49 protein-coding genes, 1 pseudogene and 1 riboswitch are annotated in these 57,375 nt (G+C 71.4%); of the genes and pseudogenes, 35 read left to right on the forward strand and 15 right to left on the reverse strand.

Annotated features, from left to right (window positions below; translation table 11 throughout):
* Window positions 1-478 (forward strand): HNH endonuclease signature motif containing protein (locus BMY61_RS11340; RefSeq protein ID WP_218161994.1); only part of this gene is annotated, 478 nt, incomplete at its 5' end.
* 66 nt (window positions 479-544) lie between these two features.
* Here BMY61_RS11340 and BMY61_RS11345 read toward each other — a convergent pair.
* Complete coding sequence (locus BMY61_RS11345; RefSeq protein ID WP_218161995.1) at window positions 545-1,174, reverse strand: GNAT family N-acetyltransferase; 630 nt, start codon at window positions 1,172-1,174, stop codon at window positions 545-547.
* Window positions 1,175-1,222: 48 nt separating this feature from the next.
* Between BMY61_RS11345 and thpR the strand changes: the two genes are divergently transcribed.
* Entirely contained in the window at window positions 1,223-1,783 is a 561-nt protein-coding gene (gene thpR / locus BMY61_RS11350; protein ID WP_042455752.1) for an RNA 2',3'-cyclic phosphodiesterase, read from the forward strand.
* Here the strand turns inward: thpR and BMY61_RS11355 are convergent.
* Entirely contained in the window at window positions 1,780-3,057 is a 1,278-nt protein-coding gene (locus tag BMY61_RS11355; RefSeq protein WP_042455749.1) for an MFS transporter, read from the reverse strand. The genes thpR and BMY61_RS11355 overlap by 4 nt on opposite strands.
* Window positions 3,058-3,303: 246 nt before the next feature.
* Entirely contained in the window at window positions 3,304-3,510 is a 207-nt protein-coding gene (locus BMY61_RS11360; RefSeq protein ID WP_042374690.1) for a cold-shock protein, read from the reverse strand.
* A 265-nt stretch (window positions 3,511-3,775) separates the two neighbouring features.
* Here BMY61_RS11360 and BMY61_RS11365 point away from each other — a divergent pair, with 265 nt between their 5' ends.
* Genes BMY61_RS11365 through BMY61_RS11380 form a run of 4 tightly spaced genes read left to right on the forward strand, consistent with a single transcriptional unit; the run spans window position 3,776 to window position 7,071 of the window.
* Window positions 3,776-4,711: a menaquinone biosynthetic enzyme MqnA/MqnD family protein gene (locus BMY61_RS11365; RefSeq protein WP_236656565.1), complete on the forward strand. Its 936-nt coding sequence runs from the start codon at window positions 3,776-3,778 to the stop codon at window positions 4,709-4,711.
* 13 nt (window positions 4,712-4,724) lie between these two features.
* A complete protein-coding gene (mqnC, locus tag BMY61_RS11370; RefSeq protein WP_042455826.1) occupies window positions 4,725-5,939 on the forward strand; it encodes a cyclic dehypoxanthinyl futalosine synthase in 1,215 nt (404 codons plus the stop codon).
* Window positions 5,940-5,949: 10 nt separating this feature from the next.
* On the forward strand, window positions 5,950-6,357 hold the full coding sequence (locus BMY61_RS11375; RefSeq protein ID WP_042455746.1) for a hypothetical protein: 408 nt from the start codon (window positions 5,950-5,952) through the stop codon (window positions 6,355-6,357).
* Window positions 6,358-6,378: 21 nt separating this feature from the next.
* The gene (locus BMY61_RS11380; RefSeq protein WP_042455743.1) at window positions 6,379-7,071 is read left to right on the forward strand and encodes a demethylmenaquinone methyltransferase; all 693 of its coding nucleotides are present in this window, start codon (window positions 6,379-6,381) and stop codon (window positions 7,069-7,071) included.
* 18 nt (window positions 7,072-7,089) lie between these two features.
* Here BMY61_RS11380 and BMY61_RS11385 read toward each other — a convergent pair whose 3' ends face one another.
* Window positions 7,090-7,500: a hypothetical protein gene (locus tag BMY61_RS11385; RefSeq protein WP_042455740.1), complete on the reverse strand. Its 411-nt coding sequence runs from the start codon at window positions 7,498-7,500 to the stop codon at window positions 7,090-7,092.
* Window positions 7,501-7,602: 102 nt separating this feature from the next.
* Between BMY61_RS11385 and BMY61_RS11390 the strand changes: the two genes are divergently transcribed.
* From BMY61_RS11390 to BMY61_RS11500, 23 genes and pseudogenes are all read left to right on the forward strand, one after another.
* Window positions 7,603-8,889: a geranylgeranyl reductase family protein gene (locus BMY61_RS11390; protein ID WP_042455738.1), complete on the forward strand. Its 1,287-nt coding sequence runs from the start codon at window positions 7,603-7,605 to the stop codon at window positions 8,887-8,889.
* Window positions 8,890-8,899: 10 nt separating this feature from the next.
* Complete coding sequence (locus BMY61_RS11395; RefSeq protein ID WP_052439240.1) at window positions 8,900-10,177, forward strand: hypothetical protein; 1,278 nt, start codon at window positions 8,900-8,902, stop codon at window positions 10,175-10,177.
* A gap of 401 nt (window positions 10,178-10,578) precedes the next feature.
* Complete coding sequence (locus BMY61_RS11400; RefSeq protein ID WP_042455736.1) at window positions 10,579-10,938, forward strand: NADH-quinone oxidoreductase subunit A; 360 nt, start codon at window positions 10,579-10,581, stop codon at window positions 10,936-10,938.
* An 18-nt stretch (window positions 10,939-10,956) separates the two neighbouring features.
* Entirely contained in the window at window positions 10,957-11,511 is a 555-nt protein-coding gene (locus BMY61_RS11405) for a NuoB/complex I 20 kDa subunit family protein (RefSeq protein ID WP_042455725.1), read from the forward strand.
* Complete coding sequence (locus tag BMY61_RS11410; RefSeq protein ID WP_042455721.1) at window positions 11,508-12,263, forward strand: NADH-quinone oxidoreductase subunit C; 756 nt, start codon at window positions 11,508-11,510, stop codon at window positions 12,261-12,263. The genes BMY61_RS11405 and BMY61_RS11410 overlap by 4 nt, the downstream gene beginning before the upstream one ends.
* Window positions 12,263-13,600: an NADH-quinone oxidoreductase subunit D gene (locus tag BMY61_RS11415; RefSeq protein WP_042455718.1), complete on the forward strand. Its 1,338-nt coding sequence runs from the start codon at window positions 12,263-12,265 to the stop codon at window positions 13,598-13,600. Before BMY61_RS11410 ends, BMY61_RS11415 begins: the two co-directional genes overlap by 1 nt.
* Window positions 13,597-14,376, forward strand: coding sequence for an NADH-quinone oxidoreductase subunit NuoE (gene nuoE, locus BMY61_RS11420; RefSeq protein WP_042455715.1), 780 nt, complete (start codon window positions 13,597-13,599; stop codon window positions 14,374-14,376). The genes BMY61_RS11415 and nuoE overlap by 4 nt, the downstream gene beginning before the upstream one ends.
* Window positions 14,373-15,677 (forward strand): annotated as a pseudogene (gene nuoF, locus BMY61_RS11425) (NADH-quinone oxidoreductase subunit NuoF); the annotation flags it as partial. The gene nuoE and the pseudogene nuoF, both read left to right, overlap by 4 nt.
* Before the next feature lie 122 nt (window positions 15,678-15,799).
* Complete coding sequence (locus BMY61_RS11430; RefSeq protein ID WP_075003861.1) at window positions 15,800-18,301, forward strand: NADH-quinone oxidoreductase subunit G; 2,502 nt, start codon at window positions 15,800-15,802, stop codon at window positions 18,299-18,301.
* A complete protein-coding gene (gene nuoH, locus BMY61_RS11435; protein WP_042455706.1) occupies window positions 18,301-19,650 on the forward strand; it encodes an NADH-quinone oxidoreductase subunit NuoH in 1,350 nt (449 codons plus the stop codon). Before BMY61_RS11430 ends, nuoH begins: the two co-directional genes overlap by 1 nt.
* A complete protein-coding gene (nuoI, locus tag BMY61_RS11440) occupies window positions 19,643-20,239 on the forward strand; it encodes an NADH-quinone oxidoreductase subunit NuoI (protein WP_042455703.1) in 597 nt (198 codons plus the stop codon). Before nuoH ends, nuoI begins: the two co-directional genes overlap by 8 nt.
* Window positions 20,236-21,123: an NADH-quinone oxidoreductase subunit J gene (locus tag BMY61_RS11445; protein ID WP_082015465.1), complete on the forward strand. Its 888-nt coding sequence runs from the start codon at window positions 20,236-20,238 to the stop codon at window positions 21,121-21,123. Before nuoI ends, BMY61_RS11445 begins: the two co-directional genes overlap by 4 nt.
* Window positions 21,120-21,419 carry an NADH-quinone oxidoreductase subunit NuoK gene (gene nuoK, locus BMY61_RS11450; RefSeq protein ID WP_037605876.1) on the forward strand — a complete coding sequence of 100 codons (300 nt, stop codon included), beginning with the start codon at window positions 21,120-21,122 and terminating at the stop codon, window positions 21,417-21,419. The genes BMY61_RS11445 and nuoK overlap by 4 nt, the downstream gene beginning before the upstream one ends.
* A 19-nt stretch (window positions 21,420-21,438) precedes the next feature.
* Window positions 21,439-23,346 carry an NADH-quinone oxidoreductase subunit L gene (gene nuoL / locus BMY61_RS11455; RefSeq protein WP_042455700.1) on the forward strand — a complete coding sequence of 636 codons (1,908 nt, stop codon included), beginning with the start codon at window positions 21,439-21,441 and terminating at the stop codon, window positions 23,344-23,346.
* Window positions 23,343-24,935: an NADH-quinone oxidoreductase subunit M gene (locus tag BMY61_RS11460; protein ID WP_042455697.1), complete on the forward strand. Its 1,593-nt coding sequence runs from the start codon at window positions 23,343-23,345 to the stop codon at window positions 24,933-24,935. The genes nuoL and BMY61_RS11460 overlap by 4 nt, the downstream gene beginning before the upstream one ends.
* Window positions 24,936-24,940: 5 nt before the next feature.
* Window positions 24,941-26,560, forward strand: coding sequence for an NADH-quinone oxidoreductase subunit NuoN (gene nuoN, locus BMY61_RS11465; protein ID WP_042455694.1), 1,620 nt, complete (start codon window positions 24,941-24,943; stop codon window positions 26,558-26,560).
* Window positions 26,561-26,721: 161 nt separating this feature from the next.
* Window positions 26,722-27,732, forward strand: a complete 1,011-nt coding sequence (locus BMY61_RS11470) for a polyprenyl synthetase family protein (protein WP_042455690.1) — start codon at window positions 26,722-26,724, stop codon at window positions 27,730-27,732.
* A 2-nt stretch (window positions 27,733-27,734) separates the two neighbouring features.
* Entirely contained in the window at window positions 27,735-28,424 is a 690-nt protein-coding gene (locus BMY61_RS11475) for a response regulator transcription factor (RefSeq protein ID WP_042455816.1), read from the forward strand.
* Window positions 28,425-28,528: 104 nt separating this feature from the next.
* Window positions 28,529-30,442, forward strand: a complete 1,914-nt coding sequence (locus BMY61_RS11480; RefSeq protein WP_042455813.1) for a 2-oxoacid:acceptor oxidoreductase subunit alpha — start codon at window positions 28,529-28,531, stop codon at window positions 30,440-30,442.
* Entirely contained in the window at window positions 30,432-31,361 is a 930-nt protein-coding gene (locus BMY61_RS11485; protein WP_042455687.1) for a 2-oxoacid:ferredoxin oxidoreductase subunit beta, read from the forward strand. Before BMY61_RS11480 ends, BMY61_RS11485 begins: the two co-directional genes overlap by 11 nt.
* 119 nt (window positions 31,362-31,480) lie before the next feature.
* Window positions 31,481-33,535 carry an APC family permease gene (locus BMY61_RS11490; protein WP_063773360.1) on the forward strand — a complete coding sequence of 685 codons (2,055 nt, stop codon included), beginning with the start codon at window positions 31,481-31,483 and terminating at the stop codon, window positions 33,533-33,535.
* Between the two features lie 98 nt (window positions 33,536-33,633).
* Window positions 33,634-34,581, forward strand: a complete 948-nt coding sequence (rarD, locus tag BMY61_RS11495) for an EamA family transporter RarD (protein ID WP_052439239.1) — start codon at window positions 33,634-33,636, stop codon at window positions 34,579-34,581.
* A gap of 36 nt (window positions 34,582-34,617) precedes the next feature.
* On the forward strand, window positions 34,618-35,400 hold the full coding sequence (locus tag BMY61_RS11500; protein ID WP_042455684.1) for a DeoR/GlpR family DNA-binding transcription regulator: 783 nt from the start codon (window positions 34,618-34,620) through the stop codon (window positions 35,398-35,400).
* A gap of 24 nt (window positions 35,401-35,424) precedes the next feature.
* On the opposite strand, the gene BMY61_RS11505 is transcribed toward BMY61_RS11500, so the two are convergent.
* The 3 genes from BMY61_RS11505 to BMY61_RS11515 all read right to left on the reverse strand — a co-directional run bounded on the left by BMY61_RS11505 (window position 35,425) and on the right by BMY61_RS11515 (window position 39,353).
* Window positions 35,425-36,735 carry an ABC transporter substrate-binding protein gene (locus BMY61_RS11505; protein WP_042455681.1) on the reverse strand — a complete coding sequence of 437 codons (1,311 nt, stop codon included), beginning with the start codon at window positions 36,733-36,735 and terminating at the stop codon, window positions 35,425-35,427.
* Between the two features lie 197 nt (window positions 36,736-36,932).
* Complete coding sequence (locus BMY61_RS11510) at window positions 36,933-37,958, reverse strand: sphingomyelin phosphodiesterase (protein ID WP_236656564.1); 1,026 nt, start codon at window positions 37,956-37,958, stop codon at window positions 36,933-36,935.
* 207 nt (window positions 37,959-38,165) lie between these two features.
* Complete coding sequence (locus BMY61_RS11515) at window positions 38,166-39,353, reverse strand: LolA family protein (RefSeq protein ID WP_042455675.1); 1,188 nt, start codon at window positions 39,351-39,353, stop codon at window positions 38,166-38,168.
* 174 nt (window positions 39,354-39,527) lie between these two features.
* Between BMY61_RS11515 and BMY61_RS11520 the strand changes: the two genes are divergently transcribed.
* Window positions 39,528-42,110, forward strand: coding sequence for a bifunctional FO biosynthesis protein CofGH (locus BMY61_RS11520; RefSeq protein ID WP_143094288.1), 2,583 nt, complete (start codon window positions 39,528-39,530; stop codon window positions 42,108-42,110).
* Here BMY61_RS11520 and BMY61_RS11525 read toward each other — a convergent pair whose 3' ends face one another.
* The 3 genes from BMY61_RS11525 to BMY61_RS11535 all read right to left on the reverse strand — a co-directional run bounded on the left by BMY61_RS11525 (window position 42,111) and on the right by BMY61_RS11535 (window position 44,404).
* Complete coding sequence (locus BMY61_RS11525) at window positions 42,111-42,797, reverse strand: MSMEG_1061 family FMN-dependent PPOX-type flavoprotein (RefSeq protein WP_042455673.1); 687 nt, start codon at window positions 42,795-42,797, stop codon at window positions 42,111-42,113. It abuts the gene before it with no gap.
* Between the two features lie 19 nt (window positions 42,798-42,816).
* On the reverse strand, window positions 42,817-43,602 hold the full coding sequence (locus BMY61_RS11530) for an SDR family oxidoreductase (RefSeq protein WP_042455670.1): 786 nt from the start codon (window positions 43,600-43,602) through the stop codon (window positions 42,817-42,819).
* 112 nt (window positions 43,603-43,714) lie between these two features.
* Window positions 43,715-44,404: a helix-turn-helix domain-containing protein gene (locus tag BMY61_RS11535; protein WP_042455667.1), complete on the reverse strand. Its 690-nt coding sequence runs from the start codon at window positions 44,402-44,404 to the stop codon at window positions 43,715-43,717.
* A gap of 128 nt (window positions 44,405-44,532) precedes the next feature.
* Here BMY61_RS11535 and BMY61_RS11540 point away from each other — a divergent pair, with 128 nt between their 5' ends.
* On the forward strand, window positions 44,533-45,408 hold the full coding sequence (locus BMY61_RS11540; protein ID WP_143094289.1) for a hypothetical protein: 876 nt from the start codon (window positions 44,533-44,535) through the stop codon (window positions 45,406-45,408).
* 45 nt (window positions 45,409-45,453) lie between these two features.
* Here BMY61_RS11540 and BMY61_RS11545 read toward each other — a convergent pair whose 3' ends face one another.
* The 3 genes from BMY61_RS11545 to BMY61_RS11555 form a co-directional block, all read right to left on the reverse strand.
* A complete protein-coding gene (locus BMY61_RS11545) occupies window positions 45,454-45,663 on the reverse strand; it encodes a DUF397 domain-containing protein (protein WP_143094290.1) in 210 nt (69 codons plus the stop codon).
* A gap of 193 nt (window positions 45,664-45,856) precedes the next feature.
* Complete coding sequence (locus BMY61_RS11550) at window positions 45,857-46,717, reverse strand: helix-turn-helix domain-containing protein (RefSeq protein WP_042455661.1); 861 nt, start codon at window positions 46,715-46,717, stop codon at window positions 45,857-45,859.
* 208 nt (window positions 46,718-46,925) lie between these two features.
* Complete coding sequence (locus BMY61_RS11555) at window positions 46,926-47,645, reverse strand: GOLPH3/VPS74 family protein (protein ID WP_042455658.1); 720 nt, start codon at window positions 47,643-47,645, stop codon at window positions 46,926-46,928.
* 252 nt (window positions 47,646-47,897) lie between these two features.
* Here BMY61_RS11555 and BMY61_RS11560 point away from each other — a divergent pair, with 252 nt between their 5' ends.
* Both BMY61_RS11560 and BMY61_RS48345 read left to right on the forward strand, forming a co-directional pair.
* On the forward strand, window positions 47,898-50,300 hold the full coding sequence (locus tag BMY61_RS11560) for a D-alanyl-D-alanine carboxypeptidase (protein WP_083555153.1): 2,403 nt from the start codon (window positions 47,898-47,900) through the stop codon (window positions 50,298-50,300).
* Window positions 50,301-50,589: 289 nt separating this feature from the next.
* Window positions 50,590-50,745, forward strand: a riboswitch (cyclic di-AMP (ydaO/yuaA leader).
* A 4-nt stretch (window positions 50,746-50,749) separates the two neighbouring features.
* Window positions 50,750-51,970, forward strand: coding sequence for a transglycosylase family protein (locus BMY61_RS48345; RefSeq protein ID WP_063773359.1), 1,221 nt, complete (start codon window positions 50,750-50,752; stop codon window positions 51,968-51,970).
* 35 nt (window positions 51,971-52,005) lie between these two features.
* On the opposite strand, the gene BMY61_RS11570 is transcribed toward BMY61_RS48345, so the two are convergent.
* The gene (locus tag BMY61_RS11570) at window positions 52,006-52,314 is read right to left on the reverse strand and encodes a GNAT family N-acetyltransferase (protein ID WP_042455654.1); all 309 of its coding nucleotides are present in this window, start codon (window positions 52,312-52,314) and stop codon (window positions 52,006-52,008) included.
* A gap of 143 nt (window positions 52,315-52,457) precedes the next feature.
* On the opposite strand from BMY61_RS11570, the gene BMY61_RS11575 reads away from it, so the two are divergent.
* A complete protein-coding gene (locus tag BMY61_RS11575; RefSeq protein WP_042455651.1) occupies window positions 52,458-52,910 on the forward strand; it encodes an RrF2 family transcriptional regulator in 453 nt (150 codons plus the stop codon).
* 15 nt (window positions 52,911-52,925) lie between these two features.
* Here BMY61_RS11575 and BMY61_RS11580 read toward each other — a convergent pair whose 3' ends face one another.
* Complete coding sequence (locus BMY61_RS11580; RefSeq protein ID WP_042455649.1) at window positions 52,926-54,107, reverse strand: globin domain-containing protein; 1,182 nt, start codon at window positions 54,105-54,107, stop codon at window positions 52,926-52,928.
* Window positions 54,108-54,344: 237 nt separating this feature from the next.
* Between BMY61_RS11580 and BMY61_RS11585 the strand changes: the two genes are divergently transcribed.
* Window positions 54,345-57,146, forward strand: a complete 2,802-nt coding sequence (locus BMY61_RS11585) for an AfsR/SARP family transcriptional regulator (protein ID WP_052439236.1) — start codon at window positions 54,345-54,347, stop codon at window positions 57,144-57,146.
* The last annotated feature ends 229 nt before the right edge of the window (window positions 57,147-57,375 follow it).

The following is a 57,375-nucleotide window of genomic DNA, read 5'->3' on the forward strand; positions in this document are numbered from 1 at the left end:
CGCGCTGGACGCGCTGGACGAGGCGGATGTGGTCGGGGATGGTCTGGCGGGGTTGTTGCGGCCGCGGGTGGTGGCGACGACGGGGTGGGGTTACGGGTTGCCGGGGTGGCAGTTGCGGAAGGAGGCGTGTGACTGCCGGTTGCGGGTGGTGTTGACCGGTGGGCGGGAGCGGCCGGTGTCGGTGGGGCGGGCGATGCGGACGGTTCCGGCGTATCTGCGCGATGTGGTGGTGGCGCGGGATCGGCACTGTGTGTGGCCGGGGTGTGATCGGCCGCCGTCGTGGTGCGAGGCGCATCATCTGGTGCACTGGGCCGACGGTGGGGAGACGGGTGTGGAGAACCTGGCCCTGCTGTGTGGGGAGCATCATCAGGACTTGCACCGCACCGGCTGGGAGCTGGTCATGCGCGACGGCCGCCCGGAGGCGGTCCCGCCACCCGACACACCCCCACCCCCCAACAGCCGCCACCCCGCCGGCTGACCCACCCCACCCACGCAACGCAGGCCACAGGCCGCCTCCACCCCGGGGAGCGGCCCACCGGCACGCCTACGCCTCGCCGGCCCGTTCCACTCGCAGGGCGAACAGCATCCCCGGCCAGTCGGGACGGCCCTCCCGCTGCACGACGAACGGCTCGACCTCCGTGAACCCCTGACTCGCGTACCAGTGCGTGAGGCGTCCGTCGTCACCGGCGAAGCAGTCGACGCGCAGTAGTCCGAGCCCGCGCCGCGCGGCCTCCGACCGGGCCTCGGCAATGAGCAGACCGCCCACGTCCTGGCCCTTGAAGCGGCGTGAGGTCGCCAGCAGGTTGATGAAGAGCTCGGGCTCGTCCGCCGGGCGGACGTAGGTCGACGCCGTCTCCGCGACGGAGAGGACGCCCGCGATCTCGTCCTGCCGGGTCACCGCGACGCGCAGCTCGCCGCGGGCGATCCGGCCCTCGACGCGCTCCACCAGCGCTTCGCTGGCGGACCAGGGCTCGGTGCCCCACTGGGCGGTCCGTCCCAGGCCCACAAGCCATTCCACGATGCCGTCCATCACCGCGAGCACGCCCGGTACGTCGTGCGCAGTCGCCAGGCGGAGCCGGAGCTTCTCCGCGCCCGCCCCCGCCCCCGTGCCCGCCCCCGCGCCCGCCCCCGCCGCCTCTGTCGCTGCTGTCGTTTCGGAACCGCTCTTCGTCATACGAGTGTTTGTAGCCCAACCGACGCGGCTCGGAGGCAGACTGCCCGCATGAGACTCTTCCTCGCCGTTGTCCCACCCGAGCCGGTCCTGCGGGAGTTGGACGCCGTCGTCCAGCCGCTGCGTGGGCTGCCGGAGTCGGCGGGGCTGCGCTGGACGGGCACGGAGGGGTGGCACCTGACGCTCGCCTTTCTCGGCCAGGTGGAGAACGCGGACGTCGAGGCGCTCGAACCGCGTCTGGAACGGGTGGCCCATCGCCATCCCGCCCACGTGCTGCGGATCGCCCGGGGCGGGCGCTTCGGTGACCGCGTCCTGTGGGCGGGGGTCGGCGGCGACACGCACGCCCTGCGCCGCCTGGCCGAGAGCACCGTCGCGGCCGTGCGGCACACCGGCATGGCGGTGGACGAGCGCCCGTTCCGTGGCCACCTCACCCTCGCCCGCGCCGGTACTGTCCGGGCCGACCTGAAGCCCTTGGCCGCCGCGCTCGCGGACTTCGAGGGCTCGGAGTGGACGGCGGACTCGCTGCGCCTGATGCGCAGCCACCTCGGCGCGGGCCCGGCTCACTACGAGACGATCGGCGAGTGGAAGCTCACGGGCTCTCCGCGCGTCTAAGCGGTGGCGTGCACGTTCTCCGGCCGGGTGTCCGCACCTTCGCCCGCAACGGCAACGGCAGCTGCAACCGCTCCCGCTCCTGCCGCGCCCAGCGGCCGCAGGCGTCGGCGGCAGGCCACCAGCAGCAGCGCGCCGACCGTGATGCCCGCGCAGGCGACCAGCGCGGCCGAGCGCAGTGAACCGCCGACGACCGCGCCGGAGGCGGCGGAGCCCAGGGCGTTGCCGGTGGAGAAGACGGTGACCAGCCAGGCGAAGGCCTCCGTCGTGGTGCCCGCAGGGGCCAGCTCCGCGATGAGGACGAAGGCTGCGGCGAGTAGCGGGGCGAGGCCGAGGCCGGAGAGGGCGGCGGCGCCGCTCATGCCGAGCGGGCCGGGCACGGCCAGCAGCGGGAGGTAGCAGACGGCCATGCCGGCGGCCATCGCCCAGGTGCGGGTGGCGGTCGGGGCCTTCCAGCGGACCGCGCCGTAGGCGAGTGCGCCCAGCAGGCCGGAGAGGGCGGCGAGGGCAAGCAGCAGGCCGGCGCCTCCGGGGAGGCCGGGGTGCTCCTGGGCGTAGGCGACGAAGAGGATGTTCTGTCCGCCGACGGACCACCCCGTGCCCGCGAAGGCCAGCAGCAGCAGGACCAGGGCGGGGGAGCGCAGCGGGCCGAGCCAGTGGTGCCGGGACTCACCGGCGACCGCCACGGGACGGGGCGCTGGGCGCCAGGCGCGGGCGGGGCCGGCGGTCGCGACGACGAGGGTGCCGACCAGGCCCAGCCCGGCGGCGAGCCAGAGCGCCGCGCCCGGGGAGCCGAGGGCGGCGATGCCGGCGACGAGCAGCGGACCGGCGACGTAGAGGACCTGTTGGGAGGCGGAGTCGAGCGCGTAGGCGGTCTCCAACTGCTCCTCGGCGACGATGTCCGGCCACAGGGCGCGCAGGCAGGGCTCGAGCGGGGGCATGAACGCGCCCGCCAGGGCCGCGCCCGCGAGGGAGAGGGCCAGGGAGCCGGGGCCGAGCGCGAGCAGGACGTAGCCGGTCGCGGCGACGACGGCGGAGGCGAGGAGCACGCGCGGCTGGCCGAGGCGGTCGACGGTGCGGCCGAGGACGGGACCGCCGACGGCGGCGCTGACCGCGTAGGCGGCGGTGGTGAGGCCGATCTGGGCGTAGGAGGCGCCTGCGCCGTGGAGGGCGAGGGCGATGGCCACGACCGTCATTCCGGCGGGAAGGCGGCCGACGAGCGTGCCGCTGAGGAGTCGGAGCACGACGGGGGCGCGCAGCACGGAGAGATAGCCCATGCTTCGAAGTTATACGTATAACTGATCGAAAGCAAAGCCGCCCGTCCGAAACCCGGCGAAAGGCGGCGCCAGTGGGCGAAAGGTGGCTCCAGTGAAAGACGGGCCCCGCGTAAGGCCGGACCCGGGTAAGACCGGACCGGCGTAAGACCGGACCCGCGTAAGACCGGCCCGTGCGAAAGGCAGAGGGCCCGCCCCGCACATCCGTGCGGAACGGGCCCTCTTCGTGGCTTTGAGGCTCAGCGCTGCTCAGGAAAGCGGGCTGACGTTCTCGGCCTGCGGGCCCTTCGGGCCCTGGGTGACGTCGAACTCGACGGCCTGGTTCTCCTCAAGCGAGCGGAAGCCCGACGAGTTGATGGCGGTGTAGTGGACGAAGACATCGGGGCCGCCGCCGTCCTGGGCGATGAAGCCGAAGCCCTTCTCGGCGTTGAACCACTTGACGGTTCCGGTCGCCATACCGTTCTCCTTGCGAGGGACGTAAAGGACGCCACACTGCGTGACATCCGGTCCGCTGCGCTGATCACCCCGCCGTGCCGTGCCTTCAGCTACTTCTACTACTGCAAAAGCCCTGAAAACCACAGAAGCCCGCGGTCACATGTGCTCCGCAGGCTCCAGTACTGCATGGGAAATCAAACTGCAACTGCGGAAAACCCTAGCATGCACCCCAGCCCCCGGCCAGGGATGATCGTCACGCGGGTCTACTGTTCATCAGGTGGACAACGTGGACCAACACACACAGCACCAGCGGCCGCGGGTCGGACACATCCAGTTCCTGAACTGCCTGCCGCTCTACTGGGGTCTGGGTCGGACGGGCAGCCTCGTCGACCTGGACCTGACCAAGGCCGACCCGGACGCGCTCAACGAGGCCCTGGTGGCCGGACGCCTCGACATCGGCCCGATCTCCTGCGTCGAGTACCTGCGCCACGCGGACCAGCTGACCCTGCTGCCGGACATCGCGGTCGGCAGCGACGGGCCGGTCATGTCGTGCGTGATCGTCACCGAGCTGCCGCTGGCGGAGCTGCACGGGCGCAAGGTCGCGCTCGGCTCCACGAGCCGCACCTCCGTGCGCCTCGCCCAGCTGCTGCTGGCGGAGCGCTACGGCGTGACGCCCGACTACTACACCTGCCCGCCCGACCTCGGCGCGATGATGCAGGAGGCGGACGCCGCCGTCCTGATCGGCGACGCCGCGCTGCGCGCCTCGCTGCACGAGGCCCCGCGCCTCGGTCTCCACGTCCACGACCTGGGCGCGATGTGGAAGGACTGGACGGGGTTGCCGTTCGTCTTCGCGCCGTTCGCCGTGCGGCGGGACTTCCTGGCCCGCGAGCCGGAGACCGTGTACGACGTGCACCGTTCCTTCCTCGCCTCGCGCGATCTCTCCATGGAGGAGATCGACAAGGTCTGTGAGCAGACCGCCCGCTGGGAGGCTTTCGACGCGGAGACGCTGCGCCGGTACTACACCGACGCGCTGGACTTCTCCTTCGGCGAACGGCAGCTGGAGGGCATGCGCGAGTTCGCTGCCCGGATCGGCGCGTCCACCGAGGACGTCCAGCTGCTGCCGGCGCTGCCGGACCACACCGTTCCGTCGGACCGCACCGCTTCGTCGGACCACGCCGCGTCGGGCCAGCCGCAGGACGCCGCAACCCCTGGCGTAGGCTGACGACGTGACCACGCTGGCTGATTCCGCGACTTCCTCGACCGACATCCAGGCCGTCCTCGACCGCGCCGCGGGCGGGGGGCGCATCAGCGCCGAGGAGGCGCTGGAGCTGTACCGGCACGCGCCGCTGCACGCGCTGGGCCGGGCGGCCGACGCCGCGCGCCGCCGCCGTTACGCGGGTACGGAGCACATTGCGACGTACATCATCGAGCGCAACATCAACTACACCAACGTCTGCGTGACGGCGTGCAAGTTCTGCGCCTTCTACGCCGCGCCCAAGGACACCGAGAAGGGCTGGTCGCGCGATCTCGACGAGATCCTGCGCCGCTGCGCGGAGACGGTCGAGCTGGGCGGCACCCAGATCATGTTCCAGGGCGGGCACCACCCGGACTACGGCGTCGAGTACTACGAGCGCGCCTTCTCCGCCATCAAGAAGGACTTCCCGCAGCTGGTGATCCACTCGCTCGGGGCCTCCGAGGTGGACCACATGGCGCGGATCTCGGGTGTCAGCGCGGAGGAGGCGATCCGCCGCATCCACGCGGCCGGTCTCGACTCGTTCGCCGGCGCCGGCGCCGAGCTGCTGCCCGAGCGGCCGCGCAAGGTGATCGCCCCGCTCAAGGAGTCCGGCGAGCGCTGGCTTGAGATCATGGAGCTGGCGCACAACCTGGGCGTCGAGTCCACCTCCACCATGCTGATGGGCACCGGTGAGACCAACGCGGAGCGGATCGAGCACCTGCGCATGATCCGCGACGTGCAGGACCGCACCGGCGGCTTCCGCGCGTTCATCCCGTACACCTACCAGCCGGAGAACAACCACCTGAAGGGCCGCACCCAGGCGACGCTCTTCGAGTACCTGCGGCTGATCGCGGTGGCGCGTCTCTTCCTCGACAACGTCGCGCACATCCAGGGTTCCTGGCTGACGGTCGGCAAGGAGATGGGCCAGCTCTCGCTGCACTACGGAGCCGACGACCTCGGCTCGGTGATGCTGGAGGAGAACGTGGTCTCCTCGGCGGGCGCCAAGCACCGCTCCAACCGGATGGAGCTGATCGCCCTGATCCGCGCCGCCGGTCGCGTCCCGGCGCAGCGGGCCACCACCTACGAGCACCTGGTCATCCACGACGACCCGGCGAACGACCCGGTGGACGACCACGTCTTCTCGCACATCGCCTCCACGGCGATCGAGGGCGGCACCGCCCACCCCGAGTTGAAGCTGCTGAACGCCGACAGCTGACGACCCGCTCATGCTGACGATCCACACCGGCACGAACCACGATGCGGTCGCCGTCGAGGGCGACCGCATCGCCGCTGTCGCGGCCGTCGACGTGCTGCGCGCCGACTACCCCGGCGCGCGTGTGCGCGAATGGCCCGGTGAACTGCGTACCGGCACGGGGTGGGAGACCGCCCTGCCAGAGGCGCCGAGCCCGCGGGAGCGGGTGCACTGCCTGCTCCTGCGCGGGGTGACCGCCGTCGCGCCCGGGCCGCTGGGCGACGATCCGGGCCTGGCTCCTGCCGCCGCCCGGGTCGGACTGCCGGTCGGCACACCCACGCCGCTGACAGCCGGTGCCCGTGCCGACTTCGCCGTGTTCGCCCCTGACGGCTCCTGCCTCGCCACGGTCCTCGCCGGCCGCCTGGTGCACCGCCGCAAGTAGCCCTGATAGGAGAATGGCCGCGTGACCCGAGCCACCCTGGACAAGCAGCCGCACGAGGTCGCCTCGATGTTCGACGACGTCGCGGCGAAGTACGACCTCACCAACGACGTTCTCTCGCTGGGCCAGACCCGACTGTGGCGCCGCGCTGTCGCCCGGGCCGTGGACGCGCGTCCCGGTCAGCGGGTGCTGGACCTGGGGGCCGGCACCGCCACCTCCTCACTGCCGTTCGCGGAGGCCGGGGCGCAGGTGATCCCCTGCGACTTCTCGATCGGCATGCTGCGCGAGGGCAAGCGCCGCCACCCCGAACTGCCGCTCACGGCGGGGGACGCGACGAAGCTGCCGTTCGGGGACGAGGTCTTCGACGCGGTGACGATCTCCTTCGCGCTGCGCAACGTGCAGGACACCGACGCCGCGCTGCGCGAGATGCTGCGTGTCACCAAGCCGGGCGGGCGGGTGGTGATCTGCGAGTTCTCGCACCCCACCTGGGCGCCGTTCCGCACCGTGTACTCCGAGTACCTGATGCGCGCCCTGCCGCCGGTGGCCACCGCGGTCAGCTCCAACCCGGAGGCGTACGTCTACCTCGCCGACTCGATCCGCGCCTGGCCGGACCAGCCGGCTCTGGCGGCCCGCCTGCAGCAGGCGGGCTGGACGAAGGTGGCCTGGCGCAACCTGACCGGCGGGGTCGTCGCGCTGCACCGGGCGACCAAGGCCTGACCCTGGCCTGACCCTGGACTAACCCGCCAGCCGCTCGGAGCCCTCGGGCCAGACGTGGTGGACGTAGAGGCCGATGCGTTCGGCCTCCGCGACCGCCTCGGCGATCTCGGTGCCGGGCTTGCCGTCCCAGACCGCGACGAGCTCCTCGACCAGGCCCAGCAGGGCGGGGACCAGGGCGGTGTCGGGGCCGAGGCGGTGGACGGCGCGGGCCTCGGCGCGCAGCGCGTGGGCGGTGGCGCCGATGATCTCCAGGCCGCCGCCGTGGTCCACCACGGCCTGCGCGAACCAGGTTTCGGGCCCGGGCCGCAGCGGCGTCACGCCGACCAGGTTGTGGCTCGGGCAGTCGGAGACGATGCGCCACAGCTCGCCGCGGACGAGCATCTCCGTGATGTCGGACAGGTCCTCGTGGCCGATCACTCCCATGTGCATGGGGACAGATGGTAGGCCTTCCCCGCAGTCGACGGAGTCGCTGTCTAAACTCGCAGGAGCTCGAATGAAGCCCGAAGCACGCATTGGCGAGGAGACGATCAGGTGAGCGAGACGACCGAGGCCTACGCGGACGTGATCGTCGTCGGTGCGGGGCCTGCGGGCTCGGCGACGGCGTACCACCTGGCCCGGTCGGGTCTGGAGGTGCTGCTGCTGGAGAAGTCCCGCTTCCCGCGCGAGAAGGTGTGCGGCGACGGACTGACCCCGAGGGCGGTCAAGCAGCTGGTCGACATGGGCATCGACGTGTCCGAGGAGAACGGCTGGCTGCACAACAAGGGCCTGCGGATCATCGGCGGCGGGGTGCGGCTGGAGCTGGACTGGCCGGAGCTGGCGGCCTTCCCGGACTACGGACTGGTGCGCAAGCGTGCCGACTTCGACGAGCTGCTGGCCCGCCAGGCGGAGAAGGCCGGCGCCAAGCTGCACGAGGGCTGCAACGTCACCGGCCCGCTGCTCGACGAGCGCACCGGCCGCGTCGTCGGCGTGACCGCCAAGCTGGAGGACGCAGGAGAGAAGCGCGAGGTCACCTTCCGCGCCCCGCTCGTCGTGGCGGCCGACGGCAACTCCACCCGACTGTCGCTCTCCCTCGGCCTGCACCGGCGTGAGGACCGGCCGATGGGCGTCGCCTACCGGACGTACTTCACCTCCCCGCGCGCGGACGACGACTACCTGGAGTCCTGGCTGGAGCTGTGGGACCGGCGCGACGGGCAGGAGAAGCTGCTGCCGGGCTACGGCTGGATCTTCGGCATGGGCGACGGCACCAGCAACGTGGGTCTCGGCCTGCTGAACACCACCAAGGCGTTCAAGGACATCGACTACCGCGAGCTGCTCAAGGTCTGGTGCGCCGGCATGCCCGAGGAGTGGGGCTACACGCCGGAGAACATGACCGAGCCGATCCGCGGCGCGGCGCTGCCGATGGCGTTCAACCGGCAGCCGCACTACAGCCGGGGCTTCCTGCTGGTCGGCGACGCGGGTGGCATGGTCAACCCGTTCAACGGCGAGGGCATCGCCTACGCGATGGAGTCCGGCCAGCTCGCGGCGGGCGTCATCGTCCAGGCGCTGGCCCGGACCACCGACGAGGCGCGCGAGCGGGCCCTGGAGGCCTACCCGCGGATCCTCAAGGACGTCTACGGCGGCTACTACTCCCTGGGCCGTGCCTTCGTGAAGGCGATCGGCAACCCGCTGGTCATGCGGATGGCCGCGCAGCACGGTCTGACGCACCCGGTGCTGATGCGGTTCGTGCTGAAGCTGCTGGCCAACCTGACCGACCCGCAGGGCGGCGACGCCATGGACCGGATCATCAACGGCCTCGCCAAGGTCGCACCGAAGGCCTGAGCACACAGACATGACTCTTGACGACATCACCTCGCGCGGGGAGGTCCCGGAGCTTCCGGGGGAGGCGCCGCCGTACACGCGTCGCCGGGACGCGGTGGTGGCGCGCGTGCGCGCGGCCGGGGTGCGGTTCGGCCCCGCGATGGCCCTGTACGGCGGGGTGAAGCTGATCGGGCTGGCGGTCTTCCTGAGACTGCTGGCCTACTCGGGCACCTACCGCACCAACACGCCGCGCTACGGCGGCGGCGCCAAGCCGTGGGACGTGCTGGGCTCGTGGGACGGCTGGTGGTACCAGGACGTCGCCGCGCACGGTTACCACCCGGCGCTGACGCCGATGGCACCGCTCGGGCCGTTCACGATGGAGCAGAACTCCGTCGCCTTCTTCCCGCTGTATCCGGGCGCGATGCGGCTGGTCAGCGAGGTGACGGGGCTCGGGCTGTACGGCGCGGGCATGCTGGTCTCGATCGTGGCCTCGTTCGTGGCGGCGGCGGGGATCTTCGCGCTGACGGAGGCGGTCACGTCGAGCCGCCGTGCGGGCGTGCTCGCGGCGGGGCTGTGGGCGGTGTTCCCGGCCGCCTCGGTGCAGTGGTCGGTCTACTCGGAGTCGCTGTTCACCGCGCTGGCGGCGTGGGCCTGTTACGCGGTGGTGCGCCGCCGTTGGTACCTGGCGGGTTCGCTGACGCTGTTGGCCGGACTGACCCGTCCGTCGGCGGTGACGCTGATCGCCGGCGTGGTGCTGGCGGCGCTGGTCGCGATCTACCGCACCCGCAGGGGCAGCTTCTCGGGGCCGCTGTTCACGATCGCGGCGGCGCCGCTGGGCCTGCTCGGGTACCTGACCTGGCTGGGTCTGGCCCTGCACGACTTCCACGGCTACTTCACCTTGCAGCAGCGGGCCTGGGCGCACTCCTTCGACTGGGGCGGCAACGCCTTCAAGTCGATCCAGGGCCTCCTGCTGGGGCGGTACGACTACCTCTTCCCCTACCCGACCGAGGACCTGGTCGGGTTGGCGGTGCTGATGTGCCTGCCGGTCCTGGTCCTGCTGCTGATCCGGCTGCGTCCACCGGTGGTGCTGGTGGTCTACACGCTCGGCACGATCGCGATGATCGTGCTGAGCCAGCAGATGTTCGGCACGATCAGCCGCTTCGCGATGCCGCTCTTCCCGCTCGCCATCCCCCTGGCCCTGGCCCTCAGGCGGCTGAGCCGCGCCCAGGCGCTGGTGCTGCTGCTGATCCTGGGCGCGCTCTCGGGCTGGTACGGGGGGTACGCGATCTTCAACCTCGGGGTGCCGTAACCCGAACCGCCCGCCTTCTCCGCAACGCCCCGGCTGCTCGTCAGCCGGGGCGTTCGTGTTTCACCCTCCGGCGAGGAGGTTCACTAACACGTGTCCGGGCCAGGATCAAAACTTGCCATGGATGCCGCGCCGATGATAGGCGGACCCCCTTCGAGCTGGGGCGATTCCGCTCGGCACCACGGCTTGTGAATGAATGCACACGCAATGTGTCTGATTTTGCACTCTCATTGCTTCATGATCATCCGTCAGGTGGCGTAGATCACAATCTTGGTGCGTGACCGCGTGTCGCAGATCACATGCGAAGAGGCATAGGATGCAGCCGTCTTGGGAGCTTGTGAACTGCCTCACATGTGGGGATCACGGTGATGAGCTCGGAATGACGGCTGGAGAGGTCGTTCGGCATGAACGCTTATGCGCCGATTCTGGTACTTGGCGCCATTGCGGCCGCGTTCGCGGTCGGCTCCGTGGCCATGGCCGCGCTGACCGGCCCGAAGCGCTACAACCGGGCCAAGCTCGACGCCTACGAGTGCGGGATCGAGCCCACGCCGCAAGCGGCCGGGGGCGGGCGGTTCCCGATCAAGTACTACCTGACGGCGATGCTCTTCATCGTCTTCGACATCGAGATCGTCTTCCTCTATCCGTGGGCCGTCACCTTCGACGCCCTGGGGATCTTCGGCCTGGTCGAGATGGTGCTCTTCATCGCCACGGTGTTCGTCGCCTACGCCTATGTCTGGCGTCGTGGCGGCCTTGAGTGGGACTGACGGGAGAGGGCAGAAGAGATGGGTATCGAGGAGAAGCTGCCCAGCGGCTTCCTGCTCACCACGGTCGAGCAGGCCGCGGGTTGGGTGCGCAAGAGCTCGCTCTTCCCGGCGACCTTCGGGCTCGCGTGCTGCGCGATCGAGATGATGACGACCGGCGCCGGCCGCTATGACCTGGCCCGGTTCGGCATGGAGGTGTTCCGTGGCTCGCCGCGGCAGGCCGATCTGATGATCGTCGCCGGCCGGGTCAGCCAGAAGATGGCCCCGGTGGTGCGCCAGGTCTACGACCAGATGGCCAACCCCAAGTGGGTCATCTCGATGGGCGTCTGCGCCTCCTCCGGCGGGATGTTCAACAACTACGCGATCGTTCAGGGCGTCGACCACGTCATCCCGGTCGACATCTACCTGCCCGGCTGTCCGCCGCGGCCGGAGATGCTGATGGACGCCATCCTCAAGCTCCACGACCAGATCCGCCACGAGAAGCTCGGTGCCCACAGGCGCCGGGCCGACGAGGAGGCGGAGCAGCAGGCGCTGGGCGCGACCCCGACGATCGAGATGAAGGGGCTGCTGCGATGAGCGAGAACGTGGGCGAGAACGTTCCGGTGCCTCGCGAGGGGCAGACGGAGCTGGAGGTCATCGGCGTCCGGCACGGCATGTTCGGGTCGGGCAACGCGGCCAACGGCGGCTCCGGCGACACCTCCGGGTACGGCCGGCTGGTCAGGCCGATCGTGCTGCCGCCGGCCAGCAGCCGCCCCTACGGCGGCCCCGGCGGAGCCGGCTCGTCGCACGGAGTGTTCGACGAGGTCGCCGACGAGTTCGAGGGTGCGCTCGAGGAGCAGGGCCTGAGCGCGGACGCGGCGATCGAGAAGACCGTCGTCGACCGCGACGAGATCACCTTCCACGTCCGCCGCGAGCACCTCGTCCAGGCGATGCGGACGCTGCGCGACGACCCGGCGCTCCGCTTCGAACTGTGCACCGGCGTCAGCGGGGTGCACTATCCGGGCGATGCCGGACGCGAGCTGCACGCGGTCTACCACCTGCGCTCGATCACCCACAACCGGCTGATCCGCGTGGAGTGCTCGGCGCCCGACGGCGACCCGCACATCCCGTCCACCGTCGCGATCTACCCGACCAACGACTGGCACGAGCGCGAGACCTACGACTTCTTCGGCATCGTCTTCGACGACCACCCGGCGTTGACGCGGATCATGATGCCGGACGACTGGCTGGGCCACCCGCAGCGCAAGGACTACCCGCTCGGCGGCATTCCCGTCGAGTACAAGGGCGCGCAGATCCCGGCTCCCGACCAGCGGAGGTCGTACTCCTGATGAGCACTCACGAGACCGCGCAGGCAACCGAGCGCGAGACGACCGAGGGCCGGGTCTACACCGTCACCGGCGGCGACTGGGACGAGATCGTCACCGCCGCGGCGAAGGCCGACGACGAGCGGATCATCGTCAACATGGGTCCGCAGCACCCGTCCACGCACGGCGTGCTGCGCCTGATCCTGGAGATCGACGGCGAGACGGTGCAGGAGGCCCGCTGCGGCATCGGCTACCTGCACACCGGCATCGAGAAGAACATGGAGTTCCGCAACTGGGTCCAGGGCACGACCTTCGTGACCCGCATGGACTACCTGACGCCGCTCTACAACGAGACCGCCTACTGCCTCGCGGTGGAGAAGCTGCTCGGGATCACCGACGACATCCCGGAGCGGGCCAGCGTCATCCGCGTGATGATGATGGAGCTCAACCGAATCTCCTCGCACCTGGTGTGCCTCGCCACCGGCGGCATGGAGATCGGCTCCACCACGCTGATGATCTACGGCTTCCGTGACCGCGAGGTCATCCTCGACATCTTCGAGCTGGTCACCGGCCTGCGCATGAACCACGCCTACGTCCGCCCCGGCGGCCTGGCGCAGGACCTGCCGCCCGGCGCGCTGGACCAGATCCGCGAGGGCGTGAAGCTGCTGCGCTCGCGGATGCACGAGTACGACAAGCTGGCCACCAACAACCCGGTCTTCAAGGCCCGTCTGGTCGACGTCGGCTACCTGGACCTCGCCGGCTGCATGGCCCTCGGGGCCACCGGGCCGATCCTGCGGGCCACCGGCCTGCCGCACGACCTGCGCAAGTCGCAGCCGTACTGCGGCTACGAGAGCTACGACTTCGAGGTCGAGACCGCCGACGGCTGCGACTCCTACGGCCGCTTCCTGATCCGCCTGCGCGAGATGGAGCAGTCGCTGCGGATCGTCGAGCAGTGCCTGGAGCGGCTCAAGAGCGGCAACGGGGCGGTGATGGTCGCCGACCGGAAGATCGCCTGGCCGGCGCAGCTCTCGCTCGGTGCGGACGGGATGGGCAACTCGCTCGACCACATCCGCACCATCATGGGCGAGTCCATGGAGGCGCTGATCCACCACTTCAAGCTGGTGACCGAGGGCTTCCACGTCCCGGCGGGGCAGGCCTACGTGGCGGTCGAGTCCCCCAAGGGCGAGCTGGGCGTGCACGTCGTCTCCGACGGCGGCACCCGGCCGTACCGGGTGCACTTCCGCGACCCGAGCTTCACCAACCTGCAGACAGTGGCCGCGATGTGCGAGGGCGGGCAGGTCGCGGACGTCATCGTCGCGGTGGCCGGCATCGACCCGGTGATGGGAGGCGTGGACCGGTGAGTGCCACCGAGCATGTACAGCTGGGCCTGCCGGAGCTTCCGGCGGAGCCCTACCCGGCCGAGGTGCGCGAGCGGCTGGACGCGGACGCGGCGGCGGTCGTCGCCCGCTACCCGCAGTCGCGTTCGGCGCTGCTGCCGCTGCTGCACCTGGTGCAGGCCGAGGAGGGTTTCGTCTCCCGGACCGGCATCCGGTACTGCGCCGAGCAGTTGGGTCTGACCACGGCCGAGGTCACCGCCGTCGCGACCTTCTACACGATGTACCGGCGCCGTCCGGCGGGCGCGTACCACGTCGGGGTCTGCACCAACACGCTGTGCGCGGTGCTCGGCGGCGACCAGATCTTCGCCGAGCTGCAGCAGCACCTCGGGATCGGCAACAACGAGACGACCGCGGACGGTTCGATCTCGCTGGAGCACATCGAGTGCAACGCGGCCTGCGACTACGCGCCCGTGGTGATGGTCAACTGGGAGTTCTTCGACAACCAGGACCCGGAGAGCGCACGGCAGTTGGTCGACGACCTGCGCGCGGGCGCCGAGGTGAGGCCCACCCGCGGCGCGCGGCTGTGCAGCTTCAAGGAGACCGCGCGGATCCTGGCCGGGTTCCCCGACGAGCGGCCGGGCGCCGTGGACGAGTCGGGCGCCGGTGGCGCACCGTCCCTGGCCGGACTGCGGCTCGCGCGCGGCGAGACGCTGCCGGGCACCGGCGGCGGCACCAAGGTGGTCGCGCCCCGCCAGCAGGAGAGCACCGACGAAGGCGATGCGGAAGGGGAGCAGGCATGACCGCGACGCACCCGGAGAAGCTGCTCTCCCCGGTCCTCTCCGCGACCTGGGGCGAGGAGAAGCCCTGGCGGCTCGCCACCTACCGCGCGCACGACGGCTACAAGGGCCTGCACGAGGCGCTGCGGATGAACCCGGACGACGTCATCGCGCTGGTCAAGGACGCGGGCCTGCGCGGCCGCGGCGGCGCAGGCTTCCCGACGGGCATGAAGTGGCAGTTCATCCCGCAGGGCGACGGCAAGCCGCACTACCTCGTCGTGAACGCGGACGAGTCGGAGCCGGGCACCTGCAAGGACATCCCGCTGCTCTTCGCGAACCCGCACTCGCTCATCGAGGGCATGATCATCGCGAGCTGGGCGATCCGCTGCAGCCACGCCTTCATCTACCTGCGCGGTGAGACCGTCCCGGTGCTGCGGCGCCTGCACGCGGCCGTCCAGGAGGCGTACGACGCCGGGTACCTGGGGCAGAACGTGCTGGGCAGCGGCTTCGACCTGGACATCACCGTCCACGCGGGCGCCGGCGCCTACATCTGCGGCGAGGAGACGGCGCTGCTCGACTCCCTCGAGGGCCGCCGCGGCCAGCCGCGGCTGCGGCCGCCGTTCCCGGCCGTCGCGGGTCTGTACGCCTGCCCGACGGTGGTGAACAACGTCGAGTCGATCGCCTCCGTGCCCGCGATCCTGCACCAGGGCAAGGACTGGTTCCGCTCGATGGGCAGCGAGAAGTCCCCCGGCTTCACGCTCTACTCGCTCTCGGGGCACGTCACCAACCCGGGCCAGTACGAGGCGCCGCTCGGTGTCACGCTGCGGCAGCTGCTGGACATCAGCGGCGGCGTCCGCGAGGGCCACACGCTGAAGTTCTGGACGCCGGGCGGCTCCTCGACGCCGATGTTCACCGACAAGCACCTCGACGTGCCGCTCGACTACGAGGGCGTCGGCGCGGCCGGCTCCATGCTCGGCACCAAGGCGCTGCAGGTCTTCGACGAGACCACCTGTGTGGTCCGGGCGGTGACGCGGTGGACGGAGTTCTACGCCCACGAGTCGTGCGGCAAGTGCACCCCCTGCCGCGAGGGCACCTACTGGCTGGTCCAGCTGCTGCGCCGGATCGAGGCGGGCGAGGGCGTGCCGGGCGACCTGGAGAAGCTGAACGACATCGCCGACAACATCAACGGCAAGTCCTTCTGCGCCCTGGGCGACGGCGCGGCGAGCCCGATCTTCTCCTCGCTGCAGTACTTCCGCGACGAGTACGAGCAGCACCTGCGCGAGCGCCGCTGCCCGTTCGACCCGTCCGCGTCGACGGTCTGGGCGGGGACGCGCGGACGCCGCTCGACTCTCGGCAGGGACCGCAGTCCCGACGAGGACCCGCCGGGTGATCGAGGCCAGGACGGGCGTAACGGCGACTTCGACCCGAGCGAGAACGGAGTGCTGGCGTGACCGCGACGGTCCCCGAGAAGAAGACCCCTCAGGCGACGGATGGGCAGTCCGATCTGCTCACCGTCACCGTCGACGGCGTCGAGGTGAAGGTGCCCAAGGGCACCCTGGTCATCCGCGCCGCCGAGATGATCGGTGTGGAGATCCCGCGCTTCTGCGACCACCCGCTGCTGGCCCCGGCCGGCGCCTGCCGGCAGTGCATCGTCGAGGTGGAGGGCCAGCGCAAGCCGGTCGCCTCCTGCACGATGGAGTGCGCCGACGGCATGGTGGTGAAGTCGCAGATCACCTCGCCGGTCGCGGAGAAGGCGCAGCGCGGGGTGATGGAGCTGCTGCTCATCAACCACCCGCTGGACTGCCCGGTCTGCGACAAGGGCGGCGAGTGCCCGCTGCAGAACCAGGCGCTCTCGCACGGGCAGAGCGACAGCCGCTTCGAGGGCGTGAAGCGGACCTACGAGAAGCCGATGCCGATCAGCACCCAGGTGCTGCTGGACCGTGAGCGCTGCGTGCTCTGCGCGCGCTGCACCCGCTTCAGCGAGCAGATCGCCGGTGACCCGTTCATCGAGTTGGTGGAGCGTGGGGCGCTCCAGCAGGTCGGGACGGGCGCGGGCGACGACTTCCGGTCGTACTTCTCCGGCAACACCATCCAGATCTGCCCGGTCGGCGCGCTGACCTCGGCGGCCTACCGGTTCCGGTCCCGGCCGTTCGACCTCACCTCCTCGGCGAGCGTCTGCGAGCACTGCGCGAGCGGCTGCGCGACGCGGACCGACCACCGGCGCGGCAAGGTGCTGCGGCGCCAGGCCGGTGACGAGCCGGCCGTGAACGAGGAGTGGAGCTGCGACAAGGGCCGCTTCGCGTTCCGCTACGCGCAGCAGCCGGACCGGATCCACACGCCGCTGCTCCGCAACGCCGACACCGGAGAGCTGGAGCCCGCCTCCTGGCCGGAGGCGCTGGCCGCCGCGGCACGGGGGCTGGCCGGCAAGCGCGCCGGCGTCCTGGTGGGCGGCCGGTCGACGGTCGAGGACGCCTACGCCTACGCCAAGTTCGCGCGGGTCGCGCTCGGCACCAACGACGTCGACTTCCGGGTGCGGGTGCACAGCGCGGAGGAGGCCGAGTTCCTGGCCGCCGCCGTCGCCGGGCACGGCGTGGACCTGGACGGCAACGGTGTCGGCGGTCGCGAAGCGCTCGACTACGCGGCCCTGGAGGGTGCGAAGACGGTGCTGCTCGCGGGCTTCGAGCCCGAGGACGAGTCGCCGATCGTCTTCCTGCGGCTGCGCAAGGCGGCCCGCACCCGCGGCACGAAGGTCTTCTCCATCGCGGCCTGGGGCTCGCGGGGCCTGGCCAAGATGGGCGGGACGCTGCTCCCGGCCGCGCCCGGCACCGAGGCCGAGTGGCTGGAGGCGCTGGCCGAGGGCGAGCCGCTGGACGGCGCGGCGGGCGAGGCGGCGCGACTGCTGCGCGAGCCCGGCGCGGTGGTGCTGGTCGGCGAGCGGTTGGCGGGTTCGCCCGGCGGCTACAGCGCGGCACTGCGCCTGGCCCGGTTGGCGGGCGCGCGGCTGGCGTGGATCCCGCGGCGGGCGGGCGAGCGCGGGGCGGTCGAGGTCGGCGCGCTGCCGAACCTGCTGCCCGGCGGCCGTCCGGCCACCGACCCGGAGGCGCGCCGGCAGACGGCCGCCGCCTGGGGCCTGGCCGAGCTGCCGGTCCGCTTCGGTCGCGACACCGGCGGCATCCTCACCGCCGCCGCGTCGGGCGAGTTGGACGCGTTGCTGGTCGGCGGCGTCGAGATCGACGACCTGCCGGACCCGACGCTCGCCGACCAGGCGCTGGCCCGGGCCGGCTTCGTGGTCAGTCTGGAGCTGCGGCCGAGCGCGGTCACCGCGCGGGCGGACGTGGTGCTGCCGGTCGCGGCGGTCGCCGAGAAGGCGGGCACCTTCCTGGACTGGGAGGGCAGGGTCCGCTCCTTCGAGGCGGCGCTCAAGCCGGACCAGATGACACAGCGCCACCTGGGCGACGACCTGCGCGTGCTGCACATGCTGGCCGACGCGATGGACGAACACCTGGGCCTGCCGGACGTGACCGCGGCCCGCCGTGAGCTGGACGGGTTCGGGCCGTGGCGCGGCGAGCGCGCGGACGCGCCGATCGAGCTGGCCCGGCCGTTGCCGCGGCCGAGCGCGGGCGAGGCGGTGCTGGCCGGCTGGCGGCAGCTGCTCGACAACGGCGTGCTGCAGCAGGGCGACCCCGCGCTCGCGGGCACCCGGCACCCGGCCGTCGCCCGGCTCTCGCCCGCGACGGCCGCCGAGGTCGGCGTCGCCGACGGCGCGCCGCTGACGGTGACCGGCCCGGCCGGTGCCGTCACGCTGCCGCTGGCGATCACGCCGGAGCTGCCGGACCGGGTGGTCTGGCTGCCGCTCAACTCCACGCCCGCCGGTGCGGCCCGGGGGATCGGCGCGGTGCCCGGCCGGATCGTGGCACTGGCCTCTACGACGGATGAGGAGCAGCGGTGATGCATCAATCGGTGCTGCTGGCGGCCGAGGACCTCTCCTGGTTCGGGCGCGACCCCTGGTGGCTGGTGCTGCTGAAGGCGGTGTTCTGCTTCGCGTTCCTGGTCCTGACGGTGCTCATCGCCATCGTCTGGGAGCGCAAGGTCGTCGCCTGGATGCAGCTGCGCATCGGCCCCAACCGGCACGGCCCCTGGGGACTGCTGCAGAGCCTGGCCGACGGCGTGAAGCTGGCCCTGAAGGAGGACCTGGTCGTCACGGCGGCCGACAAGGTGGTCTTCATCCTGGCGCCGGTGATCTCCGCGATGCCGGCCTTCATGGCCTTCGCGGTGATCCCGTTCGGCCCGCCGGACCACCAGATCTCCATCTTCGGTACCCGGACCACGATGCAGCTGACCGACCTGCCGGTCGGCATCCTGTTCATCCTGGCCACCGCCTCGATCGGGATCTACGGCATCGTGCTGGCCGGTTGGGCCTCCGGGTCCACGTACCCGCTGCTGGGCGGCCTGCGCTCGGCCGCGCAGATGGTCTCCTACGAGATCGCGATGGGCCTGAGCTTCGCGGCGGTCTTCCTCTACTCGGGGTCGATGTCGACCTCGGCGATCGTGGACGCGCAGACGCACACCTGGTTCGCGGCGCTGCTGCCGGTGAGCTTCCTGGTCTACCTGGTGTCGATGGTCGGCGAGACCAACCGCGCGCCGTTCGACCTCCCGGAGGCCGAGGGCGAGCTGGTCGGCGGCTTCAACACCGAGTACTCCTCGCTGAAGTTCGCGATGTTCATGCTGGCCGAGTACATCAACATGGTCACCGTCTCGGCCGTGGCCAGCGTGATGTTCCTCGGTGGCTGGCGGGCGCCGTGGCCGATCAGCTCCTTCTGGCCGGGCGCCAACCACGGTTGGTGGCCGATGCTCTGGCTGATCGTCAAGATCCAGCTGCTGCTCTTCCTCTTCATCTGGCTGCGTGGCACGCTGCCCCGCCTGCGCTACGACCAGTTCATGAAGCTGGGCTGGAAGGTGCTGATCCCGGTCTCGCTGGTCTGGCTGGTCCTGGTGGCCACCGTCCGGGCGCTGCGCAACCAGGGCTACAACTTCGGCCACGTGGTGCTGTACGTGGCGGGCGGCGTGATCGCGGTGCTGCTGCTGTCGATCCTCTTCGACATGCTGCGGCCGAAGAAGGCCAAGCCGGGCGAGGCCCAGACCGGGCCGGCGGCGTTCGACCCGATGGCGGGCGGCTTCCCCGTCCCGCCGATGCCGGGCCAGCAGCTCCCGGTCGTGCCGCGTCGTCCGTCGCGGGTCGGGGCACTCGAAGCGGAGTCCACCACTGTTCCTGCACTGAAGGGAGACGACGGTGCCTGACATTCTCGGACCCGCCGCAGGCTTCGGCGTGACCTTCAAGGCCATGTTCAAGAAGCGCCTGACCGAGCAGTACCCGGAGTACAAGAAGCCCACCGCGCCGCGCTTCCACGGCCGTCACCAGCTCAACCGGCACCCGGACGGGCTGGAGAAGTGCGTCGGCTGCGAGCTGTGCGCGTGGGCGTGCCCGGCGGACGCCATCTACGTCGAGGGCGCGGACAACACCGACGAGGAGCGCTACTCGCCGGGCGAGCGGTACGGGCGGGTCTACCAGATCAACTACGCCCGCTGCATCCTCTGCGGGCTCTGCATCGAGGCCTGCCCGACGCGGGCGCTCACCATGACCAACGAGTACGAACTCGCCGACAGTTCCCGCGAGTCGCTGATCTTCACCAAGGAGCAGCTGCTCGTCGGGCTGACCGAGGGCATGGTCGACTCGCCGCACTCCATCTTCCCCGGCATGGAGGAGCGCGACTACTACCAGGGCCGCGTGACCGAGGCCGCGCCGGGAACCGAGCGGCAGGTCGCGCACAGCAAGGGCGCTGTGTCCAATGAGGCTGCAGAGCAGCGTGGAGAAGAGGTGGCCTCGTGACCTCCACCGGTGAGGCCGTCCAGTTCTGGGTGCTGGCGGTGATCGCGGTCGGCGGGGCGCTCGGCATGGTGCTCTGCCGCAAGGCGGTCCACTCGGCGCTCTGCCTGGCCGCCACGATGATCGCGCTGGCGATCTGCTACATGGCGCAGGGCGCGGTCTTCCTGGGCATCGTGCAGATCGTCGTCTACACCGGCGCGATCATGATGCTCTTCCTCTTCGTGGTGATGCTGGTGGGCGTCTCCTCGGCCGACTCGGTCAAGGAGGTGCTGAAGGGCCAGCGGGTCGCCGCGGTGGTCGGCGGGATCGGTTTCGGCGTGCTGCTCTGCGCGGGCATCGCCAACGCGAACCTGCACGCCTTCACCGGGGTCGGTGCGGCGAACGAGGCGGCGGGCGGCAACGTGCAGGGCCTGGCGTCGCTGATCTTCACCCGGTACGTCTGGGCCTTCGAGGTCACCGGCGCGCTGCTGATCACCGCCGCCGTCGGCGCGATGGTGCTGACGCACCGAGAGGCCACCGAGGTCCGGCAGAGCCAGCGCGAGCTGGCCGAGCAGCGGGTGCGGCTCGGCACCCAGGTCACGCCGCTGCCGGCGCCCGGCGTCTACGCCCGCCACAACGCGGTCGACGCGCCCGGCCTGCTGCCGGACGGCACTCCGGCCGAGATCAGCGTCAACCCGACGCTGCGCCAGCGCGGGCAGATGCGGCAGCTCGGCAGTGACCTGCTGCGCCGTATGGGCGAGTTGGAGCAGTCCACCGCCGGCTGGCTCGGACGGAAGGCGCCGAAGCCGCGCAGCGGGAGCGAACTGGCGCACGTCGAGCAGCGTGGGACCGAGCAGCGTGGGACCGGGCAGCGCGAGAGCGAGCAGCGAGAGGTGGAGTCGAAGTGAACCCCGTCAACTACCTCTATCTCGCGGCCCTGTTGTTCACCATCGGCGCCGTCGGCGTGCTGGTGCGGCGCAACGCGATCGTGCTGTTCATGTGCGTGGAGCTGATGCTCAACGCCTGCAACCTGGCCCTGGTCACCTTCTCCCGGCTGCACGGCAACCTGGACGGGCAGATCATCGCCTTCTTCACCATGGTGGTCGCGGCGGCCGAGGTGGTCGTCGGGCTGGCCATCATCGTGAGTGTCTTCCGCACCCGTCACTCGGCCTCGGTCGACGACACCAACCTCATGAAGCTGTAGCGGCGGAGGCTGACGAGAAGTGGACAATCTGATCCCCGTACTGGTTGCGGTTCCGCTGCTGGGGGCGGCCCTGCTGCTCTGCGGCGGGCGCCGCCTGGACCGGGTCGGGCACCTGCTCGGCACGTTCCTCGCCTTCGCCTCCTTCGGCGTCGGGCTCGCGCTGTTCTTCTCCATGTTGGGCCGCTCGGTCGACCAACGGCCCATCCACGACCATCTGTTCACCTGGATCCCGGTCAACGGCTTCCAGGCCGAGGTCGGGTTCCAGCTGGACCAGCTGTCGATGACGTTCGTGCTGCTGATCACGGGCGTCGGCTCGCTGATCCACCTGTACTCGATCGGGTACATGGCGCACGACGAGAAGCGGCGCCGGTTCTTCGGCTACCTGAACCTCTTCCTCGCGGCCATGCTGCTGTTGGTCCTGGCCGACAACTACCTGCTGCTGTACGTCGGTTGGGAGGGAGTGGGCCTCGCGTCCTACCTGTTGATCGGCTTCTGGCAGCACAAGCCCAGCGCGGCCACGGCGGCCAAGAAGGCCTTCCTGGTCAACCGCGTCGGCGACGTCGGCCTGTCCATCGCGGTCATGCTGATGTTCACCACCTTCGGGACCTTCGCCTTCACGCCCGTCTTCGCGGACGCGTCCAAGGCGACCCAGGCGACCCAGGCGACGCTGACGGGCATCGGCCTGATGCTGCTGCTGGCGGCCTGCGGCAAGTCGGCCCAGGTGCCGCTGCAGTCCTGGCTCGGCGACGCGATGGAGGGCCCGACCCCGGTCTCGGCCCTGATCCACGCGGCGACGATGGTGACCGCCGGCGTCTACCTGATCACCCGCTCCTCCGCCATCTTCAACCAGGCGCCCACGGCCCAGCTGGCGACGGTCGTGGTGGGCGCGGTGACGCTGCTCTTCGGTGCGATCGTCGGTTGCGCCAAGGACGACATCAAGAAGGCGCTGGCCGGCTCGACCATGTCGCAGATCGGCTACATGGTGCTGGCGGCGGGCCTCGGCCCGATCGGCTACGTGTTCGCGATCATGCACCTGGTCACCCACGGCTTCTTCAAGGCCGGGCTCTTCCTCGGCGCCGGATCGGTCATGCACGGCATGAACGACGAGGTCGACATGCGCAAGTACGGCGGCCTGGCGAAGTACATGAAGTGGACCACGGTGACCTTCGGGCTCGGGTACCTGGCCATCATCGGCGTCCCGCCCTTCTCGGGCTTCTACACCAAGGACAAGATCATCGAGGCCGCGTTCGGCCACGGCGGCACCGAGGGCTGGATCCTCGGCACCTGCGCCGTGATCGGTGCGGCCGTGACGGCGTTCTACATGACCCGCGTCATGCTGATGACCTTCTTCGGCGAGAAGCGCTGGGCCGACGACGCCGACGGACACCAGCCGCACCCGCACGAGTCGCCGAAGATCATGGTGATTCCGATGGTGCTGCTGGCCGTCGGCTCGGTCGCGGGCGGCTTCCTGTTCAACTGGAACGACTCCTTCGTCCGGTGGCTGAGCCCGGTCACCGGCGTGGCCGAGGGCAACCCGCCGCTGAACCCGACCGTGATCCAGATCCTCACCGGCGTCGTGCTGGTCCTGGGTGTGGCCGTCGCCTGGATGATGTACGGGCGCAGGCCCGTGCCGGCCACGCCGCCGCTCGGCTCGCTGCTCACCCGGGCCGCCCGCCGCGACCTGCTCCAGGACGACTTCAACCACGTGGTCCTGGTCAGCGGCGGCTCGCACCTGACCCGCTTCCTGGTCTACCTGGAGGGCAAGGGCCTGGACGGCCTGGTCAACGGCATCGCCGCACTCGTCGGCGGTACCTCCGGCCGGGTCCGCAAGATCCAGAACGGTTATGTCCGCTCCTACGCCCTGTCGATGTTCGGCGGCGCCCTGGTGCTGGCCGTTACCACGCTGCTGATGAGGGCCGTCGCATGAGCTTTCCTCTTCTGACCGTCACCGCGGCCCTCCCGGCCGTCGGTGCGATCCTCACCGCCGCGCTGCCGGCCGCCACCGACACCCGCAGTCGCGACCGCAACAAGGTCGTCCCGCTGGCGTTCTCGCTGGCCACGCTCGTGCTGGCCTGCGTCGCCACCGCCCGGTTCACCCCGGGCGGGCCCCGGTTCCAGCTGACCGAGTACCACAGCTGGATCTCCCAGTTCGGGATCGGCTACAGCCTCGGCGTCGACGGCATCGCCGTGGTGCTGGTGCTGCTGACGGCGGTGCTGGTGCCGTTCGTCATGCTGGCCTCCTGGCACGACGCCGACCCCGTGGTCGACGACCGCGGCACCTTCGAGCGCAACCGCCGCACCCAGGGCTTCTTCGCCCTGATCCTGGCGGTCGAGGCGATGGTGGTGATCTCCTTCGAGGCCACCGACGTCTTCCTGTTCTACGTCTTCTTCGAAGCCATGCTGATCCCGATGTACTTCCTCATCGGCGGCTTCGGGGACCGGACCAAGGGCGAGGACGCCAAGCAGCGCAGCTACGCGGCCGTCAAGTTCCTGCTCTACAACCTGCTCGGCGGTCTGGTCATGCTGGCGGCGGTGATCGGGCTCTACACCCGCGCCCACACCTTCGACCTGGTCTCCATCACCACCGCGCTGCAGAACGGCTCGCTGCACTTCCCGCCGGTCGTGGAGAACGCGCTCTTCCTCGGCTTCATGTTCGCCTTCGCGGTCAAGGCGCCGCTGTGGCCCCTGCACACCTGGCTGCCCAACGCCATGGGCGAGGCCACGGCGGGCGTCGCGGTGCTGATCACGGCGGTCGTCGACAAGGTCGGCACCTACGCGATGCTGCGCTTCTGCCTGAACCTGTTCCCGGAGGCCAGCAAGACCTTCGCCCCGGCGATCCTGGTGCTGTCCGTCATCAGCATCCTCTACGGGGCGCTGCTGGCGGTGGGCCAGAAGGACATCAAGCGCCTGGTCGCCTACGCGTCGATCTCGCACTTCGGCTTCATCATCCTCGGCATCTTCGCGCTGACCAGCCAGGGGCAGTCCGGCGCGGCGCTGTACATGGTGAACCACGGCGTCTCCACGGCCGCCTGGCTGCTGGTGGCGGGCTTCCTGATGTCGCGTCGCGGCAGCCGTCTCATCGCCGACTACGGCGGCGTGCAGAAGGTCGCCCCGGTGCTGGCCGGGACGTTCCTGGTCGGCGGGTTGGCGATCCTGTCGCTGCCGGGCCTCGGCCCCTTCGTCAGCGAGTTCCTGGTCCTGGTCGGCACCTTCGAGCGCTACCCGGCGCTCGGCATCGTCGCCACGGCGGGCATCGTGCTGGCCGCCCTGTACGTGCTGGTGCTCTACCAGCGCACCATGACCGGCCCGGTCAAGGCCGGCAACGAGGGCGTGAAGGACCTGAAGGCCCGTGAGCTCGTCGTCGTCGCCCCGCTGATCGCGATGCTGCTGGTGCTGGGCATCTACCCGAAGCCGATCGCCGACATCGTCAACCCGTCGGTCAACCAGACGCTCTCCCAGGTCGGGCGCACCGATCCGGCCCCGCACGTCGTCAACGCCATCGGAGGTGGCCAGTGACAGGCATGACGCTGGCTGCGGCGATCCCGCCGATCCCCGCGCCGCACATCGAGTACCTCCAGCTCTCCCCGATGCTGGCGGTCTTCGGCGCCGCGCTGGTCGGCATCCTCGCCGAGGCCTTCGTGCCGCGCCGGCACCGCTACGCGACGCAGATCGGTATCGCGCTGGCGGGCCTGGCGGCCTCCTTCGGGCTCATCCTCTACCTCGCCCTGGACGGCTACGCCGGCTCCAAGGCGGACCTGGCCGCGATGGGCGCGGTGGCCGTCGACGGGCCCTCGCTCTTCCTGCAGGGTGTGATCACGCTGGTGGCCGTCGTCGCGGTGCTGCAGTTCGCCGAGCGGCGGCTGGAGCCGCGCTCGTCGACGGGCGCGCCGGTGGACTCCTTCGCGCCCGAGGGCGCGGCGGTGCCCGGCAGCGACGCGGAGAAGCGGGCGGCGACCTCCGGGCACGCCACGACCGAGGTCTACCCGCTGACCATGTTCGCGGTGGGCGGCATGCTGCTCTTCCCGGCCGCCTCGGACCTGCTGACGATGTTCGTGGCGCTGGAGGTCTTCTCCCTCCCGCTCTACCTGCTCTGCGCGCTGGCACGCCGTCGTCGGCTGCTGTCGCAGGAGGCGGCGGTCAAGTACTTCCTGCTCGGCGCGTTCTCCTCGGCGTTCTTCCTGTTCGGGCTGGCCCTGGTCTACGGCTACGCGGGCTCGGTGCAGCTCGGGCAGATCGCGCGTGTGGTCGAGGGCCAGGCGACGGTCACCCCGGCGCTGGCGAACACCACCGGCAACGACGCGCTGCTGCTGATCGGCCTGGCGATGCTCGGCGTCGGTCTGCTCTTCAAGGTCGGCGCGGTGCCGTTCCACATGTGGACGCCGGACGTCTACCAGGGCGCGCCGACCCCGGTCACCGGCTTCATGGCGGCGGCCACCAAGGTGGCGGCCTTCGGGGCGCTGCTGCGACTGCTCTACGTCGCCTTCCCCGGCATCGCCTGGGACTGGCGGCCGGTGCTGTGGGGCGTGGCGATCCTGACCATGGTCGCCGGTGCGATCATCGCGGTGACGCAGACGGACGTGAAGCGCCTGCTGGCCTACTCGTCGGTGGCGCACGCGGGCTTCATCCTGACCGGCGTGATCGCGCTGGACCGGGCCGGGCTCGGGGCGGTGCTCTTCTACCTGGCCGCCTACTCCTTCGTGACGCTCGGCGCCTTCGCGGTGGTCACGCTGGTGCGCGACGCGGACGGGGAGGCGACGCACCTGTCGCGCTGGGCCGGGCTCGGGCGGCGCTCGCCGCTGCTGGCGGCGGTCTTCGCGCTCTTCCTCCTGGCCTTCGCGGGCATCCCGCTGACCTCCGGCTTCACGGGGAAGTTCGCGGTGTTCCAGGCGGCGGCCGGGAGCGGGGCGACGGCGCTGGTCATCGTCGGTGTGCTCTCCTCGGCGGTGGCGGCCTTCTTCTACATCCGGGTCATCGTCCTGATGTTCTTCTCCGACCCGCGTGCCGACGGCCCGACCGTGGCCGTGCCCAGCGCCCTGACCGGTACGGCGATCGCCCTCGGCGCGGTCGTCACCGTCGCCCTGGGCGTGGCGCCGGAGTACTTCCTCCACCTCGCGAACCAGGCGTCGCTGTTCGTCCGATGAACGGCTGCTGAACCGTTTCCGAGGAGGGGAACAACCCGTGTGCGCGCCCGGTCCGCTGTTCCAGTGGGCCGGGCGCGCTCCGTGATCCACAGCTGACCGGATACGCTGCCCTTGTTGGCTGTTTCCGACCACCCACCCGACCAGCGCAAGGAGTGTTCCCGGTGACCGCTGTGGGCGCCTTCGGGCTGAGCGTGCAGGATCAGGCACTCGAGTCGGACGTCCGTCTCGGGCTCTCCGCCGTCGAGCAGGCCCTGGTCGAGGCGACCAAGAGCGACGTGCCCTTCATCACAGTCGGCGCACAGCATCTGCTCCAGGCGGGCGGCAAGCGGTTCCGTCCCCTGCTCGCCATCCTCGCCGCCCAGTTCGGCGACGCGAACGCGCCGGGCGTGGTCCCGGCCTCCGTCGTCGTCGAGCTCACCCACCTGGCGACGCTGTACCACGACGACGTGATGGACGAGGCGTCCATGCGGCGCGGCGCGGTCAGTGCCAACGCCCGCTGGGACAACTCCGTCGCCATCCTCACCGGCGACTTCCTCTTCTCGCGCGCCTCGCAGATCCTGGCCGACCTCGGCCCGGAAGCGGTGCGGCTGCAGTCCCAGGCGTTCGAGCGGCTGGTCACCGGCCAGATCCTGGAGACGGCCGGCCCCGGCGCCGAGGACGACCCGGTCCGGCACTACCTGGACGTGCTCTCCGGCAAGACCGGCTCGCTGATCGCCGTCTCCTGCCACCTGGGCGCGCTGCTCGCCGGGGCCGACGAGTACGTCTGCGACATACTGACCCAGTACGGCGAGCGGATCGGCATCGCCTTCCAGCTGGCCGACGACGTGCTGGACATCGCCAGCGACAGCCACGAGTCCGGCAAGACGCCCGGCACGGACCTGCGCGAGGGCGTCCCCACGCTGCCGGTGCTGCTGCTGCGCGCCTCCGAGCCGGACCCGTCCGTCCCGGGCGACCTGCGGCTGCGCGAGCTGACCGCGGGCCCGATCGAGGACGACGAGCTGCACGCCGAGGCGTTGCGCCTGCTGCGCGCCCACCCGGCGCTGGCCCAGGCCCGGGAGGAGACGCTGCGCTGGTCCGAGGAGGCCCGCGCACTGCTGCGCCCGCTGCCGGACTGCTCGGCGAAGACCGCGCTGGAAGGCCTGTGCGACGCGGTGGCTCTCCGTACCATGTGATCATGCCTGCTGAGCTGCCAGATGCACCGCTGCGTGTCGTGATCGCCGAGGATTCGGTCCTGCTCCGGGAGGGCCTGACCCGCCTGCTCACCGACCGCGGCCTGACGGTCGTCGGCACGGTCGAGGACGGCGAGGCCCTGGTGGCGCTCGTCGACGAGCTGGCCGCGTCCCCCGAGGGTGCGCCGGACGTGGTCGTGGCGGACGTGCGGATGCCGCCGACCCACACCGACGAGGGCGTGCGGGCCTGTATCGCCCTGCGGGAGCGCCACCCGGGGGTGGGCACGCTGGTGCTCTCGCAGTACGTGGAGGAGCGCTACGCCTCCGAGCTGCTGGCCGGCAGCACCCGCGGGGTCGGCTACCTGCTCAAGGACCGGGTCGCCGAGGTGCGCGAGTTCGTGGACGCGGTGACCCGCGTGGCGGGCGGCGGCACGGCGCTGGACCCGGAGGTGGTGGCCCAGCTGCTGGGCCGCAGCCGCAAGCGGGACGTGCTGGCGGACCTCACGCCGCGCGAGCGGGAGGTCCTGGGCCTGATGGCGGAGGGTCGCAGCAACGCGGCCGTGGCGCGGCTGCTGGTGGTCTCCGACGGGGCCGTGGAGAAGCACGTCAGCAACATCTTCGCCAAGCTGGGCCTGGCCCAGAGCCCCGAGGACCACCGCCGGGTGCTGGCCGTGGTGGCCTATCTGAACTCCTGACGGACCGTCAGATATCCTGTTCGTGGGATCCCCCGCCACGGACCTTCGCGGGCATAGGATCTTTATCGCGGAGCACACCATCGGTGACGAGGGAGGCCCACGTCGTGACCAGCAGGGTCGAGGAGACGGGTTCCACGTTCGACGAGTCCCATCCGCCCGGCGGGGGGAAGCAGGTGCGGCGGCTGGACCGTGTCGTGATCCGGTTCGCCGGCGACTCGGGTGACGGCATGCAGCTGACCGGCGACCGGTTCACGTCCGAGACCGCCGGGTTCGGCAACGACCTGTCGACGCTGCCGAACTTCCCGGCCGAGATCCGGGCGCCCGCAGGCACGCTGCCCGGCGTCTCGTCGTTCCAGCTGCACTTCGCCGACCACGACATCCTCACCCCGGGCGACGCGCCGGACGTGCTGGTGGCGATGAACCCCGCCGCACTCAAGGCCAACCTGGGCGATCTGCCGCGCGGCGCGGAGATCATCGTGAACACGGACGAGTTCACCAAGCGGGCGCTCGCCAAGGTGGGCTGGTCGGCGGACCCGCTCGACGACGGGACCCTGGCGGAGTTCCGGGTGCACCCGGTGGCGCTGACCACGCTGACGGTGGAGGCGCTGAAGACGACCTCGCTCGCGCGCAAGGACGCCGAGCGGGCGAAGAACATGTTCGCGCTGGGCCTGCTCAGCTGGATGTACCACCGTCCCACCGAGGGGACGGAGGGCTTCCTGCGGTCGAAGTTCGCCAGGAAGCCGGAGATCGCCGAGGCCAACGTGCTGGCGTTCCGTGCGGGCTGGAACTACGGGGAGACCACCGAGTCGTTCGCGGTCTCCTACGAGGTGGCCCCGGCGGCGAAGGCCTTCGCGCCCGGCCGGTACCGCAACATCTCCGGAAACCTGGCGCTGGCCTACGGGCTGATCGCGGCATCGAGGCAGTCGGGCCTGTCGCTGTTCCTGGGCTCGTACCCGATCACCCCGGCCTCCGACATCCTGCACGAGCTGAGCAAGCACAAGAACTTCGGCGTGCGGACCTTCCAGGCGGAGGACGAGATCGCCGGGATCGGCGCGGCGCTCGGTGCGGCGTTCGGCGGCGCCCTGGGCGTGACGACGACGTCCGGTCCCGGCGTGGCGCTGAAGTCCGAGACGATCGGGCTGGCGGTCTCCTTGGAGCTGCCGCTGCTGGTGGTGGACATCCAGCGCGGCGGCCCGTCGACGGGCCTGCCGACCAAGACCGAGCAGGCGGACCTGCTGCAGGCGATGTTCGGCCGCAACGGCGAGGCGCCGGTGCCGATCGTCGCGCCGGCCTCACCGGGGGAGTGCTTCGGCATGGCCCTGGAGGCGGCGCGGATCGCGCTGGCCTACCGCACACCCGTCTTCCTGCTCTCCGACGGCTACCTGGCGAACGGCTCCGAGCCGTGGCGGGTGCCCGAGGTCTCGGAGCTGCCGGACCTGCGGGTGGAGTTCGCGACGGAGCCGAACGCGCCGGACGGGTCCGACGGCTTCTGGCCCTACCTGCGCGACCCGGAGACCTTGGCGCGCCCGTGGGCGGTGCCGGGGACGCCCGGGCTCGAGCACCGGATCGGCGGCATCGAGAAGCAGGACGGGACGGGGAACATCTCCTACGACCCTGCCAACCACGACCACATGGTCCGCACCCGCCAGGCCAAGATCGACGGCATCACCGTCCCCGACCTGGTCGTCGACGACCCGAGCGGTGACGCGAAGCTGCTGGTGCTGGGCTGGGGCTCGACATTCGGGCCGATCGCGGCCGGCGTGCGGCGCGCCCGCGCGGCGGGCGGCAAGGTGGCCCAGGCCCATCTGCGCTACCTCAACCCGTTCCCGGCCAACCTCGGCGACCTGCTGGGGCGCTACGACCGGGTGCTGGTACCGGAGATGAACCTCGGGCAGCTCGCGATGCTGCTGCGGGCCCGCTACCTGGTCGACGCCCGCTCGTTCACCCAGGTCAGCGGCATGCCGTTCAAGGCGCAGCAGCTGGCCGCCGTCATCTCGGAGGCGCTCGGTGGCAACTGAACTCACCTTGACGGCCAAGGACTTCAAGTCCGACCAGGAGGTGCGCTGGTGCCCGGGGTGCGGTGACTACGCGATCCTCGCCGCGGTCCAGGGCTTCCTGCCGGAGCTCGGCATCGCCCGGGAGAACATCGTCTTCGTCTCCGGCATCGGCTGCTCCTCCCGCTTCCCGTACTACCTGAACACGTACGGGATGCACTCGATCCACGGCCGCGCCCCGGCCATCGCCACGGGCCTGGCGTCCTCGCGCCCGGACCTGTCGGTGTGGGTGATCACCGGCGACGGCGACGCGTTGTCCATCGGCGGCAACCACCTGATCCACGCGCTGCGCCGCAACGTGAACCTGAAGATCCTGCTCTTCAACAACCGGATCTACGGGCTCACCAAGGGCCAGTACTCGCCCACCAGCGAGCCCGGGAAGATCACCAAGTCCACCCCGATGGGGTCGCTGGACGAGCCGTTCCGGCCGCTCTCCCTCGCGCTGGGCGCGGAGGCGTCGTTCGTGGCCCGCACCATCGACTCCGATCGCAAGCACCTCACCTCGGTGCTGCGCGCGGCGGCCGAGCACCAGGGCACGGCGCTGGTGGAGATCTACCAGAACTGCAACATCTTCAACGACGGGGCGTTCGAGGTCCTCAAGGACCCGGAGACGCGGGACGCGGCCCTGCTGCGGCTGGAGCACGGGCAGCCGTACACCGTGGACGGCGTGGAACACCTCCACGACGTCACCGACCCGGACCCGACGCGGGCCTTCGCCCTCTCGCGGATGTCGGAGCCGACGCCGATCGGCGTGCTGCGCGCCGTGGCGCGGCCCACCTACGACAGCCAGCTGAACGCGCAGCTGGACCAGGCCGTCACCGAGCGTGGCGCGGGGGACCTGTCAACGCTCCTTAGCGGTTCCGATACGTGGATGGTTCGGTAGGGTCACGGCGGCGTTAGGGAGCCGCTAAGATCCCTGCCGGCCTTAACAGAAGTCCGATTTGTCCGATCGGGCGGGAGTACGAATGTGGTGTCCACTCCCGCCCGGATCGGAAATCCATCATGGCCGGCACCATCAGCCCCTCCGGCGAGGTCGAGCTCCCGGAGAGTCTCGGCTACCGCGTGAAGAAACGTTTGCTCGGGAAGCCCCTCGTCACCGAGCAGCTCGGTCACGAGAAGCTCTCCAACTCAGTCGCCCTCGGCGTGCTGGCCTCGGACTGCATCTCGTCCATGGCCTACGGCTCCGAGCAGATGCTGGTCGTGCTGATCCCCGCGATCGGCATCGCCGCCTTCACGGCGCTGATCCCGCTGACCTTCGTCATCCTGGGCCTGCTGATCCTGCTGACCTTCTCCTACCGGGAGGTCGTCTCCGTCTACACGCGCGCCGGCGGCTCCTACGTCGTCGCGCGGGAGAACTTCGGGCCGCGGGTGGCCCAGATCGCGGCCGTCGCGCTGCTGATCGACTACATCGTCACCGTGGCCGTCCAGGCGGCCGCCGGCACCGACGCGATCGTCTCCCTCGGGCAGTTCCTGTGGGGGAACAATTCCGTCATAACCTTCGTCGGCGACCACAAGCTCTGGCTGACCGTCGCCGTCGTGCTGCTGCTCTGCTACGGCAACCTGCGCGGCATCCGTGAGGCCGGCCGGGCCTTCGCCCTCCCCGCCTACCTGTTCATGGCCGGTATGGGCCTGCTCGTGGTGGTCGGCTTCATCCGCTTCCTCACCGGCGACCACACCCAGCTGGCCACCGACCAGGCCGGGATGTACGCGCTCGGTCACGGCTCCGGCTTCTTCTACGGCGCGAGCCTGCTGGTCATGCTGCGGGCCTTCGCCAACGGCGGCTCCTCGCTGACCGGCCTGGAGGCCATCTCCAACGGCGTCAGCGTCTTCCGCAACCCGCAGGGCAGGAACGCCCGCAAGACGATGGTCGTCATGTCCGCCGTCCTCGGCACCGGCGTCCTCGGTGTCTCGCTGCTGGCGCACATCACCCACGCGATGCCGTTCACCAGCGGCACCCCGACCGTCGTCTCGCAGGAGGCCAGCTGGGCCTTCGGCAACAGCTGGATCGGCTACACGGCGCTGGTCTTCGTGCAGCTGGCCACCGCGCTGGTCCTTTACACCGGTGCCAACACCTCCTTCAACGGCTTCCCGTTCCTGGCCAGCTTCGTCGCGGAGGACTCCTTCCTGCCGCGTCAGCTGACCCGTCGCGGGCACCGGCTCGCCTTCTCCAGCGGCATCATCGTCCTCACGGTCGTCTCGCTGCTGCTGCTGATCGGCACCGACGGCGACCTGACCCGCCTGGTCAGCCTCTATGCCATCGGCGTCTTCACCGGCTTCACCATGGCCGGCGCGGGCATGGTCAAGCACCACCTGGACACCCGCCAGGGCAAGTGGCAGCTCAAGGTCGCCATCAACGGCGCGGCCGCCGTCGCCTCGCTGCTGGTGGTCGGGATCTTCGCGGTCACCAAGTTCACCGAGGGCGCCTGGCTGGTCGTGGTGATCTTCCCGATCGGCGTCTGGTCGCTGATCAAGGTCAACAAGCGCTACCGCGAGGAGGCCGAGGCCCTGGCCATGGCCCCGGTCGACGCGACCAATCCCGTCCCGCGCCGCCAGGTGATGTACATCCTGGTCGACCGGGTCGACCTGGCCGTGCTGAAGGCCATCCGCTACGCCCGCTCGATGCGCCCCGCCGAGATCCGCGCCGTGCACTTCATGACGGACGACCGCGAGGCCGAGCGCCTGCGCCTGCAGTGGAGCAACGTCGAGGTCGGCGACCTGTCGCTGGAGATCGTCGAGTGCCCCGACCGCCGGATCAACCGTGCGCTGGTCGAGCTGATCGCCCGCACCGCGAAGCGGGAGAAGAGCCAGATCACGCTGCTGATCCCGGAGCGCAACTACTCGCCGATCCTCGGCCGGCTGCTGCACCGCCGCACGCCCGACCAGATCGCGCGCGCCGTCGGCAAGCTGCCGAACGTGGTCACCACCATCGTCCCGTTCGACGTGGTGAGCGCCCACGACGAGCTGGAGGACGCCACCGCGTCCGGGGTGAAGGTGGAGAAGCTGAACCACCTGGACCACACCATCGAGGGTTCCGACCACGCGGACGAGGTGCACTGAGCCGCGCGGATCACGAGCGCCCCCACCCGGGCTTCCGGGGCGGGGGCGCTCTCGTTTACCGTCTCGGGGTGAGAGGTCATGAGCAACGCAAGGGTTTGATGCTGGGCTTCGCCGCCTACGCGATGTGGGGATTCTTCCCGCTGTACTGGCCGCTGCTGAAGCCGGCCGGCGCCTGGGAGATCCTGGCGAACCGGATGGCCTGGTCGGCCGTGGCGGCGCTGGTGCTGCTGGCCGTCCAACGGATGCGCAACCCCGAGGCGCTCGCCTGGATCCGCCCGCTGCTGCGGCAGCCGAAGCGCCTGGCGCTGATTGGGCTCGCCGCGACGGTGGTCAGCGTCAACTGGGGCATGTACATCTGGGGAGTCAACAGCGGCCACGTGGTCGAGACCTCGCTCGGCTACTTCATCAACCCGCTCGTCACCATCACCTTCGGCGTGCTGATCCTGCGGGAGCGCCTGCGGCCCGCGCAGTGGGCCGCGGTCGTGACCGGCGCCGTCTCGGTGGCCGTGCTGACGCTCGGCTACGGGCGGCTGCCCTGGATCGCGCTGACGCTGGCGTTCTCCTTCGCCACGTACGGGCTGCTGAAGAAGACGGTCGCCCTCGGCGGCCTGGAGGGCTTCGCGGTGGAGACCGCGTTCCTCTTCCTGCCGGCCGTGGGCTACCTGGGCTGGCTCCAGGCGAGCGGCCGGTCCACGTTCCTCGGCCACGGCCCCGGCCACGCGACGCTGCTGGCCCTGTGCGGGCTGGTGACGGCCGTCCCGCTGGTCGCCTTCGGCGCTGCCGCGGTGCGGGTGCCGCTGACCACGATGGGTCTGCTGCAGTACCTGGCGCCGGTCTTCCAGTTCCTGCTCGGCATCGCCGTCTTCCACGAGCACATGCCGCCGGAGCGCTGGGTGGGCTTCGGCCTGGTCTGGGTGGCGCTGCTGGTCCTGACGGTGGACGGCGTGCGGGCGGCACGGCGGCGAACTGACGATCCGTCGACCCGGCGGGCGCGACCTCTTGACACCAGTACGGCCGGGGGATGTGATATGCGCGATCCTGTTTGATTGCGTTCAGGGGCGTCCGACTCTGTGAGGAGCGACATGCTGGCGAAGCGGCGCCAGTCCGTGATCCTCGCCGAGATCCGCCGGAACGGTGGGGTCCGGGTGGGGGAGCTGTCGGCACGCTTCGGCGTCTCCGACATGACGATCCGCCGCGACCTCGCCGAGCTGGCCCGACAGGGCCTGGCCCTGAAGGTGCACGGCGGCGCGCTGCACGCCGACGGGACGGGCGGGGTCGAGCCCGGCTTCGACGCCAAGACCGAGTGGGAGCCGGTCGCCAAGGACGAGATCGCGCAGGTCGCCGCGCGGCTGGTGCGTCCCGGCACCGCGATCGCCCTCTCGGCGGGCACCACGACCCGGGCCTTCGCCCGCCACCTGCTACGGGTGGAGCGGCTCACCGTCGTCACCAACTCCGTGCGCGTCTCGGAGGTCTTCGCCGAGGCCCGGCGACCCGGCCGACCGGGCCCCACCGTCGTCCTGACCGGCGGCGTGCGCACGCCCAGCGACGCGCTGGTCGGCCCGATGGCGGCGCTGGCGCTGCACGACCTCCACGTCGACCAGCTCTTCCTCGGTTGCCACGGCGTCGACCCGGAGGCCGGCCTCACCACGCCCAACCTCGCCGAGGCGGAGACCAACCGCGCGCTGATCGCCTGCGCGGGCCGGGTCGTGGTCCTGGCGGACCACAGCAAGTGGGGCGTGGTGAGCCTGTCCTCGTACGCGCCGCTGACGGCGGTGGACATCCTGGTGACGGACGCGGCGCTGCCCGCGGACGCCCGCGAGCAGGCGCGGTCGCTCGTCGGCCGGGTGCTGGTCGCGGACCGCTGAGAGCCGGTGCCCGCCGGACAGACCCTAGGCCGCGTACTGCTTGGCGGCGGCCTGGAGGGCCGTCTGGAGGCGGACCGGGTCGCGGTTGGCGGCGAAGGAGAGCAGCGCGCTGTCGATCGCGCTGTTCCAGGCCGCCCGGGCCACCACGCCGTGGGTCAGCGAGCCCACGATCTGGGTGCCGGTCCACTGCTGCATGGACCAGTTCGAGTACTCGTCGAACAGCCCCCGCTCCGTCGAGCCGATGACCGAGCGCGGCGGGATCGCCCCCTTGACGGCGGTGAAGGAGTCCTGGCCTGCCTGGCTGCCGCACTCGACGAGCCAGGCGATCGCCGCGTCGCGGTCCTTGGCCCCCTTGGGGAGGGTGAAGCAGTCGGAGGCGAAGACGAAGGTGCCGTCGGTGCCCGGGGCCGGGGCCCAGTCGTAGTCGCGGTGGGGGAGCAGGCCTGCCAGGGTGAAGCTGGCCTCGGTCCAGTCGCCCATGATCTGGTAGGCGGCCTCGCCGCTGCCGACCATCGCGCTGGCCTTGTCCCAGGAGACCTCGGCGGTCGGGTTCACCGCCAGGGCGAGGATCTGGCGCAGCGCGGCCAGCGCGGTGCTGACCTGCTGGGTGCCCCAGTCGCCACCGGCCTTCCACAGCGCGGGCCAGCCGGCCGGGCCGACCTCGGCCACCAGCAGGCATTCCATCAGGTGCTTGACCTGCCAGATCTCGGCGGCCGTCGCGGAGATGGCGAGCGGGTTCTTGCCGGTCGCCGCGACCCGGTGCAGGGCGGTGACGAAGTCGGGCACGTTGTCGGGGGCGACGGGGGCCTTGGCGTGGTCGCAGACCCGCTTGTTGGCCCAGATCACGTTGATGTGGTGGATGTCGAGCGGCACCGACCAGTGCTTGCCGGCGCGCTGGGTCAGCTGCAGCAGCGTGGAGTTGAGTGCCCGGTCCCAGCCCTGTTGCTGGTAGAGGAAGCCGAGGTCCTCCAGTTGGCCGGCGTCGACGTAGTCGTCCAGCATCGCGCCGGCCTGGCCCTGGAAGGTGTCCGGCGGGTCGCCCGCCTTGAGCCGGCGGGCCAGCTCGGCCTTGGCGTTGGTGCCGGCGCCGCCGGCCACCGCGCGGTTGACGAAGTCGATGTGCGGGTTGTGCACGTGGAACTCACTGACCAGGGAGTTCAGCGCCGCCTTCTCCCCACCCTCGGTCCACCAGGAGAAGACCTCCAGGGAGCTCGGACTGCCGGAAGGTCCGGTGACGTTGGTGCCGCTGCTCGCGCAGCCGCTCAGCAGCGCCGTTCCCGTGCCGATGCCCAACGTTGCGGCGGTGGCGAGGAAGGCGCGGCGGCTGATGCTCATACGTGACGCTTTCTGGGTCGGACCGGCGGCGCCCCCGCACTGGGCGCGTGATGGATGGTCCATGGCATCCGTATGAACAGTGGTGCGTCAAGGTGCCTTTCAGCAGGTGAGACGGTGTGGAGCAGGTAAATTGACACCCCGTCGAGTGGTGTGGACCACTGCGGCGGGGTGTCGTGGGATGCGTGGGTGCGGCGCCGCTACGGCAGCTGGAAGGTGGCCTGGACCGGGTAGTGGTCGCTCGGGGACTGGGTGTCGAGCTGGCCCGCGGTCCAACCGGCCTGCGGGTCGAAGTCGGTGACGACGGAGGGCAGCGCGAGCGGGGTCGGGCGGCCCGGGGCGTTCAGGTAGCCGACGTAGTCGAGGCTGTCCTGGTAGTTCGTCGGGAAGGACTCGACGCCACCCATGTACTGGCACCAGGCCGAGACCGGGCAGTCCATGGTGGTCAGCTGGCTCGGGTCGGTGGCGGGGGTGCCGAGCACGCCGCCGACGGCGTTCTGGGCGTTGGCGTAGTCCCCGCGCGAGGCGCCGTGGAAGTACTCGACGTTCAGGTCGCCGCCGATGAGGACCGGGGCGGAGGAGCCGACGATGCCGTTGACCCAGCCCTGGATCTCGCCGAGCTGGGCGAGGCGGGTGGACTGGGTGGTGTCCGTGGAGGTGCCGGACTGGTCGGCCTGCAGGTGGGTGCCGACGACCCAGGTGTTCACGCCGTTCTTGTCGATCTCGGCGAGCGCGGCGCCCTTGTTGGCGTTGTAGTCCCAGGTGCCGGAGGTCGAGTTGGAGAAGACGTGCGCGTACTGGGCCTTGATCGGGTACTTCGAGAAGATCATGGTGCCGCCGTTGATGACGAACCACGAGTTCGAGCAGTCGCCGCTGATGCCGTTCCAGCCGCCGCCGGAGCACACCTGGCCGACGACCGGGGTGTGGTACGGGTACTGGGCGGCCAACGCGCTCTCGATGGAGCTGGTGGAGCTGTGGTTGAACAGCTCGTCGAGGACCACGACGTCGGCGTTGTGCTGCTGGATGATCTGCTCGACGACCGGGGTGCGGCCGGCGGCGTTCTCGTTCTCGGTGCTGTCGACGATGGAGGTGCCGAGGTCGACGTTCCAGGCGAAGACGGAGAGGGAGTTGCCGGTCGCCGCATGAGCGGCGGGGGCCGCGGTCACGCCGGTGAGGACGGCGGAGGCGACGGCGACGGTGGCGGCGAGCAGAGCGCGCTTGCGCACGGGGAGCTCCTCGGAGGGTGCGAGCGGTGCGGGCCAGTGCATGACAGAGCTGCACGCTAGCTACCGAGGGGTAAGACTGGAAGAACGACGCATGAGCAGATGTGATCGGCCGACCGAAGACTCGGTCGGCCGATCACTTGTCCACACTAGTTCTTGACGCTGCGCCTGACTTGTTCGGACAGGTCGGGGGCAGGCCGGGCGGGTCCGCTACTTGGCGAGGCTCTCCAGGTAGGCGGGGGTGACCGCGCCTGCGTAGACGGTGCCGTTGTCCGTGACGAGGACGTTCACCACCTTGGTGGTGAACAGCGTGCCGCCGGGCACCGAGTGGCCGACCTCCTTCAGGGCGCCCAGCGCACCCAGCGGGTTGCCACCCTTGGCGCCCTTGCCCGCCGCGGCGGGGCTCAGCTTGTACACGGTGGTCCAGCCGGAGCCGAGCACCTGGACGTCGCCCGGGTTCGGGTGCTGCCCGGCCTGCCCGGTGCCCGTCCGCGGAACGCTGGGCTTGTCCGGCACGCCGTGCGCGGCCTGCTGGGCCGACTTGGTGGTCAGCTTGGCGCCCTGCGGCAGCGTGAAGTCGAAGCTGTTCGCCGCCGGCGCCGCGTAGCTGATGTTCGTGAACTGGATGTCGGCGATCGGGCTGCTGCCGTCCGACGGGTCCACCTGGAGGCCGAGCGGCATGTCCGTCTTCGCGTCGATCGACAGCCGGACGTCCCCGATCGTCGAGCCGTTGCCCTTGGGGGAGACCACCAGGACGTAGACCTGGCGCCCGGCGACCATGGAGTCGCCGTCGACCCGGACCGAGCTGAACGGCGCGATCTGCTGCAGCATCCGCGCCGCCTCGGCCGGAGTGGTCATCGCCGGGGCGCTCGGCTGGGTCCTCGCCTCGTCCGGCTGGATGCCGGTGAACTGGACCGCCTGGTTGGTCTGGCTGTCGTACGTCCACGCCTCGGTGCCGTTGTGGACGAAGCGGACCGTGCGGCCGGTGTCCGAGGAGCTGAAGGACTGCCGGTTCGGGCCGTCCACCGAGACGTCGAAGCTGTGCGTGCCGGACAGCAGCGACATCAACTGCTGCTGGGCCTGCTGCGCCTGCGGGTCGGCGGCACCCTTGCTGCCGCCCTTGCCGTCGGCCGAGGCGAGCGCCGAGGGCAGCTGGGAGACCAGCTGCGAGGGCACGCCCAGGTCGACCGTGGACTGCACGGTGCCCGTGAAGGTCTGCTGGTGGTCGGCGAGGGCCCGGGCCAGCAGGCTCTGGGGCGTCACCCCGGGCAGCGAGGGCCCCGCCGCGAGCGCCGTGCCCGCCGCCACCGAGCCGGCGACGGCCGCCACCGCCGCCGACACCAGCAGCAGCCGCTTGCGGCTCGCCCGGGCAGCGGTCCGATCGGGGTTGGTCGACATTGTTCGTCCCTCCGTTGTCCTGCTCTCTCCCACGGTGTCATTCAACGCCTCACGCCCCTGCTAGGGCATCGGCCCACGGGCGCAATCGGGCTTCCACCCGTCGGACTACGCGACCCTGAGACGATCTCAGGGTTGGCGTTCTGCGGGCGCGACTCTCCGCGTATGGTTCATCACATGAATGATCAGCCGACCGCCACCGCCATGCGCCGCGCCCTGCACCGGGCGGAGCAGGGTGTCGCCCTGGACGTCGCGGAGGCAGCGGTCCTGCTGCGCGCCCGCGGTGAGGACCTGCGCCGACTGTGCGCGGTCGCCGCCCGGCTGCGCGACGCGGGCCTCGCGCAGGCCGGTCGGCCCGGCGTGATCACCTACTCGAAGAAGGTGTTCATCCCGCTCACCCGGCTGTGCCGGGACCGCTGCCACTACTGCACCTTCGTCACCGTCCCCGGCAAGCTGCGGCGCGAGGGCCACGGCCTCTACCTCTCCCCGGACGAGGTGCTGGCGATCGCCCGTCAGGGCGCCGCGCTGGGCTGCAAGGAGGCCCTGTTCACCCTCGGCGACCGCCCCGAGGACCGCTGGCCCGAGGCCCGCGAGTGGCTCGACGCGCACGGCTACGACGACACCCTCGCCTACGTGCGCGCCATGTCGATCCGGGTGCTGGAGGAGACCGGCCTGCTGCCGCACCTCAACCCGGGCGTGCTCGGCTGGACCGACTTCCAGCGCCTCAAGCCCGTCGCCCCCTCCATGGGGATGATGCTGGAGACCACCGCCACCCGGCTGTGGTCCGAGCCCGGCGGCCCTCACCACGGCTCCCCGGACAAGGAGCCGGCGGTCCGGCTGCGGGTGCTGGAGGACGCCGGACGCTCCGCCGTCCCCTTCACCAGCGGCATCCTCATCGGCATCGGCGAGACCCACGAGGAGCGCGCCGACTCGCTGTTCGCGCTGCGCCGGGTGGCCCGGCAGTACCACGGGCTGCAGGAAGTCATCGTGCAGAACTTCCGCGCCAAGCCCGACACGGCGATGCGGGCCATGCCCGACGCGGAGCTGGAGGAGCTCGCCGCGACCGTCGCCGTGGCGCGCCTGGTCCTCGGCCCGGCCGCCCGCATCCAGGCGCCGCCGAACCTCGTCGCCGCCGAGTACGCGCTGATCATCGGCGCGGGCATCGACGACTGGGGCGGCGTCTCGCCGCTCACCCCCGACCACGTGAACCCCGAGGCGCCCTGGCCGCACATCGACGACCTGGCCGCGCGGACGGCCGAGTCCGGCTTCACGCTCAGGGAACGGCTCACCGTCTACCCCGAGTACATCCGCCAGGGCGAGCCGTGGCTCGACCCGCGGGTGCTGCCGCACGTCCGCGCGCTCGCCGACCCGGACACCGGGCTGGCGCGCGAGGACGCCCTGCCGGTCGGCCTGCCGTGGCAGGAGCCGGAGGAGGTGTTCACGGCCTCCGGGCGGACCGAGCTGCACACCGAGATCGACACACGAGGGCGCTCCGAGGACCGTCGCGGTGACTTCGACGACGTGTACGGGGACTGGGAGGCGCTGCGTGAGATCGCGGCGGTGACCGGAACCCCGGAGCGGCTGGACGCCGACGTGCGCGAGGCCCTCGCCGTCGCCGCCGACGACCCGCGCCGGCTCACCGACGCCCAGGCGCTGGCGCTGTTCCACGCCGACGGTCCCGCGCTCGACGCGCTCTGCGGCATCGCCGACGCGGTGCGCCGCGACACCGTCGGCGACACCGTCACCTACTGCGTCACCCGGAACATCAACTTCACCAACGTCTGCTACACCGGCTGCCGTTTCTGCGCCTTCGCGCAGCGCCGCACCGACGCCGACGCCTACACCCTCTCCCTCACGCAGGTCGCCGACCGGGCCGAGCAGGCGTGGGAGGTCGGCGCCACCGAGGTCTGCATGCAGGGCGGCATCCACCCGGACCTGCCCGGCACCGCCTACTTCGACATCGCCCGCGCGGTGAAGGAGCGCGTGCCCGGCATGCACGTGCACGCCTTCTCGCCGATGGAGGTCGTCAACGGCGCGACGCGGACCGGCCTGTCGATCAAGGACTGGCTGGCGCAGGCGAAGGAGGCCGGTCTCGACACCATCCCCGGCACCGCCGCCGAGATCCTCGACGACGAGGTGCGCTGGGTGCTCACCAAGGGCAAGCTGCCCGCCGCGACCTGGGTCGAGGTGGTGACCGCCGCGCACGAGCTGGGCGTCCGCTCCTCGTCCACGATGATGTACGGGCACGTGGACCAGCCCCGTCACTGGCTCGGCCACCTGCGGCTGCTCGCCGAGATCCAGGACCGCTCGATCGAGGCCGGCCGGGGCGGCTTCACCGAGTTCGTGACGCTGCCGTTCGTCCACACCAACGCGCCCGTGTACCTCGCCGGCATCTCCCGGCCCGGGCCGACGATGCGCGACAACCGGGCGGTGACGGCCATGGCCCGGCTGCTGCTGCACGGCCGCATCCCCAACATCCAGACCAGTTGGGTCAAGCTCGGCACCGAGGGCGCCGCGGAGATGCTGCGCAGCGGTGCCAACGACCTCGGTGGCACGCTGATGGAGGAGACCATCTCCCGGATGGCGGGCTCCGCCTACGGCAGTTACAAGTCGATCCGCGACCTGGAGGCCGTGGCCGCGGCGGCCGGTCGTCCGGCCGCGCAGCGCACCACGCTCTACGGGGAGGTCCCGGCGGAGCGACGGGCGGCGGCGCTGGCCTCGGACGGTCACCTGCCCGAGCTGCTGCCGGTGCTGGAGTAGCTACTCGAAGCGCAGCCGCAGCGACTCCTGCTCGGCGGCCTCGATCTGTTCGAGGGTCAGGCCGGGCAGGTCGAGCTGGGCCAGGGTGACCTCGGCGCTGGACGGCTGGGCGTCGGCGGGCAGCCACTGCTCCGGCTGCCAGGCGTGGGCGCGCATGAGCGACTTGGGACAGTGCGGGTAGACCTGCTCGATCTGCACCACCAGCGCGCTGACGGGCGGCTTGCCGACGGGCGTGAGCTGCGCGAGCAGCTCCGGCCGGGCCGAGACGCAGGCGCGGCCGTTGACGCGCAGCGTGGTCGGGCGTCCGGGGATGAGGAAGAGCAGCCCGACGCGCCCGCTCTCCAGCACGTTCTGCATCGTGTCGAGCCGCTTGTTGCCGGTGGCGTCGGGGATCGCCAGTGTGCGGTCGTCCAGCACCGAGACGAAGCCGGCCGGGCCGCCGCGCGGCGTCACGTCCGCGCGGCCCTCGGCGTCGGCGCTGCCGATCAGGACGAGGGAGGAGCAGCCGATCAGCGCGCGGGTCCGGTCGGTCAGCCGGTCGGTCTCCTTGCGGACCGAGTTCGGGTTCGGCTCCGGGTAGAGGGCGCGCAACTGGTCCACGGTGGTGAGGGCGTCGGCCCGCAGGGAGTCGAAGAGCGTGCCGGTGCCGGTGCCGGTGCCGGTGTCGGTGTCGGTGTCCGTCGTCATGGGGACGACGATAGGTCAGTCAGCGCATGACCTCACCGGCGTTGACGAGGAGGCATTGGCCGGTGATGGCGCGGGCCCGCTCGGACGCGAGGAAGATCGCGGCCTCGGCCACGTCGCCGTCGGTGGCGAGCTCGGGCAGGGCCATCCGCTCGGCCAGACGCTTGGCGATGTCCTCCTGCGGGATGTTCTCGGTCGCCGCGGTCCAGGTGACGTAGGCCTCGACCATCGGGCCCCACATCCAGCCCGGCTGGACGGTGTTGACCCGGATCCGGTCCGGCCCGAGCTCGCGGGCCAGACTGTACATGGCACTGGTCAGCGCGCCCTTGGAGGCCGCGTAGGCGGCCTGCCGGACCTGGGTGGGCGCCGCCACGGACGACTGGGTACCGACGATCACCACGGAGCCGCCGCGTTCGCGCAGTGCGGGGAGGCAGGAGCGCGTCAGCTGCAGCGTGCCGATCAGGTTGACGTCGAGGACCCGGCGCCACTCGTCGAAGTCGGCGTCGGCGAGCCCGCCGAAGGACTGGTCCATGGCGGCGACGTGGATCACCGCGTCGATCCGGCCGAAGCGCTCCACCGCGAGGGCGGCGAGGGCGTCGCAGCGGGCGGCGTCGGCGATGTCGGTGCGGAGCCAGGCGGTGGCGCCGGGGTGGGTGGCCTCGATCTGCTCGGCGGCCTTGACCAGGTTCTCCTGGGTGCGGGCGCCGAGCACGACGTTGGCGCCGTCGCGGGCCGCGGCCAGCGCGACCCGCTGACCGAGACCCGGCCCGACACCGGAGACCACGACGGTGCGTCCTTCGAGCAGCATGGCGATCCTCCCGGAGGCGAACAGATCTGACGATGCGTCAGAGTAGGGCGTCCGGGCGGAGGGTGCCAGAGGTTGTGAGGCCCGTCCGTGCGACCCGTTCGAGTGGTCCGGTTCAGGTGGTGGCCGGTTCGACCAGCGTCCAGAAGCGCTCGGCCGGTTCCTCCTGCGGGATCTCCTCGGCGGGCTGTGTCGCCGGGCCGCCCCACAGGGCGCTGGAGGTGGATCGTTCGGCCGAGAGGGCCTGCAGCGCGTGGGAGATCCACTCCTCGGAGAGGACGGGGATCAGCTCGTGCACCGGGCGCACCTGGGCCTGCCAGCGGCCGTCCGTCGCGCGCAGCAGCAGCTCGTCGAGGCGCTGCTCGCGGTCGCAGGCGCGGATCAGGGTGCGTGGCGAGAGCTGCAGGACCTGGGCGAGCTCGCGGGTCTGCAGCCGGTCGCCGTCCCAGCGCTCCTCCATGCGGGCGTAGTCGCGCCGGGTGATCCGGAGCCGCCGGGCCACCTCGTCCCGGGGGAGGTCGAGGGCGAGGCGGTGGTCCCGCAGCGAGACGGCGCGGCCGCCCATCAGCCGCCCCGGCAGGCACCAGAGCACCCGCGCCAGGGCGATCAGCTCCCGCTCGGTGGGATGGGCGGCGCCGACCTCCCAGGAGATGACGAGGGAGGGCGGCACGGGCAGGGCGTAGGAGTCCCCGAGGGCGCGGGCGACCATGGCGGGGCTCAGGCCGAGCTCGGCGCGCACGGCGCGCGCCGCGGTCGGCTCGAAGGGCACCGGGGCGGCGGGGGAGGCCTGGCTGCGTCTCGGCATGAAGCGGAGACTAAGCGGACAAGGCGGGCGGGCCCAGGCAACGAACACACAAGGCGGATGCCGGGGGGTGGGCGATGGTCTGGAGCTTCCTATGGGCAGTTGCCCTGATCTGACTTACCGTCAGCTCCATGACGGAGCACACCGAGCACGTGGCGCAGGCGGACGATCTGCAGCAGTACACCGAGCTGGCCGCACGCGGCCCCTACGGCGTCGCCATCGGCAGCGCCCTGATCACCATGGTCGAGCCCCTGCCCGGCCATGAGTACGCGTACAACCGTTGGTACGAGGACGACCACTTCTACGCCGGTGCCATGGCCATGCCCTGGATGTTCGCCGGGCGGCGCTTCGTGGCCACCCGCGAGCTGCAACTGCTGCGCTACCCGGAGAAGTCAGCGGTGACCCAGGTGGCGGACCTGCCGGTCACCGCCGGGTGCTACCTGTCGGTCTACTGGGTCACCCGGGGCCGGCACGACGCGCACATGCGCTGGACCGTGCAGATCAACAAGCGGCTCAACCGGGACGGCCGCGTCTACCGCGACCGCACCCACGTCTTCACCGCCTTCCAGCAGCACGTGAGCACGTACTACCGCGACGGCGCGGCCGGCCCGCGCGACATCCACGCGCTCGACCACCCTTACCAGGGGCTGGTGCTGGAGGTCATCGACACCGAGACGGCCGAGCAGCGCGCGCAGTTGACCGACTGGCTCATGGACCGGCACCTGCCGTCCCGGCTCCGGACAGGCTCTCCGGCCGCGATGTGCACCGTCTTCGAGCCGCTGCCGCTGCCGGTGGACCGGATGTCCTACGTGAAGCCCGTCGAAGGGACGGACACCCGGTTGACCCTGCTCTGGTTCCTGCAGCAGGACCCGCGCACCTGTTGGGACGCCTTCACCGGCCTGGACGGGGAGGTGGCCGGAGCGGTGCCGGGGGCGCGGGTGGAGCTGGTGGCGCCGTTCCTGCCGACCCTGCCGGGGACCGACGCCTACGTGGACGAGCTGCGCTGACGTTGATGCCCGGAGGGGCGTAGCCACCCCCTCCGGGCACCGTCCTCAGGCCAGGTCGAGTGAACCGGTGGCGACCTCGGCCAGGAACGACTGCCAGGCCTCCTTCGAGAAGCCGAGCGAGGGACCGGCCAGGTCCTTGGAATCGCGGACGAAGACGGCGCCGTCGGGACGGGCGACCTCGACGCAGGCGTTGGCACCGGAGTAGCTGGACTTGCGCCAGTCGAGCGCGCCGTCGCGGTGGTCCTCAGTGATCATTTCCATCTCCAGTTCCCAGAAGGGTGGGGCGACGATCCGCTGATCGCGATTACGGGTGTCAGTCTGCCCACCCGGTCCGCTCACTGGGAACTGGGGGCCTGTCGTGTTCACTCGTAGGACAGGAATTGGCGATCAGTCCCCCGAGTACGTCGTGCGGTGCTGTATGCTTCCGCGCCCACCTGTCCGATCGGCGTCAATGGGTGTGCCGTTTGGCGACCTTGTCGACGAGTTCGCGCGTCTGCTCCGGGCCGAGCGCCTGGGCGCGCAGGTGCTCGTAGAGGTTGGCGTAGGCGCGGACGTCCGACTCCTTCTCCAGGTACAGGTCGCTCGTGACGCCCTCCAGGTAGACCACCGTGGCGTCGGACTGGTCCTGGTACTCCAGGATGGAGAAGTTGGCGGTCATCCCCGGGTGGGCGCCGACCTCGAACGGCAGCACCTGCACGGTCACGTGCGGCAGCAGACTGGTCTCGATGAGGAACTCCAACTGGGCCCGCATCGTCTGGGCGCTGCCCACGACCCGGTGCAGCGCCGCCTCGTCCACCACGGCCCACAGGCGCAGCGGCTCGTCGCCCTTGCGCAGCAGGTCCTGACGGACCATGCGGACATCCGTGCGCTTCTCGATCTGTGTCGGCTGCGCCTCCGGCTGGATACCCGCGACCACGGCGTGCGCATACTCACGGGTCTGCAGCAGGCCCGGGATGAACAGCGACTCGTAGGTGCGGATCGCCACCGCCTCGGCCTCCAGGCCGATGTAGACGCTGTACGGGACGTCGCCGAAGGCGTGCCACCAGCCGCGCTGGCGCGACTCGCGGGCCATCGTCATCAGGCCCTCGATCATCGCCGGATCGGTGACCCCGTACACCTCGCACAGGTCGCGGACGTCGCGCTGGCTGATGCTGCGCCGCCCGTTCTCCAGGCGGCTGATCTTCGACTGGGAGACCAGCAGCTGCTGCGCGACCTCCTCCGCGGTCAGGCCTTTCTGCTCGCGCAGCCGACGGAGCTCGGCGCCGAGCCGGCGACGGCGGACGGTGGGGTTGACGCTGGCGGTCGACACGGTCACTCCTGGGCAGGTTGTCTGGCACGCCCCTATAGCCAGCCAGGATGCCATCCCGACACGCCCTCATGTGGCGCAATCGGCCCGCATCTTGACGAATCGGCTCCGAGGAGGAACGATTCTGCGCCCACAACCGCGCCCTTGCGACGGGCTAGGACGCGAGGAAGCGACGGCGAAGGGTGGTTCGCCGCCGCTTCCGCTCGTGTCGCTACCTGATGCCCGCGCGGACCATCCCGGTGACCACGGCGGGACGCGCCGCCGGCCGGGCCGGTGCCGGGCGGGCGCCCGTGCGCACCTGCGCGGTCGGCATGCCGTTCTGCACGTCCATGACCGCGTGCGCGACCATGCCGCCGAGGGGGTCGTAACGGATCAGGTCGCGCAGGCGTGACCTACAGGACCGTCCCTCGTTGCCCGGGTAGAGGTGCTTGCCCAGCCCGACCGCGTGGGCCAGGGCGGCGAGCGCGGCGGTGCGCGGGTCCGGGGGCACCCCGGTCCGGATCGCCGTGTCGAGGCGTTCCTTGATGGCGCTGTTCGTGCAGTCGTCCGACGCCTGGTACCGCGTCGTCGGCAACACTCCGCACACCTGTCCCGGCACGGCCTTCACCATCTCGCACCGCTCCAGGTGTGCGAGATAGGTCTGGCGCAGCCCGAGTCTCGGGCCGCCGATCCACTGTACGGCGCGCACCGCACTGCCACGTCTGCGCAGCAGTTCGAGCGCGTGATCGAGGGTCGGGTCGCCGGTCGGTCGCGGATTCACCACAGTGATCCGGTCCCCGTCCGGGACGATGCGTCCGGCCATGGCCAGCTCGACGAGCTGTGCTCCGGCCAGTCCGAGATCGAGCGTCTGAGGCTGCGCGGTGGTACCCGTGGCCGGGTCCAGAGCGAGCAACAGCAGCTCCTCGGGAATTGTTCTGCGGCTCCTGCCCATCCAAGCCTCCCCGCGTGGATGCACAACAGAGTGACGCCTCTCACACCCTGCCGTCCAGAGGGCCTCGAATGTGACACCTCGCCGTGATCTTTCGGAACCGTCCGTAGGGGGTGTCACGTCCCGTACAAACGTGGGCGCGGCGGGTGGTCGCGCCAAGACGGGGCCGGTCAGCGGCCTGGCGAGCACAGGTTGTCCGCGCGGGTGCAGGAGACTGGTGCACGAGCAAGTGCTGGCTTGAGGAGGCTGGGTTACGTGGGTGAGTCCCCCGACAGGTCGATCCGGACCGCGGGAGCGGAGAAGCAGGAGGCGGAACGCACGCCGGTGGAGGCGGCCGAACCGACCGATGCGGTCGATCCGGCGGATCCGGTCGAGCCCGCCGAGCCCGCAGGCCCGACGGACTCGCCCACCCGCACCCTGCGCCCGCGCGAGCGGGAGGCGGCGGAGGCGGGGGCCGAGGCCGAGGACGCGGCGGCGGAGTCGACGGAGACGGCGGACGGGACCGGGGCGGAGGCCGAGTCCCCGGTCGAGAGCGCGACGCGCGTGCTGCGCGCGCCCGCGCCTGCCGCAGCGGCGGCGAGGGCCGAGGAGCAGTCAAAGGAGGACTCCGCGGCCGACGAGGGCGCGACGCGGGTGCTGCGCGTGCTCGAGCCCGCCGTGGCGGCGGGGAAGGCCGAGGCGGCCGAGGAGGAGCCGGGGGAGGACTCTGCGGGCGACGTCGGCGCGACGCGTGTGCTTGTGCCTGCTGCGGACGCCCAGGCGTCCGACGCGGCGACGGACACGGCCGAGGAGCCGGGCGCCGAGCCGGAGTCGGAGCCGGAGGCTGACGCCGACGTGGAGTCGGGCGTGCGCTCCGAGCCTGAGTCGGTCGCCAAGCCGGATCCGCGCGTGCCGGCGTCCGCCGAGCCTGAGCCCGGCCCGGCAGACGCCGCCGGGGAGTCGGCCGAGCCCGAGCCCGAGGCAGACGCCGAGGCCGACGCCGCCGGGGAGCCGGCCGAGACCGAGACCGAGACCGAGACCGAGCCCGAGGCCGACGCTGCCGGGGAGCCGGAGGAGCCCGAGGCCGTCGAGGAGACCGAGGAGGTCGCGGAGTCCGCGCAGTCCGCAGCGGTCGCGGCTGAGGGCGACGAGCCCGAAGCCACCGACGAGCCCGAGCCCACCCCCGGGCCCACCCCCACCCCCGCGCCGGACCGCGCGCCCCGGGGTGGTGGCGGGTTCGCGGACGCGGAGACGCGGGCGATGTCCGTGCTGCCGCCGATTCCGCCGCCGCCCGCACCGCCGCGGCCCGTGGCCGGGGCGCCCGCGGGTGCGCCCGCGCGGGGGCTGCCGGTGGGGGCGACGGCCGTCGCGGACTCGCCGGAGACCACCGTCGAGGCGATGGAGGTGCTGGCGGGGCTCAGCGCCAGGCCGATGACGCCGATGCGGGTCGCGCTGCGGCGCGTTCGGCTGTGGGGGACGCTTCTGGTGCTGCTCGTGCTGATCCTCGGCACCGTGCAGCTGGTGCGGCCGCTGCCGTCGCCGAAGCTGGCGCAGTCCGCGGCGACGGGCTACTCGTTCCAGGGCGGGACGCTCGCACTGGACTGGCCGGTCAAGGGGCAGGCGGCCGTTGCCGTGCCGGGCCTCGGGCTGATGGGGCAGAGCGGCAGCGGCAACCCGGTGCCGCTGGCGAGTGTCACCAAGATGATGACCGCGTACATCGTGCTGCGCGACCACCCGCTGAAGAAGGGCGAGCCGGGGCCGACGATCACCGTCGACCAGGGCGCCGTCAACGACTACAACACCGGCAAGCCGGCCGGTGAGTCGGTGCAGAAGGTCGCGCTGGGCGAGAAGCTGTCCGAGTACCAGGCGCTGCAGATGCTGCTGCTGCCCTCGGCCAACAACGTGGCCCGGCTGCTCGGGCGCTGGGATGCCGGGACGGATGCCGCGTTCGTGCAGAAGATGCAGGCCACGGCCGCGCAGCTGGGCATGACGCAGTCGACGTACACCGACCCGAGCGGTCTGGACGCGACGACCCGCAGCACCGCCGCGGACCAGCTGAAGCTGGAGGCCGCGGCGATGGCGGACCCGGTCTTCCGGGAGGTCGTGGGCACCCAGCAGTTCGACTCGCCGCTGAACGGGCTGACGGCGAACACCAACACGCTCGTCGGCAAGAACGGCGTGATCGGCATCAAGACCGGCAGCAGCACGGCGGCGCTGGGCAACCTGGTCTGGGCGGCCGAGCAGAACGTGGGCGGCGTGCCGCAGCTGATCATCGGTGTGACGCTGAGCCAGCCGGCCGTCGGCTCGGGTCCCGGGCAGGGCATCCTCGACCAGGCCCTGGCCAACAGCAAGAAGCTGATCCTCAGCGCGGAGAGCGCGCTGCAGGGCCACACGATCGCGCACAAGGGCGACGTGGTCGGCTACGTCGACGACGGGCTGGGTGGCAGGACGCCGGTGGTGGCGACCGAGGACGTCCAGGTGACGGGCTGGAGCGGCCTGTCCGTCGGCGTCTCGCTGCGGCCCGTGGGAGGCAAGGGGATTTCGCACGCGGCGGCGGCCGGCACGGTCGTCGGCGAGCTGGTGGTCGGCAGCGGGGCGAGCGCGCAGACGATCCCGGTCGCGCTGCAGTCGGATCTCGCGGCGCCCGGTTTCGGGGCCAAGCTGACCCGCCTGGCCTGACCGGCCGTCAGTCGGGAGCGCGCCCCCTCCGCGGAGGGGGCGCGCTTTTTACGTCCTGCCGAAGGTGCATCAAACGGACATAGCCATAGGAACCCTGGCAACCCGTGGCGACAAAACGGGCAAATGGGGAGGGCGGTTCTGTGAATCCTGTGACAGTGACGTGATGGACCTCTCAAAGCCCGCCCGCTGGCTTGAGGTTTAGGGGCCGATCTGCCTACCGTCACGGCCAGCCGCACTTAAGCGGAACTGACATCTCCGGAACGCCGAGTCCTGCCGCCGGGGAATCGTCAGACGTCACCCGACGCACACCACGGCAGGAGCGGGGGACCCAGGTAAGTCGCCGCGGACGTCTCGTCCGCGGCTTGGGGTGAAGCCGTGCCACAGCACGGCCGGGCGACTCCGGCCCGAACCCGACAGCTCACCTCGCAGGCGTGGGAGAGGACCACCTCATGCTGTCCAGCAGCACGGGTCGCCACCGCGCGCCCAGCAACGCCCGCCGTATCTCCAAGCGCCTCGTCGCCACCGTCGGCCTGACCGGCGCCGGCATGGCCCTCCCGCTGGTCACCGCGACCGGCGCGCACGCCGCCACCGTCTCCACCTGGGACGCCGTCGCCCAGTGCGAGTCCTCCGGCGACTGGTCGATCAACACCGGCAACGGCTACTACGGCGGCCTGCAGTTCGACCAGTCCACCTGGGACTCCTACGGCGGCCAGCAGTACGCCTCCCGCGCCGACCTCGCCACCAAGGACCAGCAGATCGCCACGGCCGAGAAGGTCCTGGCCAACCAGGGCCCCAGCGCCTGGCCCGTCTGTGGCCCGCAGGCCGGTCTGTCCCAGGGCGGCGCCGCTCCGTCCCTGAACACCTCCGGCTCCGCCGCGTCCTCGTCCTCGTCCGCCTCGTCCTCGGCCTCCTCGTCGTCCTCGTCGAGCAGCGCGTCGAGCAGCTCCTCCGACGACAGCGAGAGCTCGGACTCCACCGCCTCGGCCCCGGCCGCCTCCTCGGCGCCGTCGGCGTCCAAGGCGTCCGGCACGTACACCGTGCAGTCCGGCGACTGGCTCTCCACCATCGCCCACAAGGAGAACGTCTCCGGCGGCTGGCAGCGCCTCTACCAGCTGAACAAGGGCACCCTGACGCAGGGTCCGAACCTGATCTTCCCGGGTCAGAAGCTGACGCTCGGCGGCAGCGCCTCCTCGGCGCAGGGCACCAGCTCGGACGCGTCCTCCTCGGACTCCTCCGCGGCGACCACCTCCACCACGACCACGGCGACCAACGCCTCGGCCACCACCTCCGCCCCGCAGGCCTCCTCCTCCGCGGCGCAGACGGCGATCTCCTTCGCCGAGGCGCACGTGGGTGACTCCTACGTCTACGGCGGCACCGGCCCGAACAGCTGGGACTGCTCCGGCCTGGTCCAGGCCGCGTACGCCCAGGCGGGCGTCTCCCTGCCGCGCACCAGCGAGGAGATGGCGTCGAGCGTCACCCGCATCTCCGTGGACCAGGTCCAGCCGGGCGACCTGCTGTTCTGGTCCAACGACGGCAGCGCCGCGGGCACCTACCACGTCGCGCTCTACGTCGGTGGCGGTCGCTTCGTCGAGGCCGCCAACCCGAGCGCGGGCGTCAAGTGGGAGACCATCTCCAACTACACCCCGGACTTCGCCGGCCGCATCGGCTGACGCAGTCCCCGGGTGACGTCGGGTGACGTCCGTTCTCACACACCCGGAGTGCCGGACACCTTGTCCTGGTACTCCGGGTGTCGTGTCAGCCAGGCCGTGATGAAGGGGCAGGTCACCTCGACCCGGATCCCGCGCCCGATGCCGTCCTCGACGGCGGCCCTGGCCAGGAGGCCGCCGATGCCGAGGCCCTCGTAGGCCGGGCCGACGACCGTGTGCTGGTACACCACCCGCTCCCCGTCGCGGACGTAGGAGGCGAAGCCGACCAGCTCGCCCTCGATCCGCGCCTCGAACCGGTGCGCCTGCGGCGCGTCGGCGACCGTGACCTCCGCCTCGCTCGTGCTCATGCCCGTCGCCTCCTCGTCTGGCCTCCCAGCAGTCTCGTTCATGTGAGTGGTGCTCGTGCGAACGGACACGCCCGCGACCGGCGCCCGAAGTGAAGACGCATCGTGGATGCCAGTTTTCGACGTGCCCCCAGTAGGCTCGAGTCATGCACCTGATGAAGTCCACCGACCTGGCCCTGCGGCTGCTGATGCGGCTCGCGGTGGAGTCCGGCGGGACGGCGCCGACGACACGGGAGGTCGCCGCGGCGCTCGGGGCGGCGTACACGCACATGGCCAAGGTCGTCGCCCGGCTCCAGCATCTCGGGCTGGTGGAGGCCCGGCGCGGGCGTGGCGGCGGGCTCGAGCTGACGGTGGCCGGCCGTGCGGCGTCGGTGGGTGCGGTGGTGCGCACCTTCGAGGGCACGGGCGACCTGGCCGCCTGCGTGGGTGACGAGGAGTCCTGCCCGCTCAACGCGGCCTGCCGGCTGCGCGGTGCGCTGCGGCAGGCGCAGGAGGCGTTCTACGCCTCGCTCGACGGCGTCTCGGTGACGGACGTCGTCGCAGCGCCGACCGGGCCGCTGTTGCTGGCGATCAGCAAGCGGCCCGGCGACGCGGGTTGACGCGCGGCCCGGTGGTCAGCCGGCGATCCACAGGTCGGGGCCGAAGACCTCGTAGTGGATGTCGGCGGCGGGCACGCCCTTGGCCAGCAGCTGGGCGCGGACCGCGCGCATGAAGGGCAGCGGGCCGCACAGGTAGGCGACGGTGCCCGCGGGCACCTCGGTGTCGTCGAGGTCGACCAGGCCGGTCCGGTCCGTGGCGGTGGCCTGCTGCTCGTAGAAGTACGTGGCGGTGCCGTCGGCGAGCTTGCCGACGAGCGCGGTCTGCTCGGCGCGCAGCGCGTGGTGGGCGGGGGAGCGGTCGCCGTGGACGACCAGCACCGGCCGCTGGTGGTCGCGGCCGGCCAGCTCGTGCAGCAGCGACAGCATCGGGGTGACGCCGATCCCGGCAGAGGCGAGCAGCACGGGGCGGTCCGCGAGGTCCCCGGTCGGCACCAGGTCGCCGAAGGGGGCGGAGACACGCAGGGTGTCGCCGATCCCCACGTGGTCGTGCAGGTGGTTGGAGACCTCGCCGCCGGGCTCGCGCTTGACGCCGATCTGGCGCACGACGGCGTCGGTCGCGCCGACCAGGCTGTACTGGCGGATCTGGCGGGCGCCGTCGGCGAGCTCGACCTGGACGGAGACGTACTGCCCGGCGCGGAACGGCAGCGGCCGGGCACCCTCGCCGACCGGGCGCAGCAGGAAGGAGGTGACGTCGCCGGTCTCCTCGGTGCGGTCGACGACCTCCCAGTCGCGCCAGGTGCCGCCGGCCAGGCAGCCCTGCTCGGCGTAGAGGCCCTCCTCGAGCGCGATCAGCGCGTTCGCCATCAGCCAGTAGACCTCGTCCCAGGCGGCGGCGACCTCGGGGGTGACCGCGTCGCCGAGCACCTCGACGATCGCCGCGAACAGGTGCCGGTGGACGACGTCGTACTGGGCGGGGGCGACGCCGAGGGAGGCGTGCTTGTGGGCGATACGGCGCAGCATCGCGTCGGGCCGGGTGTCGGGGTGCTCCAGCAGGTGGGTGGCGAACGCGGCGATCGAGCCGGCCAGGGCCTGGCGCTGGGTGCCGGCGGCCTGGTTGCCGCGGTTGAAGAGGTCGCGCAGCAGCTCCGGGTGGGCCTCGAACAGCTTCGCGTAGAAGAGCTCGGTGATGTCGCCGATGGCCGCGCCCACGGCGGGCAGGGTGGTGCGGACGACGGGGGTCGACTTCTCGGAGAGCATGCCTGGCTCCTGGTGGGTGCGGTGGGTTGGTGCAGGTCCGACCAACCCCGACCGGCCCAAGCTAACATGCACCGAGAATGCATATTTAAGCGGGGGTGAAAGGCCTGAGCTGGGTGATCCCCCGTTCCACCCGGCTCAGGCCTGCGCCCTTGACGATATGGACACCGGTCCTAGATCCGTCCTAGGTTCGTCCTGGCCGACACGGCACCGACACGACATGGGGAGCTGCGGACACCAGTGGGCACGAGACAGCCGGACGTCCGGGCGGGCGTCCTCGGGCCCCTGTTCGTGGAGGTCGACGGTCGTGAGGTGATGCTCGGCGGCCCCCGGGTCGCCAAGGTGCTCGCGGCCCTGCTGCTCGACGCCGGCCGCACCGTCCCGCTGGACCGACTGGTCGACGCGATGTGGGACGACGGCGGTCCCACCACCGCCGTGCGCCAGGTGCAGGACGCCGTCTCCGGGCTGCGCCGTGCCCTCGCCGCCGCCCCCGGCCTGGTCGCCACCCGGCCCGGCGGCTACCTGCTGGAACTCCCGCCGGACCGGCTCGACCTGCTCGCCTTCGAGCAGGCCCGGGACCAGGCCCGGCAGGCCGTGGGTGATCCCGCGCGCGCCGTCCCCGCCCTGCGCCGCGCTCTTGCCTGCTGGCGTGGACCGGCCCTCGCCGGGCTGGCCGGCGACGCCCTCGGCACCGAGGCGGCCCGGCTGGACGCACTGCGCGTCGCCGTCCACAAGCAGTGCCTCGACGGCGAACTCGCCCTCGGCCGCCACCAGGACGTCGTCGAGGAACTCGCGGCGTTCCACGCCGAGCACCCGCTCGACGAGCGGGTCGCGGAGCTGCGCCTGCTCGCCCTGTACCGCTGCGGCCGGCGCGGCGAGGCGCTGGAGGTCTACCACCGGGTGCGGCGCCTGCTCGCCGACGAGCTCGGCGTCGACCCCTCGCCCGCGCTGCAGGCCGCCCACCAAGGCGTCCTCGACGGTGATCCGGCGCTCGCCAGAGTGCCCGCGCCGCGTGCCGTCCCGGTGGCCGACGCGGTGATCCCACGTCAGCTGCGGCCCGCATTGCGGGACTTCACCGGCCGACAGGTGCTCGTCGCGCGGCTGCGCGAGGCACTGGCCGACCGCGACGAGCGCGGCGGCGCGGCCACCGTCGCGGTCCTCGCCGGCGCCGGGGGCGCCGGCAAGACCTCGCTGGCGCTGCACGTCGCCCACCAGGCCGCCGAGCGCTTCCCCGACGGGCAGCTCCAGGTCGACCTGCGCGGCTTCGGCGGCGCCCCGGCCGAGCCGGGCGAGGTCCTGGCCCGCTTCCTGCGCGGCCTCGGCGTGCCGCAGCAGCGCATCCCCCAGGACGTGGAGGAGCGCGAGTCGCTCTACCAGAGCACCCTGGCCGGCCGCCGGATCCTGGTGCTGCTCGACAACGCCCGCGACGCCGCGCAGGTCCGCCCGCTGCTGCCCGCCTCCGGCGGCTGCGCGGTCCTCGTCACCAGCCGTAGCACCCTCCCCGGCCTGGACGGCGCACGGCGCTTCACCGTCGGCGTCCTGGCGGAGGAGGAGGCGGCCCGGCTGTTCGGGCGGATCGTCGAGCCGGCGCTCGTCGCCGCCGAGCCGGAGGCGGTCGCCGAGGTGCTGCGCCTGTGCGCCGGGCTGCCGCTGGCGATCCGCATCGCCGCCAGTCGCCTCGCCTGCCAGCCCGGCTGGAAGGTCGCGACCCTGGCCGCCCGGCTGCGCGGACAGGACCACCGCCTGGACGAGCTGCGTGTCGAGGACCGCGCGGTGCGCGGCTGCTTCGCGGTCGGCTACGACGCCCTCGACCCGGCCGAGGCCCGCGCGTTCGCCCTGCTCAGCGCGTGGAGCGGTCCGGACGTGACGCCCGACTCGGCCGCCGCGATGCTGCAGGTGCCGCTCGCCGGGGCGCGCCGCCTGCTGGAGGCGCTCGCCCGCACCCACCTGGTCGAGGCGCGGGGCGAGGAGCGGTACTCGTACCACGACCTGGTCCGCGTCTACGCCGAGGAGTGCGCCCGCGAGTTCTTCGCCGCCGAGCGCACCCCGGCCGCGGCACGCCTGGCCGCCTGGTACGCGCACGCGACCGACCACGCGGCCAAGCTGCTCCAGCGCGAACGCACCCTGTTGTGCCGCCCCGAGACCGGCCCCTGCCCCGGCGGCCTGCCCGGCTTCACCGACCGTGCCACGGCCCTGACCTGGTACCAGGACGAGCGCGCCAACCTCACCGAGGCGGTGCTGCTCAGCGCCCAGGGCGAACCGACGCCGGTCACCTGGCGGTTGGCCATGGCGATGCACATCTTCGCGGTGCAGAGCGGCAACTGGCAGTCCATCCGCTCGGTCAACCTGGTCGGCCTGGCCTCCGCGCGACGCCTGGGCGATGCCCTCGGCCAGGCGTGGATGCTGCTCGGCCTCAGCATCTCCTACATCGGCTTCGGCGACCTGGTGCTGGCCGAGCGCCGCGCCCGCGAGGCCCTGGCGCAGGCGGAGCTCTCGGGCGACCGCACCGCGCACACCTCGACCATGTCCCACGTCGGCCTGGTCATGCACCACCTCAAGCGCTACGAGGAGGCCGCGCACTGGCACGGCCTGGCCGTCGCCGACGGGCGGATGGCCGACAAGCCCGGCCTGCACGCGGCCACGCTCAACAACCGCGGCTTCGCCTTCCACGCCCTGGAGCGCTACGAGGAGGCGGCGGACTGCTACGACGCCGCCCTGGCGATCCTGCAGTCCTCCCCGGACCCGATCCCCTACGTCGAGGCCGGCGTCCTGGACAGCCTGGCCCAGACCCGGCAGCGCCTCGGCCGCACCACCGAGGCCGCCCTCGCCTTCCGCCAGGCGGCCACGCTCCGCGCCGGCCTGCGTGACCTCGACGGCCAGGCCGCCACCCTCGACCGGCTCGGCGACCTCCACGCGACCGGTGGCCGACCCGCTGCCGCCCACGCCGTCTGGACCGAGGCCCTCACCGCCCTGACCGGCCGTGACAACCCCCTGGCGGCGGTCCTGGAGGCCAAGCTCGCGGACCTGACCGCCCACCGCTGAACGCCCACCGCCGACGCCCGCCGCCGAGCGCCGTCGAGGGCACGGCTTCAAGCCATTGTCGGACGGTCCGCCCGACGGGTCATCCGGTGCCAAACCGGGGCGCGAGCCCCTTGGCATGTCCGCACATGAGTTGATTTGACGTCTCGTCAACTATGGTTCCCTGTCTGGTTTTGGAAGCCTGAACCCCCTTGCTGGGCGTGATCGCGCATGGTCGACTGCTCCCGCTTGA

Source organism: Streptacidiphilus jiangxiensis, from assembly GCF_900109465.1.
Taxonomy (GTDB): domain Bacteria; phylum Actinomycetota; class Actinomycetes; order Streptomycetales; family Streptomycetaceae; genus Streptacidiphilus; species Streptacidiphilus jiangxiensis.

Excerpts from the sequence above, each read along its gene's own strand:
- BMY61_RS11540 (WP_143094289.1), top strand. The coding sequence starts at position 44,533 with ATGACGGAGCACACCGAGCACGTGGCGCAGGCGGACGATCTGCAGCAG.
- BMY61_RS11490 (WP_063773360.1), top strand. The coding sequence starts at position 31,481 with ATGGCCGGCACCATCAGCCCCTCCGGCGAGGTCGAGCTCCCGGAGAGT.
- nuoH (WP_042455706.1), top strand. The coding sequence starts at position 18,301 with ATGCATCAATCGGTGCTGCTGGCGGCCGAGGACCTCTCCTGGTTCGGG.
- BMY61_RS11555 (WP_042455658.1), bottom strand. The coding sequence starts at position 47,645 with ATGGGCAGGAGCCGCAGAACAATTCCCGAGGAGCTGCTGTTGCTCGCT.
- rarD (WP_052439239.1), top strand. The coding sequence starts at position 33,634 with ATGCTGGGCTTCGCCGCCTACGCGATGTGGGGATTCTTCCCGCTGTAC.
- BMY61_RS11530 (WP_042455670.1), bottom strand. The coding sequence starts at position 43,602 with ATGCTGCTCGAAGGACGCACCGTCGTGGTCTCCGGTGTCGGGCCGGGT.
- BMY61_RS11415 (WP_042455718.1), top strand. The coding sequence starts at position 12,263 with ATGAGCACTCACGAGACCGCGCAGGCAACCGAGCGCGAGACGACCGAG.
- BMY61_RS11460 (WP_042455697.1), top strand. The coding sequence starts at position 23,343 with ATGAGCTTTCCTCTTCTGACCGTCACCGCGGCCCTCCCGGCCGTCGGT.
- BMY61_RS11515 (WP_042455675.1), bottom strand. The coding sequence starts at position 39,353 with ATGTCGACCAACCCCGATCGGACCGCTGCCCGGGCGAGCCGCAAGCGG.
- BMY61_RS11535 (WP_042455667.1), bottom strand. The coding sequence starts at position 44,404 with ATGCCGAGACGCAGCCAGGCCTCCCCCGCCGCCCCGGTGCCCTTCGAG.
- BMY61_RS11345 (WP_218161995.1), bottom strand. The coding sequence starts at position 1,174 with ATGACGAAGAGCGGTTCCGAAACGACAGCAGCGACAGAGGCGGCGGGG.
- BMY61_RS48345 (WP_063773359.1), top strand. The coding sequence starts at position 50,750 with ATGCTGTCCAGCAGCACGGGTCGCCACCGCGCGCCCAGCAACGCCCGC.
- BMY61_RS11505 (WP_042455681.1), bottom strand. The coding sequence starts at position 36,735 with ATGAGCATCAGCCGCCGCGCCTTCCTCGCCACCGCCGCAACGTTGGGC.
- BMY61_RS11405 (WP_042455725.1), top strand. The coding sequence starts at position 10,957 with ATGGGTATCGAGGAGAAGCTGCCCAGCGGCTTCCTGCTCACCACGGTC.
- nuoN (WP_042455694.1), top strand. The coding sequence starts at position 24,941 with ATGACGCTGGCTGCGGCGATCCCGCCGATCCCCGCGCCGCACATCGAG.
- BMY61_RS11410 (WP_042455721.1), top strand. The coding sequence starts at position 11,508 with ATGAGCGAGAACGTGGGCGAGAACGTTCCGGTGCCTCGCGAGGGGCAG.
- BMY61_RS11360 (WP_042374690.1), bottom strand. The coding sequence starts at position 3,510 with ATGGCGACCGGAACCGTCAAGTGGTTCAACGCCGAGAAGGGCTTCGGC.
- BMY61_RS11400 (WP_042455736.1), top strand. The coding sequence starts at position 10,579 with ATGAACGCTTATGCGCCGATTCTGGTACTTGGCGCCATTGCGGCCGCG.
- BMY61_RS11500 (WP_042455684.1), top strand. The coding sequence starts at position 34,618 with ATGCTGGCGAAGCGGCGCCAGTCCGTGATCCTCGCCGAGATCCGCCGG.
- BMY61_RS11575 (WP_042455651.1), top strand. The coding sequence starts at position 52,458 with ATGCACCTGATGAAGTCCACCGACCTGGCCCTGCGGCTGCTGATGCGG.
- BMY61_RS11395 (WP_052439240.1), top strand. The coding sequence starts at position 8,900 with ATGACTCTTGACGACATCACCTCGCGCGGGGAGGTCCCGGAGCTTCCG.
- BMY61_RS11580 (WP_042455649.1), bottom strand. The coding sequence starts at position 54,107 with ATGCTCTCCGAGAAGTCGACCCCCGTCGTCCGCACCACCCTGCCCGCC.
- BMY61_RS11525 (WP_042455673.1), bottom strand. The coding sequence starts at position 42,797 with ATGACGACGGACACCGACACCGACACCGGCACCGGCACCGGCACCGGC.
- BMY61_RS11385 (WP_042455740.1), bottom strand. The coding sequence starts at position 7,500 with ATGCACATGGGAGTGATCGGCCACGAGGACCTGTCCGACATCACGGAG.
- BMY61_RS11545 (WP_143094290.1), bottom strand. The coding sequence starts at position 45,663 with ATGATCACTGAGGACCACCGCGACGGCGCGCTCGACTGGCGCAAGTCC.
- BMY61_RS11475 (WP_042455816.1), top strand. The coding sequence starts at position 27,735 with ATGCCTGCTGAGCTGCCAGATGCACCGCTGCGTGTCGTGATCGCCGAG.
- thpR (WP_042455752.1), top strand. The coding sequence starts at position 1,223 with ATGAGACTCTTCCTCGCCGTTGTCCCACCCGAGCCGGTCCTGCGGGAG.
- BMY61_RS11355 (WP_042455749.1), bottom strand. The coding sequence starts at position 3,057 with ATGGGCTATCTCTCCGTGCTGCGCGCCCCCGTCGTGCTCCGACTCCTC.
- BMY61_RS11375 (WP_042455746.1), top strand. The coding sequence starts at position 5,950 with ATGCTGACGATCCACACCGGCACGAACCACGATGCGGTCGCCGTCGAG.
- BMY61_RS11570 (WP_042455654.1), bottom strand. The coding sequence starts at position 52,314 with ATGAGCACGAGCGAGGCGGAGGTCACGGTCGCCGACGCGCCGCAGGCG.
- BMY61_RS11520 (WP_143094288.1), top strand. The coding sequence starts at position 39,528 with ATGAATGATCAGCCGACCGCCACCGCCATGCGCCGCGCCCTGCACCGG.